The following is a 56,268-nucleotide window of genomic DNA, read 5'->3' as shown; positions in this document are numbered from 1 at the left end:
GGCGGATTTGACGATCCGCTCCGTCGTGACGGACATCGTGCCGACGAACAAGAACGTGGCGGCGGCGGCGACCGTGGTAAGCGTTGGCGGCGGTTTCGCGCTTCCCGACAACATACCGCTTATCGGGATACCCCGCATACCAGTAGGTCTGGGCGGCCTATCTGTCGAGGCGGAAGCTCTTGATAGCCAGAATGTCCAACGTGCCGCAATGATGTGGGGTCGAGGGGCCAACTTCCTCCAAGACAAACCACGGTATTCCGACGTTGGTGACGCCTATAGCCAGGTAACGAAGTTTGCGAGCGACTTTTCTGGAATCTTAATCACTGGCCGGGAGCCGAAATTACTCGATATCTCGGTTCCCTCGACGCACCGGATCCAGTCTTGGCTCGGCGGTAAACCGAAATATGCGGCATGTGAGGAATTCGGACGAGCACCCGGCATACCGGGTGCATTGGCGACCAAATTCGGTCTTCCGCCTCAGTGGACCGACAAGAAGCCTAAGACAATGGTGTCGCGATGACCTTAGATAATTGCTCATGTGGTGTTGCTCGACCGCCTGCTAGCTCTCATTTCACGGACGTTGCTCCATCCAAATTGAAAGATAATAGGCCCTTCAAACCAGGGGGCATCTCAAGTTGCGAAAATGGAGCCGAAATCGCGCTCCACGAGAAGCATGCCGAAGATGCCCTGCGGATGCAATTGGAGTTGTCAGTTGATGGGGAAGCGGAATGAGGCGCGTGCTTCATGCAGGGGCGTCGGTCGACCGATACAATATCTGGAGGCCTTGTCGCTTGAACGAAGAGCCTTCACAAACGATTCGTCTTGAGGAACGGCGGACCTCCAAGCCCACGATCCTGACCGACACCGTAGAACACGCTGCTTGCCGCAGTTTTGTCTACCTAGCGCGAAAGACGTCGCGCGCCATGAATGAGTTTGGCGAGCAGCGCGGATGAGACACGCGCTCCGGCAATTTCACTACCTCACGGTCGCTGCGCAGGTGGGAAGCCTCAGGCGTACGGCGGAGATATGCCAGGTCGACCAGTCGAATGTCACCCGCGCGCTCAAACGACTGGAAGACAATCTTGGTATTTCGCTCTTTTACCGGGAGCGAAGTGGTGTGCGGTTGACCCCTGCCGGCCAACAATTTCTGGCCGAGATATCACCGGCTCTCGAGCAACTGGAATTCGCAAGGCGCTCTGCTCGATCTGCGCGTCGCGCTGACTCAGGCCTGCTGCGAATTGGGATACTGACGTCTCTGGCCGGTGGATTCTTGAGGAAGCTTGTTCAGAACTTTACAGTCCGACACCCTCGGGTCACCATTGACGTACGTGACGGTGGCCGCAGGGAGCATCTCGCAGCTGTCCAAACGCGCCAGTTGGATATCGCGATCATCACAGGCACGGCTGAGATCCCAGGATGTGAGACTCGTGAACTAGGGCATGAGCGCGTCTATGTTGCTATGCCTGACGCTCACCCGTTGGCCGCCAAAGCGAAGCTGGTTTGGTCGGATCTCAAGGGAGAGCGTTTCATCGTGAGCAAGAGTGAACCCGGCCCGGAGGTGCACGACTACATCGTGCGCCGGTCCGCCGACTACAGCACCTATCCTGACGTCGAGGTAAAAGCCGCGCAGCAGGAAACGCTGATGAATCTAGTCAGTCTTGGCCAAGGGATCACGCTCGTCGCTTCAGCGTGGACCGCCATCAAGGTTCCTGGTCTTGTGCTGCGGCCCTTGACTGCACGCGCTGACATAGTGCCGTTCAGCATTATCTGGTCGTCGACGAACGACAATCCGGCCTTGTTGCGATTCCTGCACACCGCGCAGTTGACCCGGAGCCACACTGTCGAGGCAGCGACGCTATGCGGCTCCGACCTAATAGATTGAGGCAGTGTACCGGCTGAGGCTGGGACTCGGGTAATCGGTTCCGATATCCTAGACAACAATAGGCGGGCGCCTCATTCGGCCTGCGGGCGTGTACCCGGAGGCCGAACTCCAGATCGGTTGGCGTGGCGGACTTTTGCGAACTCCCGATCTGTCGCCATGAATCGCTCCAGCATGGGCGCAATCAACTTCGTAGGGTCCGCAATCATCTGGCCCTGCTCCCGACCGAGGGCCTCGGCGTAGATGGTCAGGTCGCGGTGCAGGTCCGCCGGAAGCTCAATTGTAATCTTCACGGGCTTGTCATCGACGATCGGACCCAGTTTGAGCTTGGGCATCATGAATCTCCATAGGCCTCGAGGATCAGGTCGCGCGTGACGATCACGCGGACCGGGAAGCCCGGCCGGATTGTCAATGTCGGGGGGATGTTGAGCTGCCGCTGGATGACCTGTTGCCCTGCGTCGTTGATCGTATCCTGCCCGCCGCTTCGGATGGCCTCGATCAGCCGATCATCATCGTTGGTGGCGAGTTCGGCGCCGACGCTCAGCAGGGTTGAAAGACCGGCCGCCTTCGCAAGATCCCACCAATGATAGTCAACGCCGTCCTGAAGGCCGGCATAACCTTCGGCGTCCGCTCCGGGCTGACGCTCGAGCACGATGCTGCGGCCGTTCGGGAAGATCAGGCGGTTCCATACCAGCAGGACGCGGCTCTGTCCGAACTGCACGTTGTTGTCGTACTGGCCGATCACGCGCGTACCCTGCGGGATGAGCAGGATAAGGCCGGTCGGGCTGTCATAGATGTTTTCGGTCACCTGGGCCGTGATCTGACCGGGGAGGTCCGACCGGATCCCGGTGATCAGCGCAGCGGAAATCACCGCGCCGGCTTGCAGGATATTCGGGGATGCCGGAGCTGCAACGCGATCGGCCGCGACCGTGCGTCGGTCGGTGGGCGCATTGAGGAAAGCCTGCTGACGTTCCTGCGCCGTAGGTGTCGCCGGCGGCGGCGCAAGTCCGAGGCTGGCGAGATCCGGCGTCGCCGCGTTCGGCGCAGTTGCCGTGACGGGCGCAGCGTTACGCGCTTCTGCCGCGGCGAACAGCCGGCTGGTCCGCGCCGTCTCGATCTCCTGAAGGCGACGCTGCTCCTCCGCACTGATACCCGGCTGTGCTGGCGCGACACCGGGCGTCGGCACGGGCTGCCCTCGATTCTGGGCGCTGAGGATGGGCCGACCGAGATCTCCGGGCAGCGGAGGCCCGAGCTGGGGCACGCCTGCGTAATCCCGCGGCAGGCCTTGTAGACCGTCAGCCGTGGAACGGTTGTCGGTCGAATAAAGCTCCTCTGGCGGTTTGCCGCTGTCGCGAGTCTGGAGCGAATAGACCAGCGCACCGCCGAGACCAAGGCTCGCGACCAGGCCAAGCCCGGCCAGCACCTTGCGCGACAACCGCGTGACGCGCGGCGCCTCGGCACGCAGCCGCATCGGCGCAGCGACTTTCTCTTCCTCGTTCCGGTCGTCGCTCACGACGCGGGCCTCCCGTCGGTGCGCGTAATCCGGACGCGTTTCTGCCTGTCGCCAGAGCCGAAGCGCAGTTCGCCGGCCGCGAAGAGGCGATCGACGATCATGTAGTTGTTGCGGACCCTGTAGTTGACGAGTTCAGAGGTGTTGCCCTCCGCGCCGACGACGAAGAGCGGCGGCATCTCGCCCTGGCCAATGCCTCGCGGAAACTCGATGAATACTTGCCGTCCGTCATCATAGGCGCGCAACGGCCGCCACGGCGCACGGTCGCCGGTCACTTCGTAGCGGAAATTGATGCGCGAGAGATCAACCCCCGTCGCCACCGGCTGGGTCGCCTGCGCCTCGGCGTTCTGGCGGCGCAGCGCGATGAGCTGGTCCTGCGGGTATTGCCAGGAGACCGAAGCCATATAGGTGCGCTCGGTCGAGCGCAGTTCCATGTGGTAGGTGCGCAGATTGGTGTTGATGACGAGATTGGTCATCAGGTCGGCGCGGGTCGGCTTCACCAGTATGTGGACCTGAAGCGTCGCGCCCGAGCCGCTTTGGGTATCACCGATGATCCATCGCACCGTGTCGCCGGCGGCAACCGGGCCGGACCCGACCAGCGTTTCGCCGGGCTGGAGCGCGATGTCGGTGATCTGCCCGACGGCGGTGTAGACCTGATAGAGCGCCCCTTGGGTAAAGGGGTAGACCTGCATCGAGTTGATGAAGCCGTCGCGCACCGGCTGAATGCGGGCGGCCGCATTGGCCTGGTTGACGCGTGCCGTGGGATCGGCCGGCTCGGCGGAACGGCGCGATGCTTCGACCGGTTTCATCTGGCCGGGTAGCGGCAGCGGCTTGGGCAGTTCGACGACCGTCACCGGCGCGGGCGGATCGACGGTCTGCACGGCAACGGGCGCGTCGTCGTAGCTGATCTCCGGCGGCTTTTGCGTCGTCGCGCAGCCGGCGAGTGCCGTGGCCGCCAGCAGCAAAGCCGCCAATGCGTGTGTACGTAAAGCCGGTTCTCCGGCTTTGCAGAAGATCGGCATCATCATTGCCCCAGCTCCCGTGACCAAGAAATTGCGTTGACGTAAATCCCCAATGGATTGGCGCGCAGCCGGTCGGCGTTGCGCGGTATCTGCACGACGATCGTGAGGATCGCCGTCCATCGTGAGGTTTCGGCGAGCTGGCCGTTCTCGTAACGGCGCTCGGTCCATGCGACGCGGAACGAGTCTGGCGAGGCGCGGATCACGCTCGATACATCGACGGCGATCTGCTGGCGCCCGACCTTGGTGAAGGGATCGTTGGATCGCGCATAGTCGTTGAGCGCCGCTGCCCCCCTGTCGGTCGTGAAGTCGTAGGCGCGCAGCCAGTTCTGGCGAACGATGATCGCGTCGGCCGGGATCGAGCGGACCTGCTCGATGAAGCGCGCGAGATGGAAGGCGATCTGTGGATCGGTCGGCTGATAATCGGCCGTCGCCGGTGCGACCGCCTGCGCCTGTCCGAGACGATCGGTCTGAACAACCCACGGAACGACGGTGCCGCGGGCGGATTGCCAGACCAGCGCCGCGGCGAACGCTGCCGACAGGACGAGGGATCCGAATGCCATCAGGCGCCAGTTGCGCGCCTGGACGCGGGCCGAGCCGATGCGGTCGTCCCAGACCTGGGCGGCGCGTTGGTATGGCGTTTCGGGTTCGGGGGCTTTTCCATAGTGGGTCGAGGGTCGTCGGAACATCAGCGGTCGCTTTCAGAGAGATTGACGGAAGATCCGCCGCCGTGGCTGTCGCCGCTGCGGACGGCATGGACGGTCGTGGAGACGGCATGGCTCATTTGCTGGGAGCGCTTCATGCGGCGAGCCCATGCGGGAGGCTGCTGAGCCCCACCGGCCGGGTTCGGTGCAGCCTCGCTGGCTGCGTCAGCAATGGTGCCCATGGTCGAGGAACCGCCTGTCGTCTCGAAGGCAGCGCGAGATCCGCTGGCGAAGCTGGACTGCATGCTGGATGACGCCCGTTGGGCGGCGCGGCGAAGCGGTGATGTGGCGGCGGAACCAGCGGCCCGGGCGACACCACCCAAGCCGCTGGCCACACCCGAGGCGTCGGTCTGCCCTGCAGCGCCCAAGCTGTATGCGCTCGATGCGCCACCCGCCAGAGCGGCACCGCCTCGGGCCGCGGCGGCAGCGCCACCAGCGAGCGCTGCACCACCCGAGGCAACGGCGCCGACAGTGGCTGCGCCGGCTGCAACCATGCCGCCAGCGGCAAGCCCGGTTCCGATCGCGGCGCCAGCGCCAAGCTGCGGACCGCCGGACACGAGGCCGTTGGCGATGCCCGGCCCGAAGATGCCGAGGCCGAGCAGCGTCAGTGCCGCGAGCACGATCGCCATCGCCTCGTCGATCGTCGGCGTGCGCCCGCCGAAACCGGCTGTAAACTCGGAGAAGAGGCTCGATCCGATGCCGATGATGACGCCGAGGACCAGCACTTTGATGCCGGAGGAGATGACGTTGCCGAGCACGCGCTCGGCCATGAAGGCACTCTTGCCGAAGAGGCCGAAGGGGATGAGCACGAAGCCGGCAAGTGTCGTCAGCTTGAACTCGATCAGCGTGACGAAGAGCTGGATGGCGAGGATGAAGAAGGCGAGCAGCACCAGCGCCCAGGCGAGCAGCATCACCGCGATCTGGATGAAGTTCTCGAAGAAGCTCAAGTAGCCCATGAGATCGGAGATGGAGTCGAGCAGCGGCCGGCCAGCATCGAGGCCGGTCTGCGCCACACGGCCGGGCTTCATCATGTCGGCGACGGTGAAGCCGGTTCCGGCCGCCTTCAGCCCAAGTCCGGCGAAGCTCTCGAAGATGATCCGGGCGAGATTGTTCCAGTTGCTGATGAGATAGGCGAGTACGCCGACGAACAGGGTCTTCTTGACCAGGCGCGCGATGATGTCGTCATCGGCGCCCCAGCTCCAGAACAGCGCGGCGAGCGTCACATCGATCACGATCAGCGTGGTGGCGATGAAGGCCACTTCGCCGCTGAGGAGACCGAAGCCGCTATCGATATAGCGGGTGAATACCTCCAGGAAATGGTCGATGACGCCGGTGCCGCCCATGATGTCAACGCGCCTCGTTCGTGTGGGTGTCGGTCTCCGGCGCGGTCTCGATGACCGCGGGGTTGTGCGGGACGGGAGGATTCTGCGGCTGACCGTGTGGACCCGGTGCCTGCGGAGCCGGCTGCGATTGGAGCACCTGCGATGGCTTCAGGAAGCGTTGGCGGTTTTCAGCCCAGGTCCGAAGGCAGGCGGGGTCGTGGGTGCTGGCTTCGCCGAGCTGCTGGCAGCGCCGCAGTTCGATCTTCAGTGCATCAACGCCCGTTTCGGTCGCAGCAGTGACGCCCCGGTGAAGGGGCGGTTCGTACTTGCGGGAGAGTTCGATGACCGTCGCCGTGATCGCGAAGGTCACGAAGCCGATGGCGCTGATACGCGCGAGAAGCTTTCCGTCCATCGCCGCGCCCTCAGTTGCTGCCTGGGAACATCTGCGCGTTGCCGGCCTGGTAGCCGACGCCCGGCGTCAGGAAGCGGCGACGCTGCTCGCGGCCCTGTTCGGCGGCGGCGGACCGCTCCGCTTCGGCGAGCGCCTGTGCGCGGCCGTTGGCGGAGACGACGGCGGTGAGATCGGCGAGCTGCTGGGCCTGCAACGCGAGGAGTTGATTGCCGGCCTGCGTCGCCTGAAGCGCGCCGGTTGCGCCCTGGCTCTGACCGACCAGCGTCGACATCTCAGCCCGGTTGGTGTCGATATTGCCGACCACGCCAGCCTGGACGCGCATGGCATCCTGCAGGCCGCCGACTGTGTTCTGCCAGCGCTCGCGCGCGTCGGTGACGAGTTGCTGGTCGGAGGCCGACATCGAGGCATTGCCGTACGTGGTGCGGAACGCCTGGTCGATGTTCTGCACATTGTAGGCGATGCGCTGAGCTTCGCCGAGCAGCTGCTGGGTCCGTTGAACCGACTGCTGCAATTGCTGGACGGAGGAATAAGGCAGGCTCGCGAGGTTGCGGGCCTGGTTGATCAGCATCGTCGCCTCGTTCTGGAGCGAGGTGATCTGGTTGTTGATCTGCGTCAGCGCGCGGGTCGCCGACAGAAGGTTCTGGGCGTAGTTGGCGGGATCGTAGACGATGAGGGCATGCGCCGGCGTTGTCAGGATTGGCGCGAACGCAACGGGAGTGGCAAGCAGCGCAAGGGCGAACCGCGCTACGCGAGGACGGCACAATGTCATGATGGTTTCTCCAGGTTTGTGAGGTTGGGAATGAGGTCGGCCGCCCAGTCGACGCCGCGATGGCGCAGCCAGGCGGCGAGGAAGCCCTCGCGGCCGTGCTCGGCGACGATGCGGTCGATCGCGGCCTGATCGGTCTTGGAGGATGCGGCGCAGAGCGCGAGCGCCACGTCGGCGAGGCCGAGTTCGAACAGCCGGTTGCCACGGCGGCTCTGGCAGTAATAATCCCGCTTGGGCATGGCTCTGGCGAGGATCTCGATCTGCCGGTCGTTCAATCCGAAGCGGCGGTAGATCGCGGTGATCTGCGGCTCGATCGCCCGCTCGTTCGGCAGCAGCAGCCGCGTCTGGCAGCTTTCGATGATGGCCGGCGCAATCGCCGAGCCGTCGATGTCGGAGAGTGACTGTGTGGCGAAGACGACGCTGGCGTTCTTCTTGCGCAGCGTTTTCAGCCATTCACGGAGCTGGCCGGCAAAGCCCTCGTCATCGAGGGCGAGCCAGCCTTCATCGACGATGATTAGGGTCGGCTCGCCATTCAGCCGGTCCTCGATGCGGTGGAACAGATAGGATAGCACGGCGGGCGCGGCGGCCGTCCCGATCAAGCCTTCGGTTTCGAAGGCCTGGACGGTGGCGACGCCGAGATGCTCGCTTTCGGCATCGAGCAGCCGGCCATAGGGACCGCCGACACAGTAAGGCCGCAGCGCCTGCTTCAGGTCGTTCGACTGCAACAGAACCGACAGGCCCGTCATGGTGCGCTCGGCAACAGGCGCGCTGGCGAGCGATGACAGCGCAGTCCAGATCAGTTCCTTGACCTCGGGTGTGATCTGGATGCTCTCACGCATCAGGATCGCGACGATCCAGTCGGCGGCCCAGGCACGTTCGGCCGCCTCGTCGATTCGCGACAGCGGTTGCAGCGCGACGCTATCCGCAGAGCCCTCGGTCAGGCCGCCACCGAGATCATGCCAGTCGCCACCCATGGCGATGGCGGCGGCGCGGATCGAGCCGCCGAAGTCGAAGGCGAAGACCTGCGCCCCCGCGTAACGGCGGAACTGCAGCGCCATCAGCGCCAGCAGCACGGACTTGCCGGCGCCGGTCGGGCCGACCACCAGAGTATGACCGACATCGCCGACGTGAATGGAGAACCGGAACGGGGTGGATCCTTCGGTCTTGCCGTACAGCAAGGGGGGCGCACCGAAGTGCTCATCTCGTTCCGGCCCCGCCCATACAGCCGAAAGCGGGATCATGTGGGCAAGGTTGAGTGTCGAGATCGGCGGCTGACGCACATTGGCGTAGACGTGGCCCGGCAGCGAGCCGAGCCAGGCATCCGCTGCGTTGATGGTCTCGGGCATGGCGGTGAAGTCGCGGCCCTGGATCACCTTCTCGACAAGACGGAGCTTCTCCGCCGCAATACGGGCAGCGACGTCCCAGACGGCGATCGTGGCGGTGACATAGGCCTGACCGGCATAGTCGGCGCCGAGTTCCTGGAGCGCGAGGTCGGCGTCGGCCGCCTTGTTGGCGGCGTCGGTATCGACGAGCGCGCTCGCCTCGTTGGTCATCACCTCCTTGAGGATGGCGGCGACCGACTTTCGCTTGGCGAACCATTGCCGCCTGATCCTCGTCAGGAGCTTCGTTGCGTCGGTCTTGTCAAGCAGGATCGCCCGCGTGGCCCACCGATAGGGAAAGGCCAGCCGGTTCAACTCGTCCAGGATCCCGGGCGTGGTCGCGGTCGGGAAACCGACGACAGTCAGAATGCGCAGGTTCGCGTCGCCAAGGCGCGGCTCCAGCCCGCCGGTGAGCGGTTGATCGGCGAGCAACGCGTCGAGATACATCGGCGTTTCGGGAACGCGCACGCGATAGCGCTTCGTCGAGACGGTCGAGTGCAGGTAGGTCAGCGTCTCGACGTCATCGAGCCACCCACATTCCGGCATGAACCCTTCGACGAGTTGCAGGATGCGGTCGGTGCGGTCGACGAAACCATGCAAGGCTTCCCAGGCGTCGACACCGCGATCCGCCTTGCCCTCGTAGAGCCACCTTTCGGCACGCGCGGCGTCCTCGGCGGGCGGGAGGAAGATGAAGGTCAGGAAGTAGCTCGACTCGTAGTGGATGCCGTCCTCCTCGAAGTCAGCCTTGCGTTCTGCCTCGACCATGGCCGAGGCAGGATCGGGAAACCGGCTCACCGGATAGGCGCCGACGGCATGGCGCTGCGCCTCGACAAAGATCGCCCAGCCGGAGCCAAGACGGCGGAAGGCGCTGTTGAGCCGGCCGGCGACCGCAATCAGTTCGGCCTGCATGGCGGAATCGAGATCGGGGCCGCGGAAGCGTGCGCTGCGCTGGAAGCTGCCATCCTTGTTGAGAACAACGCCGGGGGCGGCCAACGCCGCCCATGGCAGGAAATCCGCAAGGCGGGTCGAGGTGCGACGATATTCGGCAAGGTTCATCATCGATGGGCCTCAGACGTTCAAGTGACCGGGGATGCGAAGGTGCCGGCGACCGACATCGACGAATTGCGGGTCGCGCTTGGCCGCCCAGACGGCCGCGAAATGGCCGATCGCCCAGAGACCGAGGCCGACCAGCCAGAGGCGAAGGCCGAGACCGAGAGCGGCGGCGAGCGTGCCGTTGAGGATGGCGATGGAGCGCGGCGCACCGCCGAGCAGGATGTGCTCGGTCAGGGCCCGGTGGACCGGGATGCTGTAGCCGGGCACGTCGCTGCCGCTCTCGATCAGGCCCACCATCAGACGAGCGCCCCGCCGCCGAACGAGAAGAACGACAGGAAGAAGCTCGATGCGGCAAACGCGATCGACAGGCCGAAGACGATCTGGATCAGACGGCGGAAGCCACCGTTAGTGTCTCCGAACGCGAGCGTCAGGCCGGTGACGATGATGATGATCACCGCAACGATCTTGGCGACAGGGCCCTCGATGGATTCGAGGATCGATTGCAACGGCGCTTCCCACGGCATCGAGGAGCCGGAAGCGTGAGCGGCGGGCGCCAGCAGCATGCTGGCGAAGAGGACGGATGCGGCGGTCGCCACATGGCGACGAAAATGCAGGGCACGGCGGATCATGCAGGTTCTCCTTCGGAGGGCTGGGCTGAGGGCTGGGTTGCGGGGCGGACGCGGTAGTCGCCGTCGGGGCCGAGCCCTTCGATGCGGCCGAGTTCTGCCAGGCGTCGCATCGAGCCGCGGCCCGAGAGGACGGCGACGACGTTGATCGTCTCCGCGATCAGTGCGCGTGGGACGGTGATGACGGCTTCCTGGATGAGCTGCTCGAGGCGGCGCAGCGCGCCGAGCGCGCTCCCGGCGTGGATCGTGCCGATCCCGCCGGGGTGGCCGGTGCCCCAGGCCTTGAGCAAGTCGAGGGCCTCGGCGCCGCGCACCTCGCCGATCGGGATACGATCGGGCCGCAGGCGCAGAGAGGAGCGGACGAGATCGGAGAGTGTCGCGACACCGTCTTTGGTCCGCATGGCGACCAGGTTGGGTGCTGTGCATTGCAGTTCGCGGGTGTCTTCAATCAGCACTACGCGGTCGGACGTCTTCGATACCTCAGCGAGCAATGCGTTGGTCAGCGTCGTTTTACCGGTCGAGGTGCCGCCGGCCACCAGGATGTTGCGGCGATCAGCAACGGCCTGGCGCAGGATTTCGGCCTGCTCTGCGGTCATGGTGCCGGCGGCGACATAGTCCTGCAGCGTGAAGACGGCGACGGCGGGCTTGCGGATCGCGAAGGCTGGCGCTGCCACAACGGGCGGCAGCAGACCCTCGAACCGCTCTCCCGTTTCCGGCAGTTCCGCCGAGACGCGCGGGTTGCCGGTATGAACCTCGGCGCCGACATGGTGGGCGACGAGGCGCACGATGCGCTCGCCATCGGCTGCCGAAAGGCGCTCGCCTGTGTCCGACAAGCCTTCCGATAGCCGGTCGATCCAGAGACGGCCGTCTGGATTGAGCATTACTTCGACGACGCTGGCGTCTGCCAGAAAACCGGCGATGGCGGGGCCCAGCGCGGTGCGCAGCATGCGCGCCCCGCGAACGATCGCCTCGGATTTCTCGGAAGATACGGCCACGTCGTCCCCGTTCTCTTGCGGGACCGCGTCAGGCCGTCCCTGGATCGGGGATGATTAAGAGAACCGGAAATCGGCGATCTGCAACAGCTTGTTTTGCGTGTCGTACCGTGGCGTACAAAGACAGGTGTTCGGCGGGTCTTCCGAATACTTGTGATGCCGGAATTGATGCTTATTGCGCGTCGTGCGCGGGCGCGATGTCCTCGGAAATCTCCTGCCGAAGCTTCGGGCCGTGAGCGAGTCGCCGGCCGAGCGCGGTGACGAACGCCTCGTAGCGTTCGCCAGCTTTCGAACGAGCCGCGGCCTGAGCGGGCTCCGGGAGCGGCGGGTTCGTGGTCAGCCAGAAGCGGATGAACACGGCCAGCGTCTCCACGCTGATTCCGAGGTCACGCTCCATCCGCGCCATTCGCCGGTCGATCTGGTCGAGTCGCTTCGTTGTGGCGGCCTCCTGCCGTTCGGCAGCGTCGGGCGAGAGGAACGAGGCGATGCCCGCTTCTGCGATCAGCGAGAGAGATTGATCACGCCGGGCGGCGTGCGCGGCGAGCGCCTTCATAACGTCCGGTTCGAGATAGACAGACAGCCGCTGCTTCTTGAGAGGATTTGCCATGGTGTCTCCTAAAGCTCGATGCCGTCGCCGGGATCGAGCGACGCCTGGCGTGCGACCTGGCGCATGGTCTGATTCATGCGTGAGAGCCGTGCGGTGTCCTCATCGGCGTCGTCGCGTGGATCGATCTCGAACTCGTTTTCGATGGGTTGTTTAGGCTCAACGGGTTTTGAGCGGCTTAGCTCCGGCTGGTGCCGGCGCTCGGAGTCGGTCGTATCCTCGTCCTCCGATCCGTCGCCGCTGGTGGCCATCGCGACCGCAGGCGTCGCGGGAAGCGGCAGCGTGCTCCAGTCGTCCGGTCGGGCCGTTGACGGTTTCACCAGAGCCGGTGACGGCAGGATGCGCTCCTGAAACCGCCGATCCTCATAATATCGTGCCTTCTTCGCGCGGATCGGCGGGGTGCCGGCGACCATGACGATTTCGTCGGATGGCGGAAGCTGCATGATCTCGCCGGGCGTCATCAGTTGCCGGGCTGTCTCCGAGCGCGAGACCATCATGTGGCCCAGCCACGGCGACAGGCGATGACCGGCATAGTTCTTCATCGCGCGCATCTCGGTCGCGGTGCCGAGCGCATCCGAGACACGCTTGGCGGTCCGTTCGTCATTGGTCGCGAAGCTGACGCGGACATGGCAGTTGTCGAGGATCGAGTTCTTCGGGCCGTAGGCCTTCTCGATCTGGTTCAGCGACTGGGCGATCAGGAAGGCTTTCAACCCGTAGCCAGCCATGAAGGCGAGCGCGCTCTCGAAGAAGTCGAGGCGGCCAAGCGCCGGAAATTCGTCGAGCATGAGCAGCAGCCGGTGGCGGCTGCCCGTCGCGTTCAGCTCCTCCGTGAGCCGCCGGCCGATCTGATTGAGGATCAGACGGATCAGCGGCTTGGTGCGATTGATGTCCGACGGCGGCACGACGAGGTAAAGCGTCGTCGGATGTTTGCCGCCGACGATGTCGGTGATGCGCCAATCGCAGCGGCGCGTGACCTCGGCGACGACGGGATCACGATAGAGGCCGAGAAACGACATCGCGGTGGACAGCACACCCGACCGCTCGTTGTCGGATTTGTTCAGCAGTTCGCGGGCCGCACTGGCGATCACCGGATGGGGTCCGGCCTCGCCGAGATGGGCCGTCCTCATCATCGCGGCCAGCGTCGAGTCGATCGGCCGCTTCGGATCGGAGAGGAAGGCGGCGACGCCCGCGAGAGTCTTGTCCGCCTCGGCATAGAGGACGTGCAGGATTGCGCCGACCAGCAGCGCATGGCTGGTTTTTTCCCAGTGGTTCCGCTTCTCCAGCGAGCCTTCCGGGTCGACCAGGATGTCAGCGATATTCTGGACGTCGCGGACCTCCCACTCGCCACGGCGGACCTCGAGCAGGGGATTGTAGGCCGCCGACTTCGCGTTGGTCGGATCGAATAGCAGGACACGGCCGTGCCGGGATCGAAAGCCCGCCGTCAGCGTCCAGTTCTCACCCTTGATGTCGTGCACGATGGCCGAGCCCGGCCAGGTCAGCAGCGACGGCACGACCAGGCCGACACCCTTGCCGGATCGCGTCGGTGCGAAGCACAGCACATGCTCGGGACCGTCATGGCGAAGATAGTCGTGATCAAATTTGCCGAGGACAACGCCATCCGCGCCCAGCAGTCCGGCGGCGCGGACTTCGCCGGCACCGGCCCATCGGGCGGAGCCAAAGGTCTCGGCGTTCTTGGCCTCACGCGCCCGCCAGACCGACATGCCGATCGCGACGGCGATGGAGATGAAGCCGCCGGATGCGGCGATATAGGCGCCCTCGATGAAGATCGGCGGGGCATAAGCGTCGTAGAAATACCACCACCAGAAAAAGGCTGGCGGATAGTAGATCGGCCAGCCAGCCAGTTCGAACCACGGGAGTCCGAGCTGCGGCTGGAAGCCGAGACGCCAGGCCGTCCATTGCGTCGCCGCCCATGTCGTCATCAGGACGATCAGGAAGACGGTGAGGATCTGGCCCCAGAGGATTTTGGTCGCCGACATGGCGGGCACTCCTTTCTTGTTTGGGCTACATGCCCAGGCCGCGATTGCGGCCGAAGCTCCAGTCGACGCCACCGGCGCCGCGCGACACGCCGGAGACGTGCTGACCGATCTGACGCTCGATCGACGGCGACCAGGGCACGAGCTGGAAGCCGAGGCCGTCGTCGATCATGGCGAGGCGGCCCGACGCGAGCGCAAAGCGCTGGCGATAGGTGCCCGCCACATATTCGCCCGCCGAGGCCTTCGAGAATTGCCGGCCGGTCTCGGCCGCGATCTTCTCGCCAAGGGCGTCGACTTCGCGCTGCCGAAGTGTGTCGATCAGCCCGGGGGAGAAGCTGACACCGCGCGTCTGCCGCTCGGCGAGGCCCTGGCCGACGAGGTGCTCGGCACGGCGGTCCATCGCCTGGCGAACCTCGGCGCCGAAGCCGCCACCGCCGAGCGCAACCGGATCGCGGGCGATCGCCTGGCGGTCTAGCCAGGTGGCCCCGGTCGCATGGACCTGCCGTTCGATGTCGAGATCGGAGCGGACGGCGAGCGCGACCCGTCTGCGTCCCTGCGCGTCGTCGAATTTGCGCAGTTCGACGATCGAGCCCGGCGCGCTATCGCCGGCCGCGTCGAGGTCGGGCAACTTGATGTGATGGGTTCGTCCGTCCGTGCCATCGACCACGGCATAGGCCGTGCCCTTCAGCTCATCGTCGAGACCACGATCGACTAGCCGGCCGACAACAGGATCGTTGATGCTCTCGCCGGCCAGCACATAGCTGGCGGCGCCGCGCTCGATACCGCGTTCCGTCAGGCCGCGATGAATGCGCTTGATGATATCGCCACGCTCGCCCAACTCGCGCAGCGTCGCCTCGGCATTCTCCGATATGACCCATTGGCCGGGGCCGATCTGATCCGCAAGGCCGAGTGTCTCCAGCTTGCGCAGCCGGCCGACCTTCATCGTATGAAATTCGTCGGGCTGGCGGTCAGGGTGCGGTGCGAGATCGACGACGCCGGTGCGATAGGCGTCACGCGAAAGCTGGCGATCGAGATTGGTCCAGCGTTCCGACTCGATTTGGCGTTCGAGATTGCGGCGGATCTCGTGATCGGTGCGCGGCCCCAGCTCTTGGGTGACGAGATCCTGCGCCCGGGCGCGCATGCCTTCCTTGATGTAGTCGCGGGAGATGACCAGGTCCTGACCGTCATTGGTGCGTCCGCGCAGGATGATATGGACGTGGGGATTATCGGTGTTCCAGTGATCGACGCCGACCCAGTCGAGCTTCGTGCCGAGGTCTTTCTCCATCTGCCCCATCAGGTCGCGGGCATATGTCTTGAGGTCGGACATCTCGGTCGCGTCCTCGGGCGAGACGATGAAGCGGAAATGATGCCGATCATCCTGGGTCCGCTCGGCGAAGGCCTTGGGATCGGCGTCCTCGGTCTCAGGACCGAACAGCCGCGCCTTCTCCCCATCACGGGTGACACCCTCGCGCCGTAGATAGCTGAGGTGGGCGGAAAGCGGCGCGGCGCGAGCGCCATGACGGACGACGCGCGTCTTGATGACGGTGTTGCGCGATCGGCTAGTGAGCAGCCGGTTGGCCTGGACAGTCGCGCGCTGACCGCGGCCGAACCGCGAGCGGTCGCCCGAGCTGATCTTACCAGAGCGCGAGACGCTGCCGCCGGCGCGCTGGGCGGCTGCCAGCGCCTGGGCGATGAAGGGCCGCGCCTGTTGTGCGCGGGTCGAACGGATGCGGCCTGGCCGGATGCGGAAATTGTCCTCGCCGCTCATGGCCGAGGTCCCGCACATCGCGCAATCGAGCGGAAATCCTTGGCGAAATGGCGAATGCGCAGGCTGCGCCGATCAGGCGCACCTCGCGCCAATGCGCCATAAGTCCCTGAAAACACACGACCGCACCAAGCCGCACCTCGCGCGCTTTTATCTCGCCATCGTTCGGTTGTGCTGCCTGCTCTTCCCGCCTCTGACGCCAAATCCACGCCAGAGCCCGACAATGCCGCAGGGAGTGCGAAGTCACTCATCGCGGCCCCGCAGTATCGGTTCGCGCCACGAATAGGCCGCCCGATCGCGGTGCAGGCAGGACCGGATCGCGCGCGGTTTCCTGCGCGGATGGTGTAGCCGGAGCATCGTCGCTCTGTCGCTGATCTGCACCCGTGTTGCCGTCGAGATGCACGATGAAGAGCGGCGCACGGGTCCAGGCGAGCGGATCGGCGGTCGCCACCGTGACGGGGGCAGTCGGATCGCCGCCGCCAATGATCGGTGCGAGCGCAGCAACATAGGCGCGCGTTTCGGCGGGCAATGGGCGGCCGGTCGCGCGATATTCCTCGTAGCGGCCGGGACCGGCATTGTAGGCCGCCAGAAAGCCCGGCGAGCCGTAGCGATCGTGCATCTCGCGCAGGTACGCAGCGCCCGCCATGATGTTGTCGCGTGGGTCGTAGGGATCGCCGCCGAGACCATGTCGAGCGCGCAAATCCCCCCACGTCGCTGGCATGATCTGCATCAGCCCTATCGCGCCCTTGGGTGAGATCGCGCGCACATCACCACGGCTTTCGACGCGCATGACGGCCCGAATCCACGCATCCGGAATGCCGAACCGGCGCGCTGCGTCAGCGATATGACCGGCATAGGGATCACGAGGTGGTGCGCGCTCCACCGACGCGTCTTGTGCGGCGGTCGGGACGGTCGACGACAGGCCGGTGAACAGGCCGGAAAGGAGAAGGAAGGCTGTGTGCCGGACGGTGGGAAACCGTCCGGCAACAGCGCGATGGCGGCGGGCCGGCATCGCTCAGTCTCGCTCGCCGCGCTTCGGCGGGCGATTCCAGTGCAGGCCCCAGGCGGATTTGTCGTCGGCCGACTGGAACAGGTTGGCGCGGATCGGATGTTCGAAGGTCGGATCGTCGAGCTGCAGCGAGACGTATTCGCCGGCCTTCTCGCCGGTACGTTTCCAGCCCGCGCCGATCTCCGCGCCGGTCTCGTTGCTCATGGTGTCGAGCAAATGTACGCGGTAGTCCGGCGCGTTCTCGGCTTCGGACGGCTCGGCCGCGACGATGATGATGTCCTGATGCAGCGACAGCGTCGTCAGGTGGCCGATGAAGCCATCATTCTCGCGCATGAATTGACCGATCACGGGCATGGGTCGTCTCCTTCAGATGCGGTGGACTGGTCATGGGCGCGCCGTCACCGCGTCGGCGCGCGCCAGACGAAGCGGCCATCGCCGTCCTCGTCGGTGTAGAGAGGGGTGGCCCGGCCGATCACAGCGGTGGCCGGAAGCGGGCCGAAATAGCGACCGTCGAGGCTGTCGCGGACCTGCCAGTTCATCAGGAACAGCTCGCCATTCGCGACCAATCGGCAGCCCTGCCAGATCGGGAGCGGACGGCCGCGACGATCGTGGTCGAGAGCGTCGCCCATCGGCACGCCGTCGACGGTGATGGCGAGCCCGGTGCGGCAAACCCGCTGTTCCGGGAGCGCGGCGACGCGCTTCAGCAGCGGCACGCCACGCGGCAGGTAGCCGCCATCGGACAGGAAGGTGGCGAGCGGTTCGGGGGCATCCACCGCGACCAGATCGGTCACGGCGACCGGCCCAGGTTCGTCGATCGTGTAGAAGCCGACCGGCGTGCTGGCGGAGGCGTTCCAGATCAGCTTCGGCGCGAACGATGCCACGGAGGCAATGCCGAGAAGCGACACGGCCGCCGTCGTGACGATGGCATAGGAGAGCCGGGTCATGCGCCGATCTCCCGACGCAGGAGAAAGGCGCGATGCAGCCGAAGGCCATAAGCGCGCGGCGTTTCGCCGACGGTCATCCGGTTATGGACGTGGCGCCAATGGTCGGGCGAAACCTCGATCGGATCGATGCCGCGCGCCTCAATGGCGTCGATGAGCTGGAGCACGCGCTCCACCTTCGGCCATCCATCGACATGCAGCAGAACCTCTGCGCCGGGCGTGACCGCCGGGACGGTCTGGCACGCTGCGTCGCGCTCGACCGTGCGCAGGATGTCGACCCGCGAGAGAACGGTGCCGTGCTCATTCGCCGCCCAGCGCACCAGCGCGAGGACGCTGCCGGGAGGGAAGAAGAGGATGCGCCGGCGGCGGTCGAGGATCTGCTCGCGCCGCTCGCGGCCGAAGCGGACCCAGTGCTCCGTCTGCTTCTCGATCCAGACGAGTTCGACCTGGGTGAACGCTTCGGGCGGCGGCTCGGCGGCAGCACGGCCGACGCGTTCTGGCGCGGTGACAAGGCCGGTCATTGTCCTTCTCCTGACGGGGGTGGGAATTCGCGCTCGAACAGCGCTCGAAGCATGTCGGCGACGGTCTGGCCGCGCTGAAAGGCGGCGATCTTGATGCGGCCGCGCATGTCGGCAGTGACGTCGATCGTCAGCCGGGCCGAGAAGTCCTCGGCGGGCTGGGTACGGGAGGCCTGGCGTTCGGGCGCCTTAATCCAGTCTTCGGGATTGGCTGGACGCGCCGCAAAGCTGCGCTTCGGGGACCGCTCGCTCATGCGCCGATCCTCGCGACTTCCGCTGCGAGCGCGGCGATCTCGCGCGCGCCGGGGCAATCCTCGTCCTGCTCGGCGGCGAGCCGGCCGGTCTGCACGACATCGGCGAAGACGATGCGCTGGCCGATGGTGGTCGAGAGCAAGGGCGGGTCGTGATCCGCCAGCGTCTCGGCGGTCTCGCGCGCCAGAACCGTGCGGGCCGCGCAGCGGTTCAGCACGAAGCGCGCGGCGAGCTGCGGGCGATAGATGCGCGCCTCGCCGAGCAGCGCCAGCATCTCGGCCGACGCCCAGCCGTCGAGCGGCGACGGCTGCACCGGGATCAGCACGAGGTCGGCGGCGAGCAGCGCCGAGCGCATGAGACCGGCGACGCGCGGCGGGCCGTCGATGACGACATGGTCGGCGTCGCGGGCCAGCTCGGGCGCTTCACGGTGGAGCGTGTCGCGGGCCAGGCCGACGACACCGAACAGCCGCTCCAGCCCCTCCCGGCTGCGCTGCTGCGACCAGTCGAGCGCCGAGCCCTGCGGATCGGCGTCGATCAAGGTGACGCGCTTGCCGCCGCGGGCCCATTCACCGGCGAGGTGCAGGGCGAGCGTCGTCTTGCCGACGCCGCCTTTCTGGTTGAGGAGCGCGACGATCATAACGGTCTCCCGGGAAACGGGGACTCGTCCACAGCGGCCGAAAACGGCGGTTCCGTTAGAAAGATTCCGAAGGAATCTAGGTTAGATAAGTTACGGGGCTCGCAAGCTGCTGATTCAGCGCGATGAATCGGCGATTCCGGTCCCCGATAGCACGAAAGTCCGGTCCCCGATGGCACGACAGTGCCGGTCCCTGATAGCACGAGATGATTCACAGCTTATCCCCAGGGCGAGTTAACGAGCGGCGACGGCGGCGCGGGATGCCGAGCGCGTCAGGATCGGTGGGTACGAAGGAGAGGATTTCGGGGCCGCCGAGGCATTGCTCGATGGTGAGCCGGTAGCCGGGCAGCGGCTGGCGACGGACGATGTCGCGCAGGTCGTAGGCGAAGTGCTTGAGTGGAGAGAGACTGCCGGATTTCGCGTGCAGGTGCGGGAAATCGAAGCTCCAGCCGAACTCCTGCTTGCCGCCGTGCTTGCGCACCAGGCGGTAGAGCCAGCGCTCCAAGCCGCCGGTGAGATCGAAGTATTTGCGGTCGATCGTCAGCACGAGCGCGTCGTCGAGCACCGCGCCGTAGAACCAGTCGGGGACGATCAGCTCGAGACCGAGCGGACGACCGCGATGGTCGGCGCGCTCCTTCCATTCGTTGATCCAGGAGAAGCGGTGCATCCGCCGCTCGGTCGGCTGGCGGATGGAGGTCGCAACCGTGGTCGACTGCAATCGGTCGAGTGCCGCCTTGAGGCGGTCGTAGTCGCGCAGCGATACGCCGCGGCCGATGAAGTTCAGGATTTCATAGGGGGTGGTCGCCATCAGGCGCGAGGGGCGCAGGCCGACATCGCGCGCCTCGACGATCTGCGAGGCCGCCCAGATCAGGACGTCCGCGTCCCAGATCGTCGCCATGCCATGTTCCGGCACCGCTTCGACACGGATCTTCACCGACCCGGCCTTGAAGTCTATCGGCGCCAGACGCTTCGACTTGGCGAGCGAAAAGAACGGGTAGGCCATGAGGTCCTGCGCATCGCGGGGTGCGAGATCGCCGGGCAGCGCCCGGAACAGATCGAGTTGGGCGCGCTCATCGTATTGGGTGTGGCGGGACGACATGGCCGGTCGTCTCAGCGCGGGAAGCGTCCGCCGGCGGCGGTCGAGGCGGTTTGACGCTTGGCCGGTGAAACAGTGCCGCCCCGCGGATCGGACGTGGAGGTGACGAGACCGCGATCCGCCCAGGCCTGAAGGTCGTCGACGGAATAGACCACGCGGCCGCCGAGCTTGCGGTAGATCGGACCGGTCCCGTAGGTCCGATGCTTCTCAAGGGTGCGTTCGGAAAGGCCGAGGAAGCGCGCCGCCTCCTGCGTTCTCAGGTAGCGTGGCGGTAAATTGGCGGCTCTTTCGGCCATGATCGCACCTCCGTGGTCTCGCGGGCGGCCGCTTCGAATAAGCGGCGGGTTGCGAGCACGGTGTCGCGAAGACGGCGCCCCGGACGATGTCGAAATAAGATGCTAAAATCGACACGCGAGCGGATATCAGCGATCCCGGCGCGGGCGGCGCAGCAATGTCCGATAGCCGCCGCGAACGAGCTTCATGCCGTCGCGGGCGAGACGGATGGTGATCTCCCGGATCGGGTCGCCGACCCAGGATGCTGCGTCAATCTTGTGCTGGGGGAAGAGCTGCTCGGCGACGGTGCGGTAGATGGCGCCGCTCGCGCGCGCGTCGATCGCGCGCAGCATCTGGCGGGCGCGCTGACGTCTTTGTGGCGTCAGGCGTGGATCGGGCGGCACGCGCTTGCCGAACATCGCGTGCCAGAGGCGTTCAACCGCGGTCAGCCGGTCGGGCGTCAGTTCATCGAACATCACGAACGCGCCGACGGGGCGGGCATCATCGACGCCGATCAGGGCGACGTCGTGGGGTTCGCCGCGCAGTACGAGCCGGATCAGACCAGGATCATGCTCGATGATGGCGTGGGCGTGCAGATCCTCAACGCGGAGGCGGAGATGTCCCGCCGGGTTCGGTCCGACGGTCAACGGCAGTGTCGCCGGATCGGTTTGCGGGATCCAGAAGATTGGCTGGATGAGCGCGGAGTTGCAAGGGTCGGCGACGAAATCGCAAGCCCCATTGCTCGGCGAACTCGCCCGCGACATCCTCGGTCAACCGCCCGACCGCTACCAGTTCCTGATAGGATTTTCTGTATTCAGGGTTACGACGCAGGAACTCCCAGGCGAGATCGCCGGGGGTCAACTTGTCGATATAGTCATAGGCGGCTTCAGACCGCCAACTTTCATCCTCGGACATTCTCCACTGCCTCCGCGTAAGGTTGTGCAACGCGAGTTTTGCAGTGGATACGATTCCGGGTTGAACGGAGCGCGGGAAGAACGAAGTGGCCGCAACGTGATGCGGTTTACGCATCACCTCAGTGCAGGCGGCCCTGGAGCAACTCGCAAAAGCCGCTGGTGGTCATCCATTTCGCGCGGTCGAGATGGCTGGTGTAGATGCGCTGAGCGCGCTCCGGTTCGGCCTTGGCATCGAGGCCGAAGAGGACTTCGACGACTTCGCGCCAGTCTGCTTTTTCAGCGTCGGCATCCAGCAGCCGGACGTACAGCTTCAGATGCGCCTCGTCATAAGCGGTCAAAGCAGCGCCGGCCGGCGGTTGATCAAGAAAATCGTCTTTGGTCACAACATCCCCCGATCGCGAGATGTATCCAAACTGGAGAAGATTGTTAACGATGATTTCATCGGAAAAATGACGCAAGGCCTTGGCACGGGAAGATGTGGCAACGCCGCGATCTGTCGAACGTCAGCTTTCTTTCTTTGCATCAACAAGCAGCACTCCCTTGCCCTGATCGGAATTCAGGAAGACGATGCCGGCGCGTTCGAAAGCCCGTCTCACCTCATCGCGCGTGCTCTCAAAGACCTCAAGTCCACTGGGGGATTCGAGGCGCTTGAGCGCGGTCAATGAGACCCGGGCCTTGTCAGCGAGCGTCTCCTGTGTCCAACCCAGCAACGCACGTGCGGCCCGAGATTGTCGGGCGGTGATCATGCATGATCACCTCCCACACGGACCTACGCGTACGCCAAAACTACGGCTATAATAGTCGTTCTTGTGACGATCTTCCAGCCAGAACTGCCTCTGTAGGCTCTCTCTGGCTGATAACCGCTGCAACTGATTCGGTCGCCGCAAAGCCGAAGGCCCCGGCCTTCCAGCCGGGGCCCTGCGCGGACCTCAGTCGCCGCGCCGTCCGTTGGGGCGGGACCAGATCAACGAGAAGCTCTCGTCCTCGTCGTCGAAGAGGTTGGCATAGATCGGGGCGTTGAAGCTCGGATCGTCCAGCTTGAGGCCCAGATAATCGCGGCCCTCGTTGGAGCGCTTGGACCATGCGGCGCCGATCTCGGCGCGGCCGACCAGGACCCGGTGGCTGGGGGCGTTCTCCCCGGTGGCGCGCTGGTCGGGAACGATACGCACGTTCTTGGCCTGGACGCTGAGGGTGACGATGTCGCCGGTGAACTCGTTCGAGCCGGTCTTCTTGAAGGTGCCGATGGTCGCCATTGTAAGTCTCCGTTTTCCGTTCCCGAGCCCGCACCATTGCGGCCTCGATGGCGATCGGCAGGCCGGAGGCGATCGACGGCGCACCCCGAAGGGGCCTGACAGCTAAGGAGGGCTTTCTTGTCTCGCGAGGAATGGCGGCGCAGCCGGCAGGGGAGGAAAGTTTGACGCGGCTGTTGCGTCATCGGCGATCGAGGCGCAGCCGGCCTTCGGCCAGATCAGGCCATTGAAGAGGCCGTTTGGAGCGGTTGAGGCATGGTCAGAGAACGGAGGAAATGGTGGCCGTCCCGCACCGGCAGACCGGCGTCGCTGCAAAGCGCACCGGCTCCGTTGCCTCCCGGCAGGGCAGTGGTGCCGCATCCCGAGCCTCCACCGCCAACTGAGAGATCGCCGCCCCCCCGTCTCTGTGTGGCGCCGAGAAATGGTCCTGCCACGATAGCCGCTCCAACCAGGGCTGCTTCTCGGGGCTAGCGACCATCCGCCCCCCACGCTCAATCCCAACGTCTTGGCGGGCCGCTATGATGCGGGCATCCGGCTCGGCGAGCGATTGGAGAAGGACATGATCGCGCTGGCGATTGGGCCTCCGCTTCGCGTCGCGGTGGTGGCCACTCCAGGCTATCTGAATGACCATCCGGCGCCGATGGAGCCCGCCGACCTCACGGCGCATCGCTGCGTGGCCTACGGCGACGCGCATGGTGATCTGTCTCCCTGGTCGTTCGAGCGCGACGGCCGTGCGGTGACGGTCACGCCAGGCCGCGGGCCGGTGTTCAACGACGGCGACCTGTTGGTGGCCGCCGCCCTTGAGGGCTTCGGCATCCTCTACATACTGGAGGATCTGGTGGCGGCGCCGATTGCCGATGGGCGTCTCACCCGCCTGCTGGAACCGTGGTGCGAGCCGTTCGCCGGCTACCACCTCTATTACGCCGATCGGAGGGGGACAGCGGCCTTCGAACTGTTCAAGGAGACGCTTCGAGAAAGCAGAGCCGTGTGAAGGCTTGGCGAAGCTTCGGCGTTGATTCAAGAAACCTGATCGCTTTCGGGAAAGACCCCAACGCAAGGTAACGACAGCTATTGCCACCTGCTCGCCGAAAGCCGCCCGTCCCGATTCCGCCCGCTTTTGGGTCACTCGCCTCGCGGCCCTTGATTTGCCGGGCGGCTTTCACAGAGGGTGTGCGTCCAGGTCATCTGTTGAACACAGGCATCAGGGGTGTGGCCCGCCGGCATCGTGTCGGCGGACCTCAGTTCGACTACCAGGGGTAGGTTTCGTTGACCGAACCGGTGAAGGTGCCCGTTGGGCCTTCGCTGCCGAGGGCGACACGAACGGCTTCGGCAGCCCCTTGCTGGACGGTCTCGGTGCCTTCGTAATTGGTGAGCGCAGTGCTGGTGAAGCCCGGGGTCACTGCATTGACCTTTATACCTTCGGCCTCAAGATCGATGGCAAAAGCCAGCGTAATGGCGTTGAGCGCGGTTTTCGAGGCGCCATAACCGGGATTGAAGGTTGCTCGGTAGGGATTGGGCGTGGAATTGATGGTGAGGGAGCCGAGACTGCTCGAGACGTTGACGATGCGTGCGGCTTCCGATTTGCGCAGCAGGGGAACGAAGGCCTGGGTGACGGCGAGGACGCCGAAGACATTGGTTTCCCATATGGTGCGCACTTCATCGACCGAAATCAGCGTCGCGCGCGAGCGCTGGATATAGTCGTGCATGGTCTCGCTTTCCGGCCCATTGGCTCGGGAAATGGCGGCATTGTTGATGAGAATGTCGAGGCGGCCGAACTGCTGCTCGACCTGCGCGACGGCGGCGCGGATTGAAGCCTCATCGGTGACATCGAGCTGGATGAGATGAACATCCCCCTCGACGGTTTGAGCTGCTGTCTTGCCGCGGTCGAGATTGCGCGAGGCGAGCAGCACCGTGAGTCCGCTGGCAGCGAGATCGGTCGCGATCTGCAGTCCGATGCCCTGGTTGGCGCCGGTCACGAGGGCGATGCGTGAGTTTTCAGTCATGGCATGATCCTGTTCCTGATTGACGGAACAGGAGGTGGCTATCGGCGACTGGACGTTCTATATTCAGAAGTCCATAGAAATTTCGAATGAGTCCAGAATGGCTGATCCCCTTGCCCAGATTGTCGGTTTGCTGCAGCCGGGCGCGCCGTTTTCCAAATGCGTCACCGGCTCGGGACCATGGCGCGTGAGGCGGACGCAGTCGCCCAATCCCTATTACGTCGCGGTGCTCAAGGGGAGTCTGCGTTACCGGGGTCACCAGAGCGGCGAGGTCATCGTCAACGCCGGCGACTTCATTCTCATCCCCTTCGCGCAGGACTTCATGATGTGGAGTGAAGCGCCCAGCAAAGACATCGACATGGTGATCGACCCGGTCATCCTGCCGGGAGGCGGATATCGTGTCGGCAGCATCAATGGTCCGATCGATATGCGGGCGCTGGTCGGTTACTGTATTTTCCAGTCCGACGATGCGAGCTTGCTGTCCGCACTGCTGCCCAAGCTGGTGGTCGCGCGTGGCGAGCATCGCTTGACCATGCTGATGCAGTTGCTGGGCGAGGAGGCTGTGGGGAACAAGCCGGGGCGGGAGGTGGTATTGCAGCATCTCCTTGAGGTGCTGCTGATCGAGGCGCTGCGGTCAACAGCCGAATTGGGCAACTCTCCGGGATTGTTGCGCGGCTTGTCGGATGAGCGCCTAGCCGTGGCGATAAGGGCCATGCACGCAAGGCCCGACCGTGGCTGGACTGTCGCCGAACTGGCGCGGGAGTCGGCTTTGTCGCGATCGGGTTTCCATGAGCGGTTCCTGAGCGCGGTAGGCGTGGCGCCGATGCAATATCTGACGGCGTGGCGGCTGGCTTTGGCCAAGGACCTGTTGCGCAAGCGAGAGGCGAGCGTGGGCGAAATCGCCCGGCAGGTGGGATACCGTTCTGCCAGCGCCTTCAGCGTGGCGTTCACGCGCGACGTAGGCGTGTCACCGGCACGCTATGCGCGCCAGACCGTCGCAGCATTGCCCGGCACCGCGGCAGAGGAATTTGTAGGCGCCATCGCTTGAACGAGGAATGGGTTGCCGTGGGCGTCGACTCTGACCGTGTTACAGCCAGAAGCAGACGGTCCGCTGTCCCAACGGTTGTGGACCTGGCGAACGAAGGCGGCGCTCACGCGCCGCCGAACTTCCACACCGGGATGCCGAGCTTCCTGGCCTTATCTGCAAGGTTGTCGTTGATGCCGGTGCCGGGGAAGTGCATCACGCCCTTCGGCACGATCTGCAGCATGTCGTCGTTGCGCTTGAACGGTGCGGCCCGGCCGTGCTTCGTCCAATCAGGCGCAAAGCCGATTTGCGGCACGTTCCGGTTCGTCGCCCAGAGCGAGGCGATCTTCTCGGCCCCCTTCGGCGACTTGCCATGGACCAGCACCATGTCGGGGTGCTTCTCACGGACCTGGTCGAGCTTGGCCCAGATCAACCGGTGATCGTTGAAGTCGAGCCCGCCGGTGACGACGATTTTCAGGCCGGGTGGCAGGAGGATTTCCTGTTCGGCGCGCTTCTTCGCCATCAGGAAGTCGCGGCTGTCGATCATCGCCGAGGTGAGATTGCGATGGTTGACCTTCGATCCGCTGCGCGGGAGCCAGGGCTTGCCGATCTGGCGCTCATAATGCTCGGTGGCCTGGTCGCGCATCAGTTCGAAGGCGTTCTGGCGCTCGATCAGCGTCATGCCTTCGGCGATCTGGCGCTCGAGTTCGACCGACTTCACCTCGCTGCCATCCTGTTCGCGTTGAGAGCGCTTCTGCGCCTGCTCGTTATCGTCCAGTTCGCGTGAGATCCGTTCGGTGGCACGATGGAAGACGTTGACGGTCGACCAGAGGAGATCGTCGAGGTCGGGTTCGAGGCGGGTGTCCTCGAGAGTCCCAATGAGGGCGTCGAAGATGTCGGCGACGGCGCCCGCAACCACGTTGCCATCGGGGAGCAGCCGCTGATCGGGTTCGTCGGCGAAGGGGCGGTAGCCGTGAAGCTGCAATTCGTTGAGGACATGGTCGGTGGGTGAGGATTCTTGGGTAGCGTCGAAGTCGTCGTGCCCGCTCATGGGAGGCTCCATCGTCTGGACCGCGACCGCCGCGGCCTTCATGGCGACGAAGCCCGCGGGCGGGGCGGCCAAGCACCCGGAGCGAAGCGGGAGGGCCGAAGCGTCAGCGGAGGATGGCGAAGGCCGGCTATTTTGCCTCGCGATGGAAAGCGGCCTTTGGGCCGTGCCGGAAAATAGTCGGCCGCAGCCATTGCCGGGCCGGCCCGGCTGTGGGCCGATCGCCCCCTCGAAGGCCGAGCGCGGTCCTCTGCGAGGGGTGCGCGTCCGGGCGGGCACGGCGACGATCCGCCACCCCCCCTTTTTCTCCCGGCTATGCTGCCAGCGCCATGTAGCGCGCCACGTCCTGCGGCCCGATCTGCATCCGGGTCAGGCTGCGAAGATGGTCGATGCCGAGCGTGCGCAGATCCTCGTTGAAGTCGCCCAGTTCCGGCGAGATGACGATCGCCTCGATGCCGGCCGCGTTCGCCCGTTCGATCAAGGTATCGCGCGCGCCGTCGCCGGCCGGATCATCGTCGCGGACGATGTAGAGCCGCCGCAGCGTGTCCGGGAACAGGATGGCAGCGAGATGCGCCGCCGAGAGGGCCGCCAGCATCGGCATATCTGGCAGGACCTGTCGGATCGATAGCACGGTCTCGATACCTTCGCCCGCCGCCATGACTTCGCCGCCATGGCCAAAGCGGACCGCATGCCCAAGGAGGTCGCCCATCGCCCGGCGCGGGGTGTCGAGTGGCGCTTTGTCCCGCGTGCGCGGATCGAGCCAGGTGCGATGCGCCCCTGTGATGTGACCAGCAAGGTCGGTGACTGCCGCAATCATCGCCGGCCAGGTCTCGGTCGGCGAATGCTCGTCGGGACGATAGTAGCAGCGCGGGTGGAAATGCAGGCTTCCGGTTCCGCGTAAATCCGTAATGCCGCGTTCCCGTAAATACGCTTGTACGAGCGTATCGAAGATCGGTTGGGACATGCGAACCAGCCTTCGAGCTGCCTCGGGCGAACCATGTGACGCCGGGCTTTGACGCTGTGATTCACGCGGCTCCGGCGCGGGTGGCGGCATGCTGAGAAAAGCGCGGGCCTCCTCGGCGACGTCCTTGAAGTCAATGAGGCCGCAGCTTTCGCGAATGATGTCGAGCAGATCGCCGTGCTCACCGGTGGCGGCGTCGGTCCATTTACCCGCCGGTCCCTTCGGCGAGTCCTTGAGCCGGACATACAGGGAGCGGCCCGGCGTATTGCGTGCGTCGCCGACCAGCCAGTAGCGGCCCTCGCCCCGTCCACTGGAGAGATAATGCCGGCACACCGCTTCGGCCTGTCGGCCGAGGCGGTGCGCCAGATCGGATGCGTCCTGACGGGCCATCATGCTGCCTCCCGCTCTGCGATGCGCGCGACGGGATAGGTGTCGAGCACGCGCGCGAGCACCACCCATCCGGAGGTGTCGACCGGCACGAAGAAGCGCAGCTTCCAGGAGATGATCTCGCTGAACAGGCCATAGGTCCGCAACCGCTCGCGCATGGCGTCGGTGAAGCCGGAAAGCTCGATCCGGTTGGCGCCCATGACGCGCACGCGGCGAAGCTGGAGACCGTCGGCAAGGTCGAGGATGGTCCGACCGTCGATCAGCGCCGCATGGGCATCCTCGGCCGACAGGCTGGCCGTTCCGGTGGTGGTGGCATTCGCCGCCCAGGCGGGAGAGACGCGGCGGCCGATGATCCGTTCGCCCTCGTCGGTCTGGAGCCGATAGACCCTCGTAGATTCGTCCGGCAGGCGCTTCCAGATCGGCAGCAGCAGACCGGCGACGATATGGATGATGCTGTCGGCGAACTCCGGCACCTCGGCCAGTTCGGCGTTCCACGCGGCAGCGAACGCATCGCGGTCGGCGTCCTCCCAATGGCTCTCGTCCGTCACGCGCAACGGCGCATAATGCTGCTCCATCGGCCGGATCAGGCAGACACGGCGCTCGATCTCGCCGTCATCGAGCATCATCGACGGCGCAGGCACCTGCACGGCGGCGCGGTGCGAACGGGCGTTGACCAGCAGACGAGCACGTGGGGCTGCGAGTTGATCGAGCGCGGCGGCAAGGTCGAGCGGTCGATTCCGTTCGCGCCGGGTGATAGTCAGCAGCCGGGTTCCCGCTCCTGTACCCGGATGAGTATGGATGATCTGGCTGTCGGCGACGACGAAGCTTTCGGCCTGGAGCGTCTCCAGTCCGAGGTCATAGACACCGGCACGAATGGCGCCTTCGACCTTGGTGGCGAGGAGCTGTTCGAAGGCGGTGAACAGGATGCCCTGCAGGTCGATGGTCAGCGCCAGCAGGCGGTTGAGGAAGGTGGTGATCGGCGGCAACTCATCCTTGATGCCGTTGTCGTCCATCAGCTTGAGGCCTGTGGCGGTTTCGAAGCGAGCGAGCGAGCAGCCTTCCACCTTGCCGCGGACCAGCAGTAGATAGAGCTGGCGCAGCGCGTCACGCGCATAGGGGCTTTCGAGGTTATCCTCGGGCCGAAACAGGCCCTGGCCACCGGTCTGACGCTGCCCGCGCGTGATAGCGCCGAGTGTGTCGAGCCGGCGGGCGATGGTCGAGAGGAAGCGCTTCTCGGCCTTCACGTCGGTGGCAATCGGCCGAAACAGCGGCGGCTGCGCCTGATTGGTGCGATTGGTGCGGCCGAGCCCCTGGATGGCGGCGTCGGCCTTCCAGCCCGGTTCCAGGAGGTAGTGGATCCGTAGGCGCTGGTTTCGGGCGGCGAGATCGGCGTGATAACTGCGGCCTGTGCCGCCGGCGTCCGAGAAGACGAGGATGCGCTTGTCGTCGTCCATGAAAGCGGTGGTCTCGGCGAGATTGGCGGCACCAGCGCGCGTTTCGACGGCGAATCGCTCGCCCCTGCGCACGATGCGGCGGGAGCGGCCGGTAATCTCGGCGACCATGTCCGTGCCGAAGCGCTGGACGATCTGGTCAAGGGCGCCGGGGACCGGTGGCAGCGAGGCAAGATGCTCGATCAGTTCGTCGCGGCGGGCGACGGCGTCGCGGCTTTCGACGGGCTGACCATCACGATAGACCGGGCGCGACGACAGATTTCCGTCGCTGTCGGAGAACGGCTCGTAGAGCTGCACCGGGAAGGAATGGGCGAGATAATCGAGAACATAATATGCCGCGTCGGCGTTATGCTGAGTTCGGGGTTTCAATCTGTTGTTCTTCTGATTCATTTTCGGTTTTCCGCTTTGGATAATCATGATGCCTCTGCTCTCAATCGCAGAAGGACATCTCCAATGAACTCCCCCTCCAACTCTCCGCTCGGTGGCTATGCCGAGGCCGATAACCGGACTCTCGTCCGCAGGTATTTCACAGATAATCCCGGGCTGTCGGCCGGTGCGCTGAGCGCCGCCCGACATTTCCTGAAGTGGGCACGCGCCCGGAAGATCCTGATCAGAGACCTCGATGTATCGGCAGTGAATCGGTTCCTGCGCCATCGCTGTCGTTGCGGCCGCTACAGACCTGCGCAGTTGCGCCACCCGGCCTACGCGACCGATACCCGCAGGTTCCTGAGTTATCTCGAAGCCACCGGAATGGTATTCATTGCCGATGACGTCGCACGGCTCGGGCAATATCTGCAGGCCTATGCCGGGAAGCTCTGCGCCGCCCGTTACAGCGAAGTGACGTATTCGATGCGACTGAGCCAGGCGCGCCATTTCGCGGAATGGGCGCTGCAGATGCGTGTTCCGGCCCACGGGCTTGATGATGTCATTATCGACCAGTTCGCACATCATGATTGCCGATGCGGGATCAAAACCAAGCGCGGCAAACGGGTCAAGGGTTCAGGAACCAGGGATCGTCGTCGTGGTGCTCGTACTTTTGTGCGGTTCCTTAGGGATGAGGGTCTGGTTCCGGTCGAAGAGCCTGACTGCGTCACCGCCTGCGATCCGCGCCTAACCGCATTTGCGGAATGGCTGCACCGTGAACGTGGGGTAACGTCCGAGACCATGCGGCGCTATGTGAACGAAGCGAACCGCTGGCTGGATCACCTTGGGGCAACCCCGAAGGACTACAACGTGGCGGCAATCCGGTCGATCGTTCTGGATCAGGGCGAAGAGCGCTCCCGATCATCCGTGCGCATGACGGTCACCGTGCTGCGTTCCTTCCTGCGCTTCACCATCATTCAAGGTGAATGCGCCCCGGCGCTTCTCCATGCGGTACCACCCGCTGTTCGGCGCAGGCTTTCGACCGTCCCGCGCACCATACCCACTGCGAAGATAGAAGAGATCATAGCCTCCTGTCGCACCGATACGCCGGTCGCGATACGGGACCGCGCCATTCTCCTCCTCCTCGCCCGGTTGGCCCTGCGCGCGGGAGACATCTGGCAACTGCGCCTGTCCGATATCGACTGGCGCGCGAGCCGGTTGCGATTGCACGGCAAGGTTAGACGCGGAGTGATGATGCCTCTGCCGCAGGATGCAGGCGATGCGGTGCTGGCCTATATCGAGGATGCGCGTCCGGTGGTCGCCACGGACAGAGTTTTTCTGCGAACCCAGGCTCCTTTCACCCCACTGCGATCCGCCGCCGAGATCGCCGGGATCGTTTCCCGTGTCCTGAACCGCGGCGGCTTTGCCGGCTTGCCGACCGGCTCACATGTATTTCGGCATTCACTGGCGTCCGCCTGGTTACGCGGCGGTGCGGATCTTGACCAGATCGGTGTCGCGCTGCGCCACACCTCCCGCTATACGACAGCGATCTATGCCAAGGTCGATGTCGAGATGCTGGCAGAGGTAGCGCAGCCATGGCCGGGATGCGCGTCATGATGCATCACCATGTCGACCGCTTCGTCCAACTCAATCGCGCTCTTGGAATGAAGTTTGCCGCGCAAGAGACATCCTTGCGCGCCTTCGCGGATTTTGCCGCGGCCCGTTCCATCACGCATGTGACGACCGCGCTGATCCTGGAATGGGCCGGTGGCTCCGCGACGCCTTATGCAGCGCAGGCCCGGTTTGATCGCGCCCGTGCCCTGACCGTGTTCCTGCACGCGGAAGATGCACGGCATGCGATACCGGCGATGGGCCTGCTGGGCCGTTCACGCCGACGGCGGCCCGCCCCGCATATTCTGACGCGAGACCAGATCAATCGTATCATGCAGGAAGCGCTTCTGGTACCCGGCCTGACGCCGATCAGCCCGCTGACCTACCACAACCTGTTCGGGTTGCTTGCTTCGACAGGCTTGCGGATTTCGGAAGCTTTGTCCCTGCAGCGCGACGACCTGACGGAGGATGGCCTCATGATCCGCAAGGGCAAGTTCGGCAAGAGCCGCCTTGTACCGATACATCCTTCAACCCGCGCCGCGCTGGAACGGTATCTCGAAGCCCGCAGTGCCGTGCGCCATCCGGGCGATGATCTCTTCGTTCTGGGCCACGGCCGCGCCCCGACGGCGACAAGGGTTTACGTGGTCTTCGTTCGGATCGTGCGCAAGCTCGGTTATCGCAACCCAACAGGCCCTGGCCCCCGTGTGCACGATCTGCGCCATACATTCGCAGTGCGATCTCTCGAAGCTTGCGGCAACGATCCGCAGGCGGTGTTGCGGCACATGAAGGCGCTGAGCACCTATCTCGGCCATGTCGATATCGCCAATACCTACTGGTACCTCGAGGCCACGCCGGTCCTGCTGAAGATGATCGCGTCGACCGCCGAAGATATCTGGATCGGAGGTGCGGCATGACCCCGCTTGCTCCCGATCTTTCGGCCTTCCTGCAAACCCATCTTCCTGGCGATTGCGGCGCGAGCCGACATACCATCGCGGCCTATGCCCACGCGTTCACCCTTCTGCTGCGGTTTGCGGCGGGGCGGCTCAGGCGAACCCCTTCGGAACTCGCCATAGAAGACCTTGATGTGCAGATGATCAGGGCGTTCCTTGAACATATCGAGGAAGGGCGCGCCAATTCCGTCCGGTCCCGCAACGCGCGGCTGGCGGCGATCAAATCGTTCTTCCGTTTCGTCGAACATCGTCACCCGGCATGCCTTGAGCAGGCGATGATGATCCGGGCCATGCCGATCAAGCGGACAGATGCCAAGCTGATCGACTATCTGACCAAGGAAGAAGTCCGTGCCCTGCTTGCCGCGCCGAACCGTCACACGCCGGGCGGATTGCGGGACAGGGCGATGCTGCATCTTGCCTATGCCGCAGGATTGAGGGCATCCGAACTGCTCGCGGTGCGAATGGACGATTTTCCCGAAGTTTCGTTGTCCAGCGTTCGGATCCTGGGCAAGGGGCGGCGGGAGCGCGTCCTGCCGCTCTGGAAGGAGACCCAGGCCGCCATTCGCGCGTGGCTGGCTGTCCGGCCAGGCAATGTGGGGCCCGAACTGTTCCTGAACCGTGATGGTCGCCAGATGACACGGGACGGGTTCGCCTACAGGCTCAGGCAGCATGTGGCGACCGCCGAAGGCTTGGCACCCTCGATCGCCGCAAAGCACGTGACCCCGCATGTGCTGCGGCACAGCTGCGCCATGCATACGCTTCAGGCTACCGGCGATATCCGCAAGGTCGCGCTCTGGCTTGGACATACCAGCATCCAGACGACGGAGATGTATCTGCGCGCGGACCCGACCGAGAAGCTCGCACTTCTGGATGCGCATCATGCCCCGCTGATCAAACCCGGCAAATTCCGGGAACCCTCGGACAAGCTGATGCAGATATTGGCCGTCGCGACACAGAGATCCTGACTGATCGGGCAGAATTGGTGTCCCGCTATCGGCGGGGCGCTATTCCATCACATAGCCGAGCGCCCGATAGCCGGTCCGTCGTTTGGCGGCCATTCTGGCGAGGACCGGGACTGAACTGTCGACATAATCGACCACCAGCACGTCCTTCTTTTCGTCATGCCGCCGATGCAACCTGCCGACATATTGCGCCAGCGTGCCTTTCCAGGCGATCGGCATTGTCAGGAACAGGGTGTCGAGCCGGGCGTCATCGAAGCCCTCGCCGATATAACGCCCTGTCGCGAGGATCAGCCGTTCCTCATCATCATCGACATTCAGCGCCGCATGCGCGGCATTCCGGTCCTTTGCGGACATGCCGCCACGGAGTACGACGATGTTTTTCACAAATCGGGAGAGTCGTTGATGAAGATGCTCGAGGTGATCCTTCCGCTCGGTCAGTACGATCGGTGAGCGTTTGACCTCAAGCGATTTCAACACGTCATTGAAGATCAGATCGTTTCGGGCCTCATCCTCCGCCAGAGCGGCATAGATTGCGGGGATGGACGGGCGTTCGGCTATGGCGAGGGCCTCCGGCAATCTGAATCTCGTATGACGTTCCCGCGCCCGATGGTGAAGGCCGTTTTCTGCTGCCTGTGATTTGGCGCTTACCTGATGGCGTACCGGACCGCATTGCATGAAGATGATCGGGTGATGCCCGTCTTTCCGGGCGACCGTTGCCGACAATCCCGTAACATAGCGCGCCTTCGATCTGCGGGCGACAAGCTCAAAGCTTGCAGCGGACAGGTGATGGCACTCATCGACGACAAGATGACCGTAATCGGCAACGATATCGTCAACTTCGCCCTTGCGAACCAGGCTCTGGATCAGCGCCACGTCGATCACACCGGTGGGTTTGCGCTTTCCCGCGCCAATGGTGCCGATCTGCTTCGGGTCAATCTGCAGAAAGGACTTGAGGCGCTCGATCCATTGGCTAAGGAGTTCGCGACGATGAACAAGAACCAGCGTATTGCTGGCACGACGCGCGATCAGCGCCGAGGCCACAACCGTCTTGCCGAATGCGGTCGTGGCGGCAAGCACGCCGGTATCGTGTTCGGCCAATGCTTCGAACGCTCGCGATTGCTGTTGGCGAAGTTCGCCACGGAAGCAGACCGTCTCAGGCAAGCGGGTTCCGTCTTCACGCAAATCGTCCAGTTCGGCTCTCACACCGTGATCGGACAGGAACCCGACCACTTCGTCGAAGCTGCCGCGCGGCAGGGCGACGTGTCGGGGATGCAGTTCGGCACAGGACACAATGCGCGGCTTTCCGAATGTCGGCAGCCGCATCGCCTGCGCGCGATAGAATTCGGGGTTCTGGAACGCGGCCAGTCGCACCAGTTGGGCAACCATGGCCGAAGGCAACTCCGAGCGGTCGATATAGATCTGGTCGGCAATCGTTACCTTGATGGTCGGTGGAACGGGCACGTCGAGGCGTCGCGCCGTGCTGCGGCGTGACGGAGTCATCTTCCAGGGTTCGTCCGCCTGTTCGTCATCCACAGGCATGCGCACGCCCAGTATCCGCCCGGAAAGCTCGGCGGCTTCGACGAGCTTGGTCACCGCTGCCGCAGACAATCTCGGCAAGGAGGACAAATAGGCCCACTGATCGTCATACGGCCGCATGCCCGCGTCCACAAAGACGCTGTTGCCAGCCTTGCGCGCGGTGTTCTGGAGCGGCAGTGCGATCAGGTTGCCGAAGCCGCCGAGCGGCATGATATCCTGATTTGGAAACAGCCGGTCATAGGAAGCAAAACCGATTTCCGGCCGCCGCTCCATCGTTTCGGTGATCAGAACTGATCCAAACTGGCGTGCCACACGGGCAGAGACCGGTTCGGAGAAGAAGATCCAGATATGACCGCCATTTCCAGATCTCGATCGTTCCAGCGCTGCGGGAACGCCCTTTGCCCGACAGGTTTCGAGCAGCGCATTCGCGTCATCCGCCCAGGATGCCTTGTCAAAATCCGCCGCCAGAAACCAGCATGTATCACCGGATAGTAGCGGATAGACGCCGGCTACAAAATCGCCACTTCGGCCATCGCCACCGCGCAGGTGTTTTTCCATGACACTTTCGTCCGGCGGGATGAACTTCTGATGGAGGCATTCACCGCATTTGACCTTCGGTTTGCCGCATATTCCTTTCACCCATTCGTTGGCACAAGCAGGCGAATACCCCGAGCGACCGGTCTTCCTGTTGTCCCATCGCAACGGGAACACGTCAGGCCGACCGGCGAACAGGCTTCGGAACAGATCAACCTTTTCGTGCGACGGCGAAGCATTCGTGACGGAGGCGTTCTCGAAGGAGGGCTGTTTCACGGTTGGCGCGGGCTCTGCAGCAAGACGAGCCTCAAGTGCCGCCATCTCGCGCTGAAGCTCATGCCGTTCAGCATCCAGATCGGCCAGCCGCGCTCGAACCCGCGTCAGGTTTTCCTCAATATCGTTCTTGTCGGTCACGCGTGATTTCCACCCAGTCTCTTCTGTCCCGCCCAGCATAATGCGCGGAAGAGGCCGGCGTAAGAAGGTCGGCATTAAGAGTTGGAGGGGGAGTTCGTTGGGGATGTCCTTCTGCGATTGAGAGCAGAGGCATCATGATTATCCAAAGCGGAAAACCGAAAATGAATCAGAAGAACAACAGATTGAAACCCCGAACTCAGCATAACGCCGACGCGGCATATTATGTCTTATCCGGAGCTCCGGATAAAACATATTCGCGCGGCGTGATGTCGACACGGACGTCGTTCCATTCCTCGGTGGGGATCTCGGCCAGGCGCCGTTCCATCAGCGCCTCGCCGGTCGAGACGATCTGGATGACGGCGGCGTGGCCGTCGGCTAGGTCCTGCTCGATCGAGCGGATCAGCGTCGGCGTCTTCATGCTGGTCAGGAGGTGACCGAAGAAGCGCTGCTTGGCGCTCTCGAAGGCCGAGCGCGCGGCTGACTTTGCCTGCCGGTTCAGCGTCCCGTCGGAGCCGGTGATGTTGGCGGCCTGCATCGCCGCATCGAGATGATTATGGATGATGGCGAAAGCGCCGGCATAGGCATCGTAGATGCGCGTCTGCTCGGGCGTGAGCGCGTGCTCGACCAACTCATATTCGACGCCGTCATAGGAGAGCGAGCGGGCGGTATAGAGGCCGAGCGCGCGAAGGTCACGCGCGAGCACCTCCATGGCTGCCACGCCGCCATTCTCGACCGCCTCGACGAATTCGGCCCGGTTGGCGAAGGGAAAATCCTTGCCGCCCCACAGGCCGAGCCGTTGGGCATAGGCGAGGTTATGGACGCTCGTCGCGCCGGTCGCCGAGACATAGACGACGCGCGCGTTGGGCAGCGCGTGCTGGAGCCGAAGGCCCGCACGGCCCTGCTGCGAGGCGGCGACGTCGCCGCGTTCGCCCTTGCCGCCGGCGGCATTCTGCATGGCGTGGCTCTCGTCGAAGATGATCACTCCATCGAAGTCGGAGCCCAACCATTCGACGATCTGCTTGACGCGGGAAAGCTTCTCGCCGCGGTCGTCGGACCGTAGCGTGGCGTAGGTGGTGAATAGGACAGCTTCCGAGAGCGTGATGTCCTTGCCCTGCGGGAAACGCGACAGCGGCGTTACCAGCAGCCGCTCCATGCCGAGCGCCGACCAGTCGCGCTGGGCGTCCTCCAGCAGCTTGTCGGATTTGGAGATCCACACCGCCTTGCGGCGGCCCTGCATCCAGTTGTCGAGGATGATGCCGGCCGACTGGCGTCCCTTGCCGGCGCCGGTCCCGTCACCGAGCATGAAGCCTCGACGGAAGCGCACGGCGTTGGGCGCGTCATCGGGCGCGGCCGAGACGACGTCGAAAGGCTCGTCGAGCGTCCACGAACCGGCGAGGAAGTCGGCATGTGCCTCGCCGGCGTAGATGACGGTTTCGAGCTGGGCGTCAGAGAGCAGGCCATCCGGGACGATGTTTGCAGGCAGCCGGGGCCGGTAGCTCGGCCTGGGCGGCGCGACCGAGGCCATCGCGACGGATTGCACAAGCTTGGTCGGATGGGCCTGCGCCCCGGGGATACGGATCGCCTGCAATCCGTATTCTTCATAGATCGCGTCGGTGATCCGGCCGATTTCGGCAGGCGTCCACTCCACGGTCTCATAGGCGAGTTCGACGCCTTCGGGCTCGATGGACGCGGGCGTGGCGGGACGTGGCGCAGTAGTGCGCGCGAGGTTTCCGCGAACGGTCCGGGGCGTCGCGGTAGACGCCGAAGTTGCCACTGGCGGGAGGGTGGCAGTCGGACGCGGCGGAACCTGCGTCTCGATCCAGCCGAGCAGCGTGGCGACGTCGGGCGCGATGCCGGGCGAAGGGGGAAATGCCGAACGATTGTCGGTCGGCAGCTTGTCGATGACCGTCAGCCGCGTGTCGATGGTCGTGCCGTGCTTGGCATAGACCGAGCCGTCCACGGCCGCGGTGAAGACGATGCGGCCACGCTCCTGAAGCCGGACGAAGGCCGCGGCCCAAACCGGATGGTCGGGGCTGAAGTTGGCGCCAGTGATCGCCACCAGCCGCCCGCCATCGGCGAGCCGGGCCAGCGCCGAGGCGACATGGCGATAGGCGGCGTCGGCCACGCGGCCGGAGACGTTTGCCATGACGGAGAATGGCGGGTTCATCAGCACGACTGAGGGGGTGGCGTCCGGCGCGAGATGATCGTCGATCTGGGCCGCGTCGAAGCGCGTGACGGCGACAGCCGGAAACAGCGCAGCGAGCAGATCGGCGCGGGTCTCGGCCAGCTCGTTGAGGAGTAGCGTTCCGCCTGATATCTCGGCCAGTATGGCGAGCAGGCCGGTGCCAGCCGACGGCTCCAGCACGATGTCGCCAGCAGCAATGGAGGCGGCGGCCACGGCGGCGAGGCCGAGCGGCGCTGGCGTCGAGAACTGCTGTAGCGCCTGCGATTCTTCCGAGCGCCGCGTATGCGTCGGCAGGAGCCCGGCGATCTTCCCAAGAGCGGAAAGACGTACAGCCGGAGATGCGGCCTCGCGGAAAAGTGCCTTTCCGTATTTGCGCAGGAAGAGGACTGTCGCGACCTCGCAGGCCTCATAGGCGGCCCTCCAGTCCCAGGTGCCGCTGGTGTCGGACGCGCCGAAGGCCGCTTCCATTGCTGCACGGAGGATCGCGGCGTCGATGCGCTGGCCGCGTTCGAGATAATCGAGAAGCTGCTGCGCCACGCCGAGGATCGAAGACGCACGGGTGACGGGCGCGGCCGGAAGGGCCGCGGGAGGCAGAATGTTCATAGGAGCAACCTCGGGAGAGCGGAAGGGACAAGCCCGGTCGGCGCTCTCTCTCGACCGCCCGGACTCGACCCGTCCCGACCGTCCTCTTCCTCTGGTCCGCCGACATAAAAAAAGCGCCCGCGGTGCGGCCGGGCGCTTAGGGAGACAGCCGATTTCAGTCGATCGACTGGAAGATTTCGGCGGATTCCGGATGGTCTGCGGCGTAGTCGTAGAGGCGGCCATATCCTTCCGACATCGCGTCGCCCGGATATTTGAAGGAGAGATGGGAGAAGGCGAAGAGCGTCGCGATGATGCCGGCGGCGTCGGCCGACACCTCGCCCTCATAGCCGTTGGCGTCGCAGACGATCTGAAAGCGGGGCTTCGAGGTTGGCGCGAGGTATAATGGCCTACCGTCGCGCTCATAGAAGTCCCAGAGACCGCCACGATAATCGAGCGGGCTCAGACGCTCCATCAGGTGATAGACGGTCATCTCCGCCACAAGGACATGCTGGCGGCCGAAGAGCAGCGGCAGAAAGTCCATCCGGCGAGCCTCCGGTACGAGGGCGACTGCGCGCGCTGGGGAATCGTCGGTGCTGTTTGTAGTGTCGGTCATGGGGATTTCTCCGGAGAGCGGATCGGAACGAACCGGCGGCGCTCTCTCGACCGGACCGGCTCGAACCCGTCCCGGCCGTCCTCTCACTCTGGCCCGCAGCATGACCGGCTGATCGCGCGGCCTTCCGAGGTGGGGTGCGCAGCGCTACACTTCTTCATCCAGCACATGGCGGACGGCGATCCGGGTGATCGGAGACGTGTGTCCGCCCGACCAAGCGAGGTTCCGGAAGGAGACGGTGATGAAGGGAAGTGTGATCGGCAGGGTGGCCGCAGGCTGCTTCGTTGTGGGCCTCGGGGCGGGCTTTGCGCTCCGCCCGGTGATCGCACCGGGCGGCGCATCGGCCGCTGCGGTCGCGGGCGTGGCTCAGCCGACGGAAGAAGAGGCCATCGCAGCCGTCCGCCGCCACCGCCTCTTCACGGGAACGTCGCTCGCCAATGCGACGCTCAAGCTTGGTGATTGTTCGCCGGGCGGTGTCGGACCCGGCGTGACCTGTATGACGCAGCTCACGATGGACACGACCAGGGCGAACGCCACACCCCAGAACCGGCCGGTTGGTTTCGCGCGTGTCAACGGTCAATGGGAAGTGGCCGTCTGGTAGCTATCGGAGTTGGAGCTCGATAGCTGCCTTGTCGATGACCGACCAAACTTCCCGAATCTTTCCGTGTTGGTATTCGTAGAAGACGTTTTCGCAGAACGTCACTTTCCTGCCGTTCACGGGCAGGTCGAGAAAGTCGGCCTTAGGCGTGACGTCGAACCGAAGCCGGGAGGCGATGCGCTGTGTATCGGCGACCAACATCTCGATTGTGAAGCGAAGATCGGGGATCTGCTCGTAGTCGCTTTCGAGCATTGTGCGATAGCCATTGATACCAAGCGGCCTGCCGTTGTGATGAACATCGTCATGGACAAATTGGCTGAGATTATTCCAGTCCTGCTTGTTTAGGCATTCGATGTACTCGCGGTAGGTGGTTTCAAGATCGACATCGATCATCTTTGATTTACCTCACTAACGTTGATTCGACGTCTCTTCTTGTATCATATCAAGAAGGAGCGGTTTTTGATGGCCGATAGGCGCCGAATGGATCACCTTCTGCCAGATGGCCGAACGGCGTGAACATATAGTCTTCACCGTCACGGCCGACCGCGCAGATGACATGGCGCGGTTCGCCGGTTGCGGCGTCGGTGCATTCCATCAGCGCCAGATCGCCGCTTTCCGCGGCGCTCAGCAGGGTCTGGAAGTTGGCGCGGGCATGATCGGGGATCATCGCGCACCTCCCTCGGCGAGCCAACGGTCCGTGCTGGTCCATTCGATCGTGCGGCCTGTGCCGAGATCGAGCAGATGGGCACCGCCGGAGAAGCCGTCGACGACAGGGTCCGAGGCAATGCCGGCCCACTGAAACCCCCAGGTGCCGGTGAGCGCGAAGGTCTCGGCGCAGCGCGTGACGAATGTGATCAGCAATTGCGGATCGGCGGTTCCGGGGTCGCGAAGCCAGAGGCGTGTCGCGCCATACTCGGGCGTCAGCGAGAGCAGGAACGGCTCGGCGGGCGGGTCGTCGCGACCGTTCTCGGCCATCAGCGCGGTGTAGATGTCGAACGCCCGCGCGACATTGGCGAGCGAGCCGACGTCGAGGAGGCAGGAGAAGCGGGTGAGATATTCGGCCATGTCAGGCTCCTGAACGAAAAGAGCCCGGCGCGATGGCCGGGCTCGATTGAAGGGATTGCGGCGGGGCGGCTGCGGCCACCCCGCTTCTTGTGATCATTCGGCCGCGATGGCGTGGACCTCTTCGTCCTCGTCTTCGGTGACGCCTTCATCCTCGTCTCCTTCGGTGAGGAAGACCGGCAGGTCGGCCCCGTCATCCTCGCCACCCGCATCGACCTCGGGCGTGGCGGATACGTCCTCGGCCGCAAGGCGCAGGGGCTCCGGCAGCCAGCCGGTATCGGCCAGCAGGCGCTCGGCTTCCCCCGCCATGTCGCTCTTCTTCAGGTGGTCGATGAGCTGCGCGGTCTGTTCGCCCGCACCCTCGCGCACCGCTTCCAGAATACGCGGCTTGGTGACCCGCCCGAGATAGTTGCCGACCGTGGGCCGCCAGCCGACCTCGACCATGTCGAGATCCGTCGCGCGCGCCAGCCGGTCGGCCTGGGCGAGCCGCATGTCCAGCGTGTGCTGCGAGATGCCGTTGCCGCCATAGGGGTTCGGCTTCTCGTAAAGCGCGTTGACGCCATAGCTGACGCAATGAGCGAGCAGTGCCATGCGGCTCGTGTCGTCGAGCCCGGCCAGCCAGTCCCACAGCGCCTGGTCGTCGGCGGGGATGTCGCCAGCCCAGGCCTCGCCGCGCTCCTGCACCGCGCGGGCCGACGGGCTGTCCTTCAGCCCTTCATCCTGCACGGGGAAGAAGATATGATTGACGCTCGCCTCCAGCGCGCCCTTGTACATGCGGTGCTGGAAGGTGTCCGACACCAGCTTGTGCAGCAGCGCCGTCATGGCGACATGCGGGTTGTTGGCGACCGCATCGCGCAGCGCCAGGGTGCGGTGAGCGGTCAGTTCGGTGAGAAGACGATCGGGGAGCGGCTTGATCGCCTCTTCCTCCTCGTCCTCGCTGTCCGCAGGTTCGCCGCCGATGGTGATGACCGCGCGCTGTACGCGCGGATCGGTCGGATCATGCGGCCCATAGCCGGCCTCTCCATCCTCGCTGCCGTCCGCCGGTTCGGGCGCCTCGTCCTCGGGGCGGACATAGCCGCGTTCGATGTCGAGCCGGCCGTCATGGCCGATGCTGACGAAGGCGCCGGCGCGGGCGATGTCGGCGGGATCGAAGCGGACGGGACGTTCATCGAAGGCCGCAAGCGCGGTCTCGATCTCGCCGAGACGCTGATCGACCTCGTCCGGAAGTTCGTCGGCGCCTTCATACTCGGCTTCGAGCTTCTGATATTCGGCGTTCAGGGCTTCGATCGTCGCCTGCTCGTCAGCGGTCAGGTCGAGCGGCTCGCCTTTCAGCGTCCGCAGACCGTGGGTCGCGCCATAGGGGAAGCTGACGGCGACCTCAATCCACTTCCAGCCCTCGACTGCGATCGTTTCGGCTTCGGCCTTCAGCTTCTCGGCGACCAAACGGTCGAGCAGCGCCGCATCCTGCAGCCAGCCGCCATCGTCGGACTGGAACAGGTCGCGCAAGATAACGCCGCCGGCTACCTCATAGGCGTCGAGGCCGACGAACACGGCGCGCTTGTCAGAGGCGCGAACCGTAGTCTCGGTCAGCATGCGTCGGATCTGATAGGGCTCCTTCGACCAGGAATCCTTCACCGCGTCCCAGACCTGCTGCTGGCGGTCATGGTCACCGGAGACCGTGAAGGCCATGAGTTGCTCCAGCGTCATACCGTCCTCGGCATAGATGTCGAGCAGCACCGGCGAGACAGAAGCAAGCCGCAGCCGTTGCCTCACGACCTGGGCCGAGACGAAGAAGGCAGCGGCGATCTCCTCCTCGGTCATGCCTTTGGCGCGCATGTCCTGAAAGGCCCGCAATTGATCGAGAGGGTGGAGCGGCGCGCGCTCGATATTCTCGGCGAGCGAGACTTCCTCGGCGAGGATGTCGCCATCGCGTTCGCGCACGACGCAGGGGACCGGGGCGGTCTTGGCGAGGCGCTTCTGCTTGACCAGCAATTCGAGCGCGCGGAAGCGGCGGCCGCCGGCAGGCACCTCGAACATGCCTGTCTCGTTGCCCTCGGCATCGACGACCGGGAAGACGCTGATGCTCTGGATCAGGCCGCGACGGGCGATCGAGGCCGCGAGGTCCTCGATCGAGACGCCGGCCTTGACGCGCCGGACGTTGGACTGGCTGAGCACCAGCTTGTTGAAGGGGATGTCGCGCGAGGACGACAGGGTGATCTTCTGAACGGCAGTAGCCATCGGGATATACTCCGCGACGGGCGCCGAGAGCCTCTCTCTCGACCTCCAACCCGTCACGAAGCGAAGCGCCGCCCTCTTCCTCTAAAGGGGGCAGCGCTACGGTGTGGGAACGCGGATAAGGAGAAGCGTAGAGCCGGAGATACGGCAATCCGCATCTCCGGCTTTACGGAAATCAGGCGGCCCGATCGAGCAGCTTCTTCGCCTTGCCCTCCATGTCGAGGCGGGCATCCTGATGCGGCCTGTCACGCGCGACGGCGGTGATGCCCTGCACGAAGTCGAAGATGGACTCGGGCGGACGGCCTTCCTCGGCCAGCACCCTGTCGATGATCTTGCCGGTCTCGGCCTTGGAGATGCCGCGCCGACGCAGGAAGTCGGTGCGGTCCTCGTCTGTTCTGGCGACGATCCGCTCGCGCGCCGCCTTGATGCCGTTGACGAATGGCAGGGGCGAGGAGTTCGCGAAGTTCAGCAGCGCCGGGGCCGCCTCGTGCGCGAAGCGGTTGGCCGCATATTTGGAGTGGCGGATGGTGATTTGCTCGAAATCCTCCACGCCCCACAAATTGCGATTCTGGCAGACCGCGCGCAGATAGAAGCTCGCCATGCCGAGCGTCTTGGCGCCGACCTCGGAATTCCAGCAATAGAAGCCCCGGAAATAAAGGTCGGGCGATCCGTCTGGCAGTCGGCCGGCCTCAATCGGATTCAGGTCGTCGACCAGGAACAGGAAGACGTCGCGGTCGGAGGCATAGAGCGTGGTCGTATCCTTGGTGATGTCGACGCGCGGATTGTAGATCCCGGTCGACCAGTCGAGCACGCCCGGCACCTTCCAGCGGGTGTCGCCCGTGCCGTTGCCGGCAATGCGCTGGACGGCCTCGACCAATTCGTGATCGTAGATGCGGCCATAGTCCGGCCCGGTGACGGCGCGCAGTTCGACACGGCCAGTATCGGTTTCGAGCGTCTTGATCTGCTCGGCCCGATTGGAGGTCAGGCCGTATTGCAGGTTGATGGCGGCAAGTGCGGCGGGGAGCTGCCTGAGATAGGCGGCGGGAGCGCCGACCAAGCTGGCGAGCTGTCCAAAGGACCAGTGCGTTGGCGCCGTGGCCGTGTCGGTGCCCGGCAGGATCAGGGCCAGCCGTTCCGGGTCGTTGCGGTTCGCCTCGACGTGGATGAGCGCGCTCTCCACCACCCGCGTCCGGCTGCGATCGGCGCGGTCGCGCACCGATCGCGCCAACTCGGACAGCGACAGGTAGCGCTCGTCGGCCGGGCGCGAGAACCATTCGGATGAGACGCGGCCGACCCGCTCGCCCCGCCCGACATCGACCTTGTAACCGCCGCTGGTGTCACGGCGCGCATTGAGGACCTGCATATTCATGGGACCAAACTCCATGACGGGCGTCGGAGACCTCTTCTCCAACCCTCAACCCGTCACAGAAAACCGGTCCACTCTCTCCCTCTCGGCGGGGCGTTGCGGGGCAGCCGCCCCGCAGAAGGGGTCGGCAGAGACCGGTGGGCTCGGGCGCAGGGGAAGGCCTTCCCCTCCCGGTGCGGATGGTGAAGGTGATCCGAAGAGCGGTCGTCGCTGTTTGTTCAGGTCCGTTTGAGGCGAACGGGTTTCGTGGAACGCCTGCCACTTCGATCTGGCACCTTTCTTCCGCCACGAAGAATGATACAAATCCTCGGACAATAGGTCATATGATCCGAGTTTCCGTATCGTGCCGTCATCCATGTCCCAACGCCAGATCGCCCGCACCTTGCTGACCGAGCGCGGAATTTCACGCCTGGCAGAACTGCGTGAGGCTGGCGTAACAGCCGCCACCATGAGCCGGATGGAACGTGACGGCGAGGTGCTTCGGCTCGCGCGAGGACTTTACCAGCTTTCCGACGCGCCCCTCGACGTTCACCATAGTCTCGCAGAGACCGCCAAACGGATTCCCAAGGGCGTCGTTTGCCTCGTTTCCGCCCTGGCGTTCCACGGGCTGACCGATCAGCTGCCAAGGAAAGTTTGGCTCGCCGTGGGTCAGAAGGACTGGTCTCCGAAACCCGAAGGCACGCCCATTCGGCTGGTGCGTTTCACAGATCGTCTCCTGACGGAGGGGGTTGAGACCCACCCTGTCGAGAGGGTGCCCGTGAAGGTTTTCGGCGTCGCAAAGACGATCGCCGATTGCTTCCGATATCGGAACAAGATTGGCCTGTCGGTGGCGATCGAAGGCCTGCAGGAAGCGCTGCGTCAGCGCAAGACGACGCCAAGCGAGATTGCCAGCCAGACCGAGCGAGGAACGGTCGCCACGGTCATTCGGCCCTATCTCGAGGCACTGACCGCCAATGGCTAAGGAGATCGAGAATATCGGCGCCTCAGTTCGCGCCCCGCCTGTCGCAGATTGCCAAAACGAGGTGATGGTGGACCGGGCGGGCGCGGACTAGAATACTTGACCTTGGAGCTAATTAGTCATATATGATTGGTTAATAGATTTTTTCGATCATATATGGATGATTGAGATGGGCTCCCCTAAGGCGAAACCAGCACTGGAACGACTGGGCCAGGATATCCGCAACGCGCGTCTGCGGCGTGGCATCGCCGTGGCGGATCTCGCCGTGCGTGCGGGAACCTCGCCAAGTTCCATCGCCCGCCTTGAACGGGGCGATCCGGGCGTTGCCATCGGAACGCTTGCCGACGTTCTCGTTGTGCTCGGCCTCCTGGAGCGGCTCGCTGACCTGGTCGATATCCGCAAGGACGATCTGGGGCTGGCGCTGGCAGCGGAGCACGGACCGCGCAGGGGCCGCTCCTTCGCGGCAAGGCTGAAAAAGCAGAAGGCTCAGACGGAGGAGACGCAGGATCGGCAGGACGTCGTGGACCCTGACGGGGCTTCCTTCTGATGGCCGATTTCGTCGCCCATGTCGCGCTTGGCGAAGGCCGGACATCGGTGGGCCAGTTGCGTTTCACCCATGCCGGGCCGCGTCAATTCTCGACCTTCGCCTATGGCGCCGAATGGATCGAGAATCCGCGCGCCTTCGCCATACAGCCCGATTTCCCTCTCGAGGCCGGCCCATTTCACACCTCGGGGCAGCCCGGCAACATGCGCGACGCTTTGGCGGGCGTTTTCGCCGATGCGGCTCCGGACAGTTGGGGACGAAGGCTGCTCGAACGCGCCTACGGCAATGGTCTCAGCGAATTCGAGTATATGACGCTTTCCGACGATACCTGCCGCCAAGGCGCGCTACGCTTTCTTGATGACAAGGGCGAGGTCATTTGCGGCAAGGCGGCGGACGCCGTTCCGCGTCTGGTCGATCTCGAAACCATCACGGCGATCGCGCGGGCCTATGAGCAAGGCAAGGAAATCTCGCCCGAGGAGATGCAGGCGCTGGCCGGCGCGGGCGGCTCCGGCGGCGCTCGCCCCAAAGCCAATGTCAGGGACGGTGATCTACTGTGGCTGGCAAAGTTCACCTCGGTCCACGATCAACAGCCGATCGAGCGGGTCGAGGTCGCGACGCTGCGCCTGGCGGCGGCTTGCGGTATTCGAACACCCGCGACACGATTGGAACTGGCGGACACGCCGTTTCCGGTCGCGCTGATCCAGCGGTTTGACCGGCGTGGGGCCGCACGGATTCCCTACATCTCCGCGCGCACCGCGCTCGGCAAGACGGGGGTGGAGCTGGGCTCCTATACCGAGATCGTCGATTTCATGCGGTCTCATTCATCCGACCCCATGGCCGACTTTCGCGAGCTCTACCGGCGTCTGATCTTCACGATCCTCGTGTCCAACAAGGACGATCACCTGAAGAACCACGGCTTCCTCTATGTGGGGGCGGGTCAGTGGCGCTTGTCGCCGGTGTTCGACGTGAACCCGGCGCCAGATCGCAACCCGCATCTCGAAACTGCGATCCTTGAGGGCGGAGCCCATGATCGGTCGATCAAACTCGCATTGGAAGCCTGCGCGTTTTTTGAGATTCCCGAGGCCGAGGCTCGAGAGATTATCCGGGTAATGGCGCTGCGCATTTCGGACGGATGGCGGGAAGCCTTCAGACAGGTTGGCGTTTCTGGCGCGCTGGCGCGTGACTATGAGGCTGCTTTCGTCGGCGCTGAGATGGAAACGGCGCACGTTCTTTAAGTCATATTTGACGTATAAGATCCGATAATTCATCAAAAATGATCGACATCAAAGGCCGATCCGCCTCATGAACTCTGGTTGCGCTGCTTCAATAGTCATGGGACGAACCCGAGAGCCATGAAGCCGGGCGCCGTACTCAAGGCTTCAAAAAAGGAAAGCACGAAGCTGACCGAAGCACCGGCTCCGGGCATGGGCGAGGACAATACCGGCACGCGCAACATCGATGTTGCCGGCGGTGCCGTGACCGTCTATGGCCGCAATGTGCCGGAAGGCTATCAGGTGAAGGCGCTGGATGGCATCGTTCCGCTCGACAAGAACCAGTCCTTCGTCATGCAGCGCATCCTGCCGCCGGGCGAACACGATGTGGACGTGGCTGTGCTGGGTCAGGAAAAGGGCAGCGCCCTCGACTTCAGCCGCCAGATCAATATCCCGGATAACGACTGGTTCTATGTCGGCCTTGCCGATCTCACCATCGGCAAGCGCATGGGTGACGACGGGATCGAAGATGTGCGCCCCGGCGAATATGACGAGGTTTATACCAAAGGACGGCTTGCCTTTTATGTGAAGGGCAAGATCAAGGGGAAATATCTTCTCACCGCAGCGGCGGACAGTCGCGAAGGCGAGATCAGGGATATGTTCCGCGGCCTCGACGACCGGGATCCACGTAGTTTGCTGCGCCGTATCGACCCGGACGCCTACTATCCGGTCTATGGCGATGACTCGACCATTCTCGAAGATGCGCCGACCAACGGAAAATTCTATGTGCGGCTGGATCGTGGACCGAGCCACGTGATGTGGGGCAATTACAAGGCTTCCATCAAGGGCACGGAATTCATGCGTTCGGAACGCGGGCTTTATGGCGCAAGCGCCGTCTATAATTCCGAGGAAGTGACCTCTTTCGGAGAGCGCAAGACGGAAGTGAATGTCTATGCCGCCCAGCCGGACACGCTGCCGCAGCGCGACGAGTTCCTCGGCACCGGCGGTTCGGCCTATTTCCTGAAGCAGCAGGATATCACCACCGGCTCCGAAACGCTGACGGTGGAGGTGCGCGATCAGGTGACCGGCGAGGTCAAGGAACGCCGTACACTCATCTATGGAGAAGATTACACGCTCGATTACTTGCAGGGCGTCGTCATCCTCAAGCGTCCGCTGTCGTCTTCGACCGGAACCGGCGGGGCGATCCGCGAGGGTGCGCTCGGCGGTAACCGGGCCTATCTCATCGCGCAATACGAGTTCACCCCTGCCATTGGCGAGGTGGATGGCTATGTTTACGGCGGGCGGGCGCAGCACTGGTTTGACGACAAGGTGCGCGTCGGCGTTACCGGCATGAACGAGACGACCGGGGAAGCCAACCAGCAGGCCGTCGGCGCGGATATCACCATCCGCCATTCGGAAAAGACGTTCCTTGAGGCGGAAGTTTCCCGTTCCAAGGGGCCGGGTTTCGGCCTGTCGCGTTCGACCGACGGTGGCCTTACGCTGAGCGATGTCACGACAACCGGCACGCGTGACCGTGCGGCGATGGCGTGGCGAACGAAGGGCCAGATCGATCTGGAGGACATAACCAGAAGCGGCATCAAGGGCACGGTCGGCGGTTATTATGGGGAAAAGCAGGCAGGCTTTTCAACGCTTGCCGAGCAGGCGTTGGTGGATGAACGCATCTGGGGTGCTCATGCGGATATAGAACTGACGAAGGACACCGATCTCAAGTTCACCTACGACGATTACAGGGAAGGGCGCGATTACGACGAATTCTACGAGCGCGAAACCGGAGGCCGCACCAAACGCAAGGGCGAGGCGACGGTCAGTCATCAGTTCAATGAATACTGGAAGGCTTCCTTCGGCATTTCCTATACGGAACTGCGCTCGCCCATCGCGGTCTATTCCGGCAAGAGCGGCTATGACGGCGAAAGGCTGGACGCCGGTGTCCGGCTCGACTATGCGCCCGATGCCGACCATAAATATTATGTCTTCGGTCAGGGCACGCTATCACGCGATGGCGACGTGCGCCGCAATGACCGGCTGGGTGTCGGCACGAAATATCAGTTGACGGAGAAGATCGGTCTCGAAGGCGAGATCTCCTACGGCAACAGCGGGCTGGGCGGACTGGCGGCGATCAACTATTCGCCAACCGCGTCCGACAATTACTATTTCGGCTACCGGCTCGACCCGGATCGCGCCTTCGACCTCGACCGCAGCTACGATCTCGACGGTGTCGACAAGGGGACTTTCGTTCTCGGGATGCGGCGCAAGCTCGACGATACGCTTTCGACCTATGCGGAGAACAATTACGACCTCTTCGGTCGTCGCATGTCGCTCACCAAGACTTATGGCGTGATCTATACGCCGGACAAGGTCTGGACCGTCGATGGCGGCTTCGAGGCAGGCTCGGTGGAAGACGATACGGTTGATCCGGACACCGGCGCGGAACGCTCCGATTTCGACCGCAAGGCGATTTCGCTCTCGGTCGGTTACAAGGACGAGGAGCGGGGCATCAACGCCCGCATACGCGGCGAGGCCCGCTTCGAGGAATCCGATGACAGCAGCCGCGACCGCAATACCTATCTGTTTGCGACGGGTCTTTCCTGGAAGACCAGCGAGGATTGGCGCCTGCTGGTCAATGTGGATGCCGTTCTTTCGGAGTCCACGGGCGATAGTTCGTTCCGTGACGGCGATTACGTCGATGCTTCTATCGGCTATGCCTATCGCCCGGTAGACAACGATCGGCTGAATGCGCTGTTCAAATATGCCTGGGTCTACGACCTTCCCGGCGAAGATCAGGTCAGCGCGATTACCGGCGACGAATATGGTCCGGCGCAGCGCAGCCATATCCTCTCGGCGGACTTCACCTATGACCTGATGCCGTGGCTGTCGGTCGGCGGCAAATATGGCATGCGTTACGGTCAGGTTCGGGAACGGCAGATGGACGGCGACCGCAAGGAATTTTCCGACTGGTATACGTCATCGGCTCATCTCGGCATTGTCCGAGCCGATCTTCATGTCGTGAAGAACTGGGATGCGCTGCTTGAGGGCAGGGTCATGCATATGCCGGAAGCAAAGACCACCGATTACGGCGCATTGCTGGCCGTCTATCGTCATGTGGGCGAGAACTTCAAGGTTGGTGCTGGCTATAATTTCGGCGCCTTCTCCGACGATCTGCGCGACCTGACCCTTAATGATCGCGGTGTGTTCCTGAACGTTATCGGAAAATTTTAAAGCGTGTTTCCCAAAAGCGGGAACAGGTTTTAGGATTGGATATACGCAAAAAGACAAAACGCCGATCTGATTCAATCAGATCGGCGTTTTGTTACCTGCTGAAATTTGCGTTTCACTTTACCGGAAGTCGTTCCCGATCATCGCTGCCCGGCTGCGGCTTCCCGGCGAATGACGGCTGCCATTCCTTCCGAGAGAATAGTGGAAACCATGTCCCTTAATGCCGAACCGAAACCACCGCCCGTCAATGCCGGGGGAAGAATATCCGGGCAGACATTCGCGACCGCACGCACGATTTCGTCCGCTGTCGCCGCATTGCGCAGGGCGTCCTGCAATTCCACCGCCTTTGGATCGTTTATCGGCATGGACTGGTCGTCGCGGTCCCTCTGGGCCAGATAAGCGAGCCAGGACGCAAGCGCGAATACAAACGGGGCCTGTGGTCCCCCGGCATTTAGCGTTTCCAGAGCGGGAGAGGTGATGCGCTGGGGAAGTTTCTGTGTCCCGTCCATGGCAATCTGCGCCGTTGAATGGGCTATGGCCGGATTGGCGAACCGTTCCGCGAGGGCTGTGGCATAGGCATCGAGGTCGATGGCCAGTCCCTGAACAGTCGATGCAGCCGCGACAAGGTGACGGCGAACGAGCAAGGCATGATCCGCATCCGCCATGACGTCGCGAACGAAGGTCTTGCCTGAAAGCTGCCCGCTATAAGCAAGCATCGAATGCGCTCCGTTCAGCATGCGCAGTTTCATGCTTTCATATGGAGCGACATCGTCGACGAACAGGGCGTCCGCGCATTCCCATTCCGGGCGTCCGGCGCAGAATTTATCCTCGATCACCCACTGGCTGAAAGGCTCGGTCTCGACAGCGGCGCGGTCTTCATAACCCGTCAGCTTTGCGGCCAGTTCAGCCGTGTCGGCGGTCGATGCCGGGGTGATGCGATCCACCATCGTGGAGGGAAAGGTCGCCCTGTCCGCTATCCAGCGCGAAAGGGTCTCACCTCCGGTTTCGTCGGCGAAGGCAAGCACGGCGTTGCGCAGTTTCTCGCCATTGTGCGAGAGGTTGTCGCAGCTCAGCACGGTGAATGGCGACAAGCCGTCTGCCTTGCGGCGGGAGAGGGCGGCCACGATGAGACCGATCACGCCGCCCGGCGTTTCAGGGTCTGCAAGGTCGGCGGCGACCGCGGGATGATTGCGATCAAGTTGCCCGTCGCTCGTGATGCCATAACCCTTTTCCGTCACCGTCAGGCTGACGATGCGGCATCCGGGCGACGTCATCGCGTCCAGCGCATCCCGGCTCGCTGCCGGGCCGGACAGCACCCGTTCCAGCGCACCGATCACGCGCGCTTCCGTCACGGGGCCGCGCGTGATGATGGTATAACGCCCGTCTTGCGGGTTCAGGCTTTCGGCAACCGCCGTTCCACGCAGCGACACGCCAACGACCCGCCAGTCGCCGCCTTTACGTGCGAGAACGTCATCGGTATAGGCCACGAGATGGGCGCGGGCGAAATTGCCAAGCCCTAGATGGACGATGCCCGATGCATGATCTTCCGGGCGATAGGCGGGCCAGATGGCCGTTGCTCCGGTCGTGGCATGTGCGGATAATCGTGTCATTCAGCAACTCCGACAGCCGGATGGGAAAGGGCGGTCATGATCCCGCGCAGCTCAGCCAGACCTTTCAGACGGCCAATGGACGGATATCCCGGCTGCGCGCTGCGGTTCAGGTCATCGAGAATGTCCTGGCCGTGGTCGGGACGCATCGGAATCTGCCAGTCGGTCCGGCCCGCCGTCTTGCGGCGGGTTTCCTCGGCCAGAACTGCTGCGATCATCGCAACCATGTCCGTATGGCCTTCGAGATGGGCCGCCTCGTGGAACGAACCACCGAGATAAGGCTCTTCGAGCGCCACATTGCGCAGATGCAGGAAATGCACCCGGTCGCCCAGACGCTTCATCATGCCCGGCAGATCGTTGTCGGCACGCGCGCCCAGCGATCCCGTGCAGAGGGTGATGCCGTTCGCCGGAATGTCTACCGCATCCATCACCGCCTTGTAATCGGCTTCCGTGGACATGATGCGCGGCAGGCCCATAAGCGGGAACGGCGGATCGTCGGGATGGCAGCAGAGACGCACGCCGAGTTCTTCGGCAAGCGGGCTCACTTCCGCCAGAAAATCGATCAGGTGACCGCGCAGGCGCTCCGGTGAAATATTGTCGTAGTGGGCAAGGTGAGCCTTCACGTCGTCCATCGACATGCGTTCGGCGGCGCCGGGCAGACCGAACACGACATTGCCGGAAAGTTCCAGTCGTCGTGCTTCCGACATCTGCGCGAAACGCTTGCGGGCAGCTTCGATAAGCGCGGGGTCATAATTTTCCGATGCCCCCTTGCGCTCAAGCAGAAACAGGTCGAACGCGGCGAAATCGAGGGCGTCGTAGCGCATGCAGGTCGCCCCGTTGGGCAGACGATAGGCAAGATCGGTGCGCGTCCAGTCGAGGATAGGCATGAAATTGTAGCAAATGACCTCGATGCCTGCGTTCCGCAGATTTCGCATCGACGTTTTCCAGTTAGCGATATGCGTCTTCCAGTCGCCCGTCTGGCGTTTGATATCTTCTGAAACCGGAAGGCTTTCGACGACTTCCCATTTCAGTCCGGACGGCTCGCCGTTTTTCATCCGGGCGATTTCGGCCTGCCGTTTTTCAATCTCGGCCGGTGACCAGACCGCGCCGGTCGCGACATGGTGCAGAGCGGTGACAACACCTTCCACGCCAGCCTGTAGCATGTCATCGATGGATACAAGGTCCTTGGGACCAAACCAGCGCCAGGTCTGTCTCATATTGTCGTCTTTCTGTTTTCAGGGTTGCGCTGATGCGTCAGCGAAGCGAATTTGAACCTTGACGGACCGGGAACGATCCGTGGCCGCGCGAAAGGCGGCCAGGGCTTCGGTCATGGGAAGCGTCGCGGTGATGATCGGTTGCGGGTCGATGGCTCCTGACCCGATAAGCCGTACCGCGTCCGCGAATTCGGCATCGAAACGCTGCGAGCCGACGAACTGGATTTCCTTGCCCACCATGACGTTTAGAGGCATCGCGGTTGGTCCGGCCACCCCGACCTGCACCAGCGTGCCGAGCGGTTTCAGGCAGGAGATCGCATCGTTGATGGCGGGTGCCGCAGCCGAACATTCGAACACGAGATCAACCTTGCCCTTGCCTTCCTGCCAGGGGGCGAGCGCTTTCGGATCTTTAGCGGTATTGACCGTGTGATCGGCGCCCATTCGGGCGGCGACGCCCAGGGTCGCGTCCTGAATGTCGGTCACGATGATTTCGGAGGCACCGCGCAGCCGTGCAACCGCCACGCAAAGCGCGCCGATGGGACCCGCGCCTGTCACCATGACGATCTTGCCTGCGAGACTGCCCGCAATCGCTTCGCCGCGATTGGCGGCATGAAGGCATACCGCCAGCGGTTCCGAACAGGCTGCTGCCCCCGGATCGATCCCGTCCGGCACGGCAAAACACTGCTCGGCCGCGATCACGATCCTGTCGCGGAACATGCCCTGTTCATGCGGCAGATACATCGCCGATCCCTTGAAGCGCATCGCGCTGCAATGACGCGGCAAGCCCTGCTGGCAGAAACTGCACGTACCGCAGGGCTGCGACGGGTTCATTGCAACGAGCTGACCGGTTGCGAAGCCTGTCACGCCTTCACCGAGCGCCATGATGCGCCCGGACGCCTCGTGGCCGAGAATGATCGGCTCCCGCACGCGGATGGTGCCGATGCCGCCCTCCAGCCAGTAGTGCAGATCCGATCCGCAAATTCCGGCTGCCTGAACGGCAATCAGCACTTCGCCCGGACCCGGAGCGCCGAGAGAACGGCTTTCGATCCTCAGATCATCCTGTGCGTGAAGGCAGATCACGCGGGTGTTCGACGTTTCGTTCATGGCAGCCTCAGGGCATCAGAGTGTCGGGCAACCATGTCGCCAGAGGCGGCATATAGCTGACCATCAGCAGTACGATCAAATTGGTGACGAGATAGGGGATGATTGCCCTGATCACCGGCGAGAGGGGTAATCGCGCGACATTCGACGCGACGAACAGGCAAACGCCGACGGGCGGCGTCGTCAGGCCGATCATCAGGTTGAGAACCGCAAAACAGGCGAAATGGATGGGGGCGATGCCGACGGCCATGGCCAGAGCCTGCAACGGTACGAACAAAATGATGAGTGCCGCGATCGTCTCCATGAACATGCCGACGAACAGAAGCAGGATATTGATCAGCAGGATGACGAGAAACCTGTTGTCCGTAAAGGAAAGCACGGCATTGGCCAATGTCTGCGGGATGCGTTCCGCAACCAGAATCCAGCCGAACACATTGGCGGTGCCGACCAGCACGAGAATGCCGGCGGAGCTTATCGCGCTGTCGATGATGATCTTCGGAATGCGGTTTACCGGCAGTTCCCGGTAAACGAACAGACCGACGACCGCCGCATAAAGGCACGCGACCACGGCCGTTTCGGTCGGCGTCGTGATGCCGATCAGCAGCCCGCCCACGATGAGGGCGGTCATTGCGATTGCCCAGATGGCGCCGACGAACGACGACAGCAATTCGCCGATCCCCTTCCAGTCCTCGCGGGGGAATTTCTTCTTCCGGGCGATGAAATAGGTCGTCACCATCATGGCAAACCCCATCAGCAGGCCGGGGATGGCGCCTGCAAGAAACAGTTTCCCAACCGAGAGGCCGGAAAGCGACCCGACGATAATCATCGGCACGCTTGGCGGGATCATGGGGCCGACGGTCGATGAGGCGGCGGTGACGGCGGCGGAAAAATCGGCAGGATATCCGACCTTCTTCATGCCGGGGATCATCATGCCGCCAACGGAAGCCACGTCGGCGACCGCTGTTCCGGAGATGCCGCCGAAGAGCATGGAGGCCGCGATATTGGCTTGGGCAAGACCGCCGCGCATCCAGCCCACAAGGGCATTTGCGAAGCGAATGATCCGTTCGGTGATGCCGCCGGAATTCATCAGGTTGCCGGCAAGGATGAAACCCGGAATGCAGAGCAGGACGAAGCTGTCCATCCCGGCATACATTTTCTGGGGGATGACAACCAGCGGAATGTCCGCGAACAGAAGATAGGCCATGGAGGAGAGGCCCAGTGTCACGGCCACGGGCAGGCCAATGGCAAGGCCCAGCACGAATGTGCCAAGGAGCAGGGTCAGACCCATCAGATTTCCTCCGAATTGGGGATGGGGCGCCCGTCATGGCGACCTGACAGCATTTCGGCGATGCGCATCAGCGCCCAGAGACCCAGGGCAACGAAAAGAACGAGTTGCGATGCATGGATAAAGTCCATGCGCCATCCCAGAGACGGGGCGGTCTGGCGGCTGCCGATCATCGTGTAGTCCCATGCCGCGGGTAGAAGAACAGCCGCAAATATTACCGTCAGCGCAGCGCTGATCAGTCTCAGGAGCCAGGGAAGGCGACCCGGCAGGCTTTCACAGAGGAGGTCGACATTGACCATGTCGCCGCTGCGCAGGGCAAGGCC

The 56,268-nt window shown here is 63.8% G+C and carries 54 protein-coding genes and 2 pseudogenes (2 of these 56 cut by a window edge); 12 read left to right on the top strand and 44 right to left on the bottom strand.

Annotated features, from left to right (window positions below; all coding sequences use genetic code 11):
• Both FHS76_RS04520 and FHS76_RS04515 read left to right on the top strand, forming a co-directional pair.
• Positions 1-520, top strand: partial view of a DUF3313 domain-containing protein gene (locus tag FHS76_RS04520; protein WP_183649305.1) — the 3' portion only. Its footprint begins 308 nt before the window's first position; the window shows 520 of its 828 coding nt (coding positions 309-828); the start codon falls outside the window, past its left edge; the stop codon is at positions 518-520.
• A gap of 429 nt (positions 521-949) precedes the next feature.
• Complete coding sequence (locus FHS76_RS04515; RefSeq protein ID WP_183648703.1) at positions 950-1,882, top strand: LysR family transcriptional regulator; 933 nt, start codon at positions 950-952, stop codon at positions 1,880-1,882.
• 71 nt (positions 1,883-1,953) lie between these two features.
• On the opposite strand, the gene FHS76_RS04510 is transcribed toward FHS76_RS04515, so the two are convergent.
• The 27 genes from FHS76_RS04510 to FHS76_RS04385 form a co-directional block, all read right to left on the bottom strand.
• Positions 1,954-2,214 carry a DUF2274 domain-containing protein gene (locus FHS76_RS04510; RefSeq protein WP_183648700.1) on the bottom strand — a complete coding sequence of 87 codons (261 nt, stop codon included), beginning with the start codon at positions 2,212-2,214 and terminating at the stop codon, positions 1,954-1,956.
• On the bottom strand, positions 2,214-3,350 hold the full coding sequence (locus FHS76_RS04505) for a TrbI/VirB10 family protein (RefSeq protein WP_235992577.1): 1,137 nt from the start codon (positions 3,348-3,350) through the stop codon (positions 2,214-2,216). Before FHS76_RS04505 ends, FHS76_RS04510 begins: the two co-directional genes overlap by 1 nt.
• 38 nt (positions 3,351-3,388) lie before the next feature.
• Positions 3,389-4,417 (bottom strand): P-type conjugative transfer protein TrbG, encoded by a 1,029-nt coding sequence (gene trbG, locus FHS76_RS04500; RefSeq protein WP_374828570.1) that lies wholly within the window; start codon positions 4,415-4,417, stop codon positions 3,389-3,391.
• Positions 4,414-5,097, bottom strand: a complete 684-nt coding sequence (trbF, locus tag FHS76_RS04495) for a conjugal transfer protein TrbF (protein ID WP_183648697.1) — start codon at positions 5,095-5,097, stop codon at positions 4,414-4,416. The genes trbG and trbF overlap by 4 nt, the downstream gene beginning before the upstream one ends.
• Entirely contained in the window at positions 5,097-6,455 is a 1,359-nt protein-coding gene (trbL, locus tag FHS76_RS04490; RefSeq protein WP_183648694.1) for a P-type conjugative transfer protein TrbL, read from the bottom strand. Before trbL ends, trbF begins: the two co-directional genes overlap by 1 nt.
• A gap of 4 nt (positions 6,456-6,459) precedes the next feature.
• The gene (gene trbK-alt, locus FHS76_RS04485) at positions 6,460-6,846 is read right to left on the bottom strand and encodes a putative entry exclusion protein TrbK-alt (protein ID WP_183648691.1); all 387 of its coding nucleotides are present in this window, start codon (positions 6,844-6,846) and stop codon (positions 6,460-6,462) included.
• Positions 6,847-6,856: 10 nt separating this feature from the next.
• Entirely contained in the window at positions 6,857-7,615 is a 759-nt protein-coding gene (trbJ, locus tag FHS76_RS04480; protein WP_183648688.1) for a P-type conjugative transfer protein TrbJ, read from the bottom strand.
• Positions 7,612-10,050: a conjugal transfer protein TrbE gene (gene trbE / locus FHS76_RS04475; RefSeq protein ID WP_183648685.1), complete on the bottom strand. Its 2,439-nt coding sequence runs from the start codon at positions 10,048-10,050 to the stop codon at positions 7,612-7,614. The genes trbJ and trbE overlap by 4 nt, the downstream gene beginning before the upstream one ends.
• A gap of 9 nt (positions 10,051-10,059) precedes the next feature.
• Entirely contained in the window at positions 10,060-10,341 is a 282-nt protein-coding gene (locus tag FHS76_RS04470; RefSeq protein ID WP_183648682.1) for a VirB3 family type IV secretion system protein, read from the bottom strand.
• Positions 10,341-10,673 (bottom strand): TrbC/VirB2 family protein, encoded by a 333-nt coding sequence (locus tag FHS76_RS04465; RefSeq protein WP_183648680.1) that lies wholly within the window; start codon positions 10,671-10,673, stop codon positions 10,341-10,343. Before FHS76_RS04465 ends, FHS76_RS04470 begins: the two co-directional genes overlap by 1 nt.
• The gene (gene trbB / locus FHS76_RS04460) at positions 10,670-11,617 is read right to left on the bottom strand and encodes a P-type conjugative transfer ATPase TrbB (protein ID WP_210306013.1); all 948 of its coding nucleotides are present in this window, start codon (positions 11,615-11,617) and stop codon (positions 10,670-10,672) included. The genes FHS76_RS04465 and trbB overlap by 4 nt, the downstream gene beginning before the upstream one ends.
• A gap of 217 nt (positions 11,618-11,834) precedes the next feature.
• Positions 11,835-12,269 carry a CopG family transcriptional regulator gene (locus FHS76_RS04455; protein WP_183648674.1) on the bottom strand — a complete coding sequence of 145 codons (435 nt, stop codon included), beginning with the start codon at positions 12,267-12,269 and terminating at the stop codon, positions 11,835-11,837.
• 8 nt (positions 12,270-12,277) lie between these two features.
• Positions 12,278-14,263 (bottom strand): conjugal transfer protein TraG, encoded by a 1,986-nt coding sequence (locus tag FHS76_RS04450; protein ID WP_183648671.1) that lies wholly within the window; start codon positions 14,261-14,263, stop codon positions 12,278-12,280.
• Positions 14,264-14,288: 25 nt separating this feature from the next.
• A complete protein-coding gene (locus tag FHS76_RS04445) occupies positions 14,289-16,028 on the bottom strand; it encodes a relaxase/mobilization nuclease domain-containing protein (protein ID WP_183648669.1) in 1,740 nt (579 codons plus the stop codon).
• A 244-nt stretch (positions 16,029-16,272) separates the two neighbouring features.
• Positions 16,273-17,037 carry a lytic transglycosylase domain-containing protein gene (locus FHS76_RS04440; RefSeq protein ID WP_183648666.1) on the bottom strand — a complete coding sequence of 255 codons (765 nt, stop codon included), beginning with the start codon at positions 17,035-17,037 and terminating at the stop codon, positions 16,273-16,275.
• Between the two features lie 3 nt (positions 17,038-17,040).
• A complete protein-coding gene (locus FHS76_RS04435; protein ID WP_183648664.1) occupies positions 17,041-17,388 on the bottom strand; it encodes a DUF736 domain-containing protein in 348 nt (115 codons plus the stop codon).
• Between the two features lie 44 nt (positions 17,389-17,432).
• Complete coding sequence (locus FHS76_RS04430; protein WP_183648662.1) at positions 17,433-17,978, bottom strand: S26 family signal peptidase; 546 nt, start codon at positions 17,976-17,978, stop codon at positions 17,433-17,435.
• Positions 17,975-18,496, bottom strand: a complete 522-nt coding sequence (locus FHS76_RS04425) for a DUF2840 domain-containing protein (protein ID WP_183648660.1) — start codon at positions 18,494-18,496, stop codon at positions 17,975-17,977. The genes FHS76_RS04430 and FHS76_RS04425 overlap by 4 nt, the downstream gene beginning before the upstream one ends.
• A complete protein-coding gene (locus tag FHS76_RS04420) occupies positions 18,493-18,747 on the bottom strand; it encodes a ribbon-helix-helix protein (RefSeq protein ID WP_183648658.1) in 255 nt (84 codons plus the stop codon). Before FHS76_RS04420 ends, FHS76_RS04425 begins: the two co-directional genes overlap by 4 nt.
• Positions 18,744-19,382 carry a ParA family partition ATPase gene (parA, locus tag FHS76_RS04415; protein ID WP_183648656.1) on the bottom strand — a complete coding sequence of 213 codons (639 nt, stop codon included), beginning with the start codon at positions 19,380-19,382 and terminating at the stop codon, positions 18,744-18,746. The genes FHS76_RS04420 and parA overlap by 4 nt, the downstream gene beginning before the upstream one ends.
• Before the next feature lie 208 nt (positions 19,383-19,590).
• Positions 19,591-20,478: a replication initiator protein A gene (locus tag FHS76_RS04410; protein ID WP_183648653.1), complete on the bottom strand. Its 888-nt coding sequence runs from the start codon at positions 20,476-20,478 to the stop codon at positions 19,591-19,593.
• Between the two features lie 11 nt (positions 20,479-20,489).
• Positions 20,490-20,771, bottom strand: coding sequence for a helix-turn-helix transcriptional regulator (locus tag FHS76_RS04405; protein ID WP_183648649.1), 282 nt, complete (start codon positions 20,769-20,771; stop codon positions 20,490-20,492).
• A 126-nt stretch (positions 20,772-20,897) separates the two neighbouring features.
• Positions 20,898-21,395, bottom strand: coding sequence for a DUF2285 domain-containing protein (locus tag FHS76_RS04400; RefSeq protein WP_235992570.1), 498 nt, complete (start codon positions 21,393-21,395; stop codon positions 20,898-20,900).
• The gene (locus FHS76_RS22505) at positions 21,349-21,663 is read right to left on the bottom strand and encodes a transcriptional regulator domain-containing protein (protein WP_235992569.1); all 315 of its coding nucleotides are present in this window, start codon (positions 21,661-21,663) and stop codon (positions 21,349-21,351) included. The genes FHS76_RS04400 and FHS76_RS22505 overlap by 47 nt, the downstream gene beginning before the upstream one ends.
• A gap of 118 nt (positions 21,664-21,781) precedes the next feature.
• Positions 21,782-22,045 (bottom strand): DUF2285 domain-containing protein, encoded by a 264-nt coding sequence (locus FHS76_RS04395; RefSeq protein ID WP_183648643.1) that lies wholly within the window; start codon positions 22,043-22,045, stop codon positions 21,782-21,784.
• Positions 22,046-22,165: 120 nt separating this feature from the next.
• Positions 22,166-22,408, bottom strand: a complete 243-nt coding sequence (locus tag FHS76_RS04390; protein WP_183648640.1) for a helix-turn-helix domain-containing protein — start codon at positions 22,406-22,408, stop codon at positions 22,166-22,168.
• A gap of 183 nt (positions 22,409-22,591) precedes the next feature.
• Positions 22,592-22,915: a DUF736 domain-containing protein gene (locus tag FHS76_RS04385; RefSeq protein WP_183648637.1), complete on the bottom strand. Its 324-nt coding sequence runs from the start codon at positions 22,913-22,915 to the stop codon at positions 22,592-22,594.
• 451 nt (positions 22,916-23,366) lie between these two features.
• Between FHS76_RS04385 and FHS76_RS04380 the strand changes: the two genes are divergently transcribed.
• Positions 23,367-23,903, top strand: a complete 537-nt coding sequence (locus FHS76_RS04380; protein WP_268902621.1) for a LysR substrate-binding domain-containing protein — start codon at positions 23,367-23,369, stop codon at positions 23,901-23,903.
• A 256-nt stretch (positions 23,904-24,159) separates the two neighbouring features.
• Here the strand turns inward: FHS76_RS04380 and FHS76_RS04375 are convergent, their stop codons facing one another.
• Entirely contained in the window at positions 24,160-24,915 is a 756-nt protein-coding gene (locus tag FHS76_RS04375) for an SDR family NAD(P)-dependent oxidoreductase (protein ID WP_183648634.1), read from the bottom strand.
• Positions 24,916-24,949: 34 nt separating this feature from the next.
• Between FHS76_RS04375 and FHS76_RS04370 the strand changes: the two genes are divergently transcribed.
• Positions 24,950-25,960, top strand: coding sequence for an AraC family transcriptional regulator (locus tag FHS76_RS04370; RefSeq protein WP_328700434.1), 1,011 nt, complete (start codon positions 24,950-24,952; stop codon positions 25,958-25,960).
• A gap of 103 nt (positions 25,961-26,063) precedes the next feature.
• Here the strand turns inward: FHS76_RS04370 and FHS76_RS04365 are convergent, their stop codons facing one another.
• The 3 genes and pseudogenes from FHS76_RS04365 to FHS76_RS04355 form a co-directional block, all read right to left on the bottom strand.
• A complete protein-coding gene (locus FHS76_RS04365) occupies positions 26,064-26,987 on the bottom strand; it encodes a DUF2493 domain-containing protein (RefSeq protein WP_183648631.1) in 924 nt (307 codons plus the stop codon).
• Positions 26,988-27,297: 310 nt separating this feature from the next.
• Positions 27,298-28,335: a DUF7146 domain-containing protein gene (locus tag FHS76_RS04360; protein ID WP_183649296.1), complete on the bottom strand. Its 1,038-nt coding sequence runs from the start codon at positions 28,333-28,335 to the stop codon at positions 27,298-27,300.
• Positions 28,335-30,113: pseudogene (locus tag FHS76_RS04355) on the bottom strand (strawberry notch C-terminal domain-containing protein); the annotation flags it as partial. The gene FHS76_RS04360 and the pseudogene FHS76_RS04355, both read right to left, overlap by 1 nt.
• Before the next feature lie 123 nt (positions 30,114-30,236).
• Here FHS76_RS04355 and FHS76_RS04350 point away from each other — a divergent pair.
• From FHS76_RS04350 to FHS76_RS04340, 3 genes are read left to right on the top strand one after another with little or no spacing between them, the layout of a single operon-like run.
• Positions 30,237-31,763, top strand: a complete 1,527-nt coding sequence (locus FHS76_RS04350) for a tyrosine-type recombinase/integrase (protein WP_183648628.1) — start codon at positions 30,237-30,239, stop codon at positions 31,761-31,763.
• On the top strand, positions 31,742-32,671 hold the full coding sequence (locus FHS76_RS04345) for a tyrosine-type recombinase/integrase (protein WP_235992567.1): 930 nt from the start codon (positions 31,742-31,744) through the stop codon (positions 32,669-32,671). Before FHS76_RS04350 ends, FHS76_RS04345 begins: the two co-directional genes overlap by 22 nt.
• A complete protein-coding gene (locus tag FHS76_RS04340; protein WP_180900494.1) occupies positions 32,668-33,672 on the top strand; it encodes a tyrosine-type recombinase/integrase in 1,005 nt (334 codons plus the stop codon). Before FHS76_RS04345 ends, FHS76_RS04340 begins: the two co-directional genes overlap by 4 nt.
• 39 nt (positions 33,673-33,711) lie before the next feature.
• On the opposite strand, the gene FHS76_RS04335 is transcribed toward FHS76_RS04340, so the two are convergent.
• The 3 genes and pseudogenes from FHS76_RS04335 to FHS76_RS04325 form a co-directional block, all read right to left on the bottom strand.
• Entirely contained in the window at positions 33,712-36,153 is a 2,442-nt protein-coding gene (locus FHS76_RS04335; protein ID WP_097143003.1) for a TOTE conflict system archaeo-eukaryotic primase domain-containing protein, read from the bottom strand.
• 244 nt (positions 36,154-36,397) lie between these two features.
• Positions 36,398-38,941: pseudogene (locus FHS76_RS04330) on the bottom strand (strawberry notch-like NTP hydrolase domain-containing protein); the annotation flags it as partial.
• Positions 38,942-39,095: 154 nt separating this feature from the next.
• Complete coding sequence (locus FHS76_RS04325; RefSeq protein ID WP_183648625.1) at positions 39,096-39,533, bottom strand: antirestriction protein; 438 nt, start codon at positions 39,531-39,533, stop codon at positions 39,096-39,098.
• 238 nt (positions 39,534-39,771) lie between these two features.
• Here FHS76_RS04325 and FHS76_RS04320 point away from each other — a divergent pair, with 238 nt between their 5' ends.
• Entirely contained in the window at positions 39,772-40,131 is a 360-nt protein-coding gene (locus FHS76_RS04320) for a hypothetical protein (RefSeq protein ID WP_210306002.1), read from the top strand.
• Here the strand turns inward: FHS76_RS04320 and FHS76_RS04315 are convergent, their stop codons facing one another.
• From FHS76_RS04315 to FHS76_RS04295, 5 genes are all read right to left on the bottom strand, one after another.
• Complete coding sequence (locus FHS76_RS04315) at positions 40,132-40,521, bottom strand: ester cyclase (protein WP_183648622.1); 390 nt, start codon at positions 40,519-40,521, stop codon at positions 40,132-40,134.
• A gap of 49 nt (positions 40,522-40,570) precedes the next feature.
• Positions 40,571-40,795: a DUF6117 family protein gene (locus FHS76_RS04310; protein ID WP_183648619.1), complete on the bottom strand. Its 225-nt coding sequence runs from the start codon at positions 40,793-40,795 to the stop codon at positions 40,571-40,573.
• A complete protein-coding gene (locus FHS76_RS04305; RefSeq protein WP_183648616.1) occupies positions 40,792-41,193 on the bottom strand; it encodes a hypothetical protein in 402 nt (133 codons plus the stop codon). Before FHS76_RS04305 ends, FHS76_RS04310 begins: the two co-directional genes overlap by 4 nt.
• Before the next feature lie 93 nt (positions 41,194-41,286).
• The gene (locus tag FHS76_RS04300) at positions 41,287-43,428 is read right to left on the bottom strand and encodes a ParB/RepB/Spo0J family partition protein (protein WP_183648613.1); all 2,142 of its coding nucleotides are present in this window, start codon (positions 43,426-43,428) and stop codon (positions 41,287-41,289) included.
• 172 nt (positions 43,429-43,600) lie between these two features.
• On the bottom strand, positions 43,601-44,794 hold the full coding sequence (locus FHS76_RS04295) for a DUF932 domain-containing protein (RefSeq protein WP_183648610.1): 1,194 nt from the start codon (positions 44,792-44,794) through the stop codon (positions 43,601-43,603).
• A gap of 352 nt (positions 44,795-45,146) precedes the next feature.
• On the opposite strand from FHS76_RS04295, the gene FHS76_RS04290 reads away from it, so the two are divergent.
• From FHS76_RS04290 to FHS76_RS04275, 4 genes are all read left to right on the top strand, one after another.
• Positions 45,147-45,752 carry a type IV toxin-antitoxin system AbiEi family antitoxin domain-containing protein gene (locus tag FHS76_RS04290; protein WP_183648607.1) on the top strand — a complete coding sequence of 202 codons (606 nt, stop codon included), beginning with the start codon at positions 45,147-45,149 and terminating at the stop codon, positions 45,750-45,752.
• Between the two features lie 166 nt (positions 45,753-45,918).
• Positions 45,919-46,296: a helix-turn-helix domain-containing protein gene (locus tag FHS76_RS04285; RefSeq protein ID WP_048648545.1), complete on the top strand. Its 378-nt coding sequence runs from the start codon at positions 45,919-45,921 to the stop codon at positions 46,294-46,296.
• On the top strand, positions 46,296-47,528 hold the full coding sequence (locus FHS76_RS04280) for a type II toxin-antitoxin system HipA family toxin (RefSeq protein WP_183648605.1): 1,233 nt from the start codon (positions 46,296-46,298) through the stop codon (positions 47,526-47,528). Before FHS76_RS04285 ends, FHS76_RS04280 begins: the two co-directional genes overlap by 1 nt.
• A gap of 117 nt (positions 47,529-47,645) precedes the next feature.
• Positions 47,646-50,741 (top strand): TonB-dependent receptor, encoded by a 3,096-nt coding sequence (locus FHS76_RS04275; RefSeq protein WP_183648600.1) that lies wholly within the window; start codon positions 47,646-47,648, stop codon positions 50,739-50,741.
• A gap of 137 nt (positions 50,742-50,878) precedes the next feature.
• On the opposite strand, the gene FHS76_RS04270 is transcribed toward FHS76_RS04275, so the two are convergent.
• The 5 genes in view from FHS76_RS04270 to FHS76_RS04250 are tightly spaced (at most 18 nt apart) and all read right to left on the bottom strand, a layout consistent with a single transcriptional unit that may run on beyond the window.
• A complete protein-coding gene (locus FHS76_RS04270; RefSeq protein WP_183648598.1) occupies positions 50,879-52,348 on the bottom strand; it encodes a mannitol dehydrogenase family protein in 1,470 nt (489 codons plus the stop codon).
• Positions 52,345-53,562 carry a mannonate dehydratase gene (gene uxuA, locus FHS76_RS04265; protein ID WP_183648595.1) on the bottom strand — a complete coding sequence of 406 codons (1,218 nt, stop codon included), beginning with the start codon at positions 53,560-53,562 and terminating at the stop codon, positions 52,345-52,347. The genes FHS76_RS04270 and uxuA overlap by 4 nt, the downstream gene beginning before the upstream one ends.
• Positions 53,563-53,580: 18 nt before the next feature.
• A complete protein-coding gene (locus FHS76_RS04260) occupies positions 53,581-54,663 on the bottom strand; it encodes an L-idonate 5-dehydrogenase (protein ID WP_183648592.1) in 1,083 nt (360 codons plus the stop codon).
• Between the two features lie 7 nt (positions 54,664-54,670).
• Positions 54,671-55,948: a TRAP transporter large permease gene (locus FHS76_RS04255; RefSeq protein ID WP_183648589.1), complete on the bottom strand. Its 1,278-nt coding sequence runs from the start codon at positions 55,946-55,948 to the stop codon at positions 54,671-54,673.
• Positions 55,948-56,268, bottom strand: the 3' portion of a protein-coding gene (locus FHS76_RS04250; protein ID WP_183648586.1) for a TRAP transporter small permease. It continues 180 nt past the right edge of the window; only the last 321 of its 501 coding nucleotides appear in the window; the start codon falls outside the window, past its right edge — the gene reads right to left on this strand; the stop codon is at positions 55,948-55,950. The genes FHS76_RS04255 and FHS76_RS04250 overlap by 1 nt, the downstream gene beginning before the upstream one ends.

The organism is Brucella daejeonensis, from assembly GCF_014199265.1.
Classification (GTDB): domain Bacteria; phylum Pseudomonadota; class Alphaproteobacteria; order Rhizobiales; family Rhizobiaceae; genus Brucella; species Brucella daejeonensis.
The sequence above is the reverse complement of the archived record's forward strand: the minus strand, read 5'-3'. Positions and strand labels throughout refer to the sequence as shown.

Excerpts from the sequence above, each read along its gene's own strand:
- FHS76_RS04440 (WP_183648666.1), bottom strand. The coding sequence starts at position 17,037 with ATGCCGGCCCGCCGCCATCGCGCTGTTGCCGGACGGTTTCCCACCGTC.
- trbK-alt (WP_183648691.1), bottom strand. The coding sequence starts at position 6,846 with ATGGACGGAAAGCTTCTCGCGCGTATCAGCGCCATCGGCTTCGTGACC.
- FHS76_RS04315 (WP_183648622.1), bottom strand. The coding sequence starts at position 40,521 with ATGATCGATGTCGATCTTGAAACCACCTACCGCGAGTACATCGAATGC.
- FHS76_RS04320 (WP_210306002.1), top strand. The coding sequence starts at position 39,772 with ATGAAGGGAAGTGTGATCGGCAGGGTGGCCGCAGGCTGCTTCGTTGTG.
- trbF (WP_183648697.1), bottom strand. The coding sequence starts at position 5,097 with ATGTTCCGACGACCCTCGACCCACTATGGAAAAGCCCCCGAACCCGAA.
- FHS76_RS04430 (WP_183648662.1), bottom strand. The coding sequence starts at position 17,978 with ATGACCCGGCTCTCCTATGCCATCGTCACGACGGCGGCCGTGTCGCTT.
- FHS76_RS04510 (WP_183648700.1), bottom strand. The coding sequence starts at position 2,214 with ATGCCCAAGCTCAAACTGGGTCCGATCGTCGATGACAAGCCCGTGAAG.
- trbE (WP_183648685.1), bottom strand. The coding sequence starts at position 10,050 with ATGATGAACCTTGCCGAATATCGTCGCACCTCGACCCGCCTTGCGGAT.
- FHS76_RS04290 (WP_183648607.1), top strand. The coding sequence starts at position 45,147 with ATGTCCCAACGCCAGATCGCCCGCACCTTGCTGACCGAGCGCGGAATT.
- FHS76_RS04405 (WP_183648649.1), bottom strand. The coding sequence starts at position 20,771 with ATGGCCGAAAGAGCCGCCAATTTACCGCCACGCTACCTGAGAACGCAG.
- FHS76_RS04280 (WP_183648605.1), top strand. The coding sequence starts at position 46,296 with ATGGCCGATTTCGTCGCCCATGTCGCGCTTGGCGAAGGCCGGACATCG.
- uxuA (WP_183648595.1), bottom strand. The coding sequence starts at position 53,562 with ATGAGACAGACCTGGCGCTGGTTTGGTCCCAAGGACCTTGTATCCATC.
- FHS76_RS04445 (WP_183648669.1), bottom strand. The coding sequence starts at position 16,028 with ATGAGCGGCGAGGACAATTTCCGCATCCGGCCAGGCCGCATCCGTTCG.
- FHS76_RS04410 (WP_183648653.1), bottom strand. The coding sequence starts at position 20,478 with ATGTCGTCCCGCCACACCCAATACGATGAGCGCGCCCAACTCGATCTG.
- FHS76_RS04385 (WP_183648637.1), bottom strand. The coding sequence starts at position 22,915 with ATGGCGACCATCGGCACCTTCAAGAAGACCGGCTCGAACGAGTTCACC.
- FHS76_RS04515 (WP_183648703.1), top strand. The coding sequence starts at position 950 with ATGAGACACGCGCTCCGGCAATTTCACTACCTCACGGTCGCTGCGCAG.
- FHS76_RS04255 (WP_183648589.1), bottom strand. The coding sequence starts at position 55,948 with ATGGGTCTGACCCTGCTCCTTGGCACATTCGTGCTGGGCCTTGCCATT.
- FHS76_RS04365 (WP_183648631.1), bottom strand. The coding sequence starts at position 26,987 with ATGAGCGGGCACGACGACTTCGACGCTACCCAAGAATCCTCACCCACC.
- FHS76_RS04325 (WP_183648625.1), bottom strand. The coding sequence starts at position 39,533 with ATGACCGACACTACAAACAGCACCGACGATTCCCCAGCGCGCGCAGTC.
- FHS76_RS04345 (WP_235992567.1), top strand. The coding sequence starts at position 31,742 with ATGGCCGGGATGCGCGTCATGATGCATCACCATGTCGACCGCTTCGTC.
- FHS76_RS04455 (WP_183648674.1), bottom strand. The coding sequence starts at position 12,269 with ATGGCAAATCCTCTCAAGAAGCAGCGGCTGTCTGTCTATCTCGAACCG.
- trbG (WP_374828570.1), bottom strand. The coding sequence starts at position 4,417 with ATGATGATGCCGATCTTCTGCAAAGCCGGAGAACCGGCTTTACGTACA.
- trbB (WP_210306013.1), bottom strand. The coding sequence starts at position 11,617 with ATGCTGCGCACCGCGCTGGGCCCCGCCATCGCCGGTTTTCTGGCAGAC.
- FHS76_RS04300 (WP_183648613.1), bottom strand. The coding sequence starts at position 43,428 with ATGGCTACTGCCGTTCAGAAGATCACCCTGTCGTCCTCGCGCGACATC.
- FHS76_RS04470 (WP_183648682.1), bottom strand. The coding sequence starts at position 10,341 with ATGGTGGGCCTGATCGAGAGCGGCAGCGACGTGCCCGGCTACAGCATC.
- FHS76_RS22505 (WP_235992569.1), bottom strand. The coding sequence starts at position 21,663 with ATGTCCGAGGATGAAAGTTGGCGGTCTGAAGCCGCCTATGACTATATC.
- FHS76_RS04390 (WP_183648640.1), bottom strand. The coding sequence starts at position 22,408 with ATGATCACCGCCCGACAATCTCGGGCCGCACGTGCGTTGCTGGGTTGG.
- parA (WP_183648656.1), bottom strand. The coding sequence starts at position 19,382 with ATGATCGTCGCGCTCCTCAACCAGAAAGGCGGCGTCGGCAAGACGACG.
- trbL (WP_183648694.1), bottom strand. The coding sequence starts at position 6,455 with ATGGGCGGCACCGGCGTCATCGACCATTTCCTGGAGGTATTCACCCGC.
- FHS76_RS04305 (WP_183648616.1), bottom strand. The coding sequence starts at position 41,193 with ATGGCCGAATATCTCACCCGCTTCTCCTGCCTCCTCGACGTCGGCTCG.
- FHS76_RS04360 (WP_183649296.1), bottom strand. The coding sequence starts at position 28,335 with ATGGCCCGTCAGGACGCATCCGATCTGGCGCACCGCCTCGGCCGACAG.
- FHS76_RS04450 (WP_183648671.1), bottom strand. The coding sequence starts at position 14,263 with ATGTCGGCGACCAAAATCCTCTGGGGCCAGATCCTCACCGTCTTCCTG.
- FHS76_RS04435 (WP_183648664.1), bottom strand. The coding sequence starts at position 17,388 with ATGCCCGTGATCGGTCAATTCATGCGCGAGAATGATGGCTTCATCGGC.
- FHS76_RS04420 (WP_183648658.1), bottom strand. The coding sequence starts at position 18,747 with ATGAGCGAGCGGTCCCCGAAGCGCAGCTTTGCGGCGCGTCCAGCCAAT.
- FHS76_RS04270 (WP_183648598.1), bottom strand. The coding sequence starts at position 52,348 with ATGACACGATTATCCGCACATGCCACGACCGGAGCAACGGCCATCTGG.
- FHS76_RS04350 (WP_183648628.1), top strand. The coding sequence starts at position 30,237 with ATGAACTCCCCCTCCAACTCTCCGCTCGGTGGCTATGCCGAGGCCGAT.
- FHS76_RS04340 (WP_180900494.1), top strand. The coding sequence starts at position 32,668 with ATGACCCCGCTTGCTCCCGATCTTTCGGCCTTCCTGCAAACCCATCTT.
- FHS76_RS04465 (WP_183648680.1), bottom strand. The coding sequence starts at position 10,673 with ATGATCCGCCGTGCCCTGCATTTTCGTCGCCATGTGGCGACCGCCGCA.
- FHS76_RS04260 (WP_183648592.1), bottom strand. The coding sequence starts at position 54,663 with ATGAACGAAACGTCGAACACCCGCGTGATCTGCCTTCACGCACAGGAT.
- FHS76_RS04310 (WP_183648619.1), bottom strand. The coding sequence starts at position 40,795 with ATGATCCCCGATCATGCCCGCGCCAACTTCCAGACCCTGCTGAGCGCC.
- FHS76_RS04295 (WP_183648610.1), bottom strand. The coding sequence starts at position 44,794 with ATGAATATGCAGGTCCTCAATGCGCGCCGTGACACCAGCGGCGGTTAC.
- FHS76_RS04285 (WP_048648545.1), top strand. The coding sequence starts at position 45,919 with ATGGGCTCCCCTAAGGCGAAACCAGCACTGGAACGACTGGGCCAGGAT.
- FHS76_RS04505 (WP_235992577.1), bottom strand. The coding sequence starts at position 3,350 with ATGCGGCTGCGTGCCGAGGCGCCGCGCGTCACGCGGTTGTCGCGCAAG.
- FHS76_RS04275 (WP_183648600.1), top strand. The coding sequence starts at position 47,646 with ATGAAGCCGGGCGCCGTACTCAAGGCTTCAAAAAAGGAAAGCACGAAG.
- FHS76_RS04375 (WP_183648634.1), bottom strand. The coding sequence starts at position 24,915 with ATGACTGAAAACTCACGCATCGCCCTCGTGACCGGCGCCAACCAGGGC.
- FHS76_RS04425 (WP_183648660.1), bottom strand. The coding sequence starts at position 18,496 with ATGACCGGCCTTGTCACCGCGCCAGAACGCGTCGGCCGTGCTGCCGCC.
- trbJ (WP_183648688.1), bottom strand. The coding sequence starts at position 7,615 with ATGACATTGTGCCGTCCTCGCGTAGCGCGGTTCGCCCTTGCGCTGCTT.